The 55927-nt window shown below is 63.8% G+C and carries 56 protein-coding genes and 4 pseudogenes (2 of these 60 running past the window's edge); 27 read left to right on the forward strand and 33 right to left on the reverse strand.

What is annotated here, in order from left to right; translation table 11 throughout:
• Window positions 1-503: the 3' portion of an FMN-dependent NADH-azoreductase gene (locus E5P3_RS06120; RefSeq protein ID WP_332107370.1), read on the forward strand. Its footprint begins 115 nt before the window's first position; the window shows 503 of its 618 coding nt (coding positions 116-618); its start codon lies beyond the left edge, outside the window; the stop codon is at window positions 501-503.
• A 20-nt stretch (window positions 504-523) separates the two neighbouring features.
• Here E5P3_RS06120 and E5P3_RS06125 read toward each other — a convergent pair whose 3' ends face one another.
• Genes E5P3_RS06125 through E5P3_RS06135 form a run of 3 tightly spaced genes read right to left on the reverse strand, consistent with a single transcriptional unit; the run spans window position 524 to window position 3397 of the window.
• Window positions 524-1015, reverse strand: a complete 492-nt coding sequence (locus E5P3_RS06125; RefSeq protein WP_443083280.1) for a DUF934 domain-containing protein — start codon at window positions 1013-1015, stop codon at window positions 524-526.
• Window positions 1016-1053: 38 nt separating this feature from the next.
• On the reverse strand, window positions 1054-2805 hold the full coding sequence (locus E5P3_RS06130) for a nitrite/sulfite reductase (RefSeq protein ID WP_162585172.1): 1752 nt from the start codon (window positions 2803-2805) through the stop codon (window positions 1054-1056).
• Entirely contained in the window at window positions 2792-3397 is a 606-nt protein-coding gene (locus tag E5P3_RS06135; RefSeq protein ID WP_162585173.1) for an amino acid synthesis family protein, read from the reverse strand. Before E5P3_RS06135 ends, E5P3_RS06130 begins: the two co-directional genes overlap by 14 nt.
• A gap of 185 nt (window positions 3398-3582) precedes the next feature.
• Between E5P3_RS06135 and alaC the strand changes: the two genes are divergently transcribed.
• The gene (gene alaC / locus E5P3_RS06140; RefSeq protein ID WP_162585174.1) at window positions 3583-4797 is read left to right on the forward strand and encodes an alanine transaminase; all 1215 of its coding nucleotides are present in this window, start codon (window positions 3583-3585) and stop codon (window positions 4795-4797) included.
• Between the two features lie 6 nt (window positions 4798-4803).
• Here alaC and E5P3_RS06145 read toward each other — a convergent pair whose 3' ends face one another.
• Window positions 4804-6225, reverse strand: a complete 1422-nt coding sequence (locus E5P3_RS06145) for an aminotransferase-like domain-containing protein (protein ID WP_162585175.1) — start codon at window positions 6223-6225, stop codon at window positions 4804-4806.
• Window positions 6226-6311: 86 nt separating this feature from the next.
• On the opposite strand from E5P3_RS06145, the gene E5P3_RS06150 reads away from it, so the two are divergent.
• The 6 genes and pseudogenes from E5P3_RS06150 to E5P3_RS06175 all read left to right on the forward strand — a co-directional run bounded on the left by E5P3_RS06150 (window position 6312) and on the right by E5P3_RS06175 (window position 11999).
• Window positions 6312-7943, forward strand: a complete 1632-nt coding sequence (locus E5P3_RS06150; RefSeq protein WP_162585176.1) for a cbb3-type cytochrome c oxidase subunit I — start codon at window positions 6312-6314, stop codon at window positions 7941-7943.
• A 5-nt stretch (window positions 7944-7948) separates the two neighbouring features.
• Window positions 7949-8659 (forward strand): cbb3-type cytochrome c oxidase subunit II, encoded by a 711-nt coding sequence (locus tag E5P3_RS06155; RefSeq protein ID WP_162585177.1) that lies wholly within the window; start codon window positions 7949-7951, stop codon window positions 8657-8659.
• Complete coding sequence (locus E5P3_RS06160) at window positions 8634-9245, forward strand: c-type cytochrome (protein WP_162585178.1); 612 nt, start codon at window positions 8634-8636, stop codon at window positions 9243-9245. The genes E5P3_RS06155 and E5P3_RS06160 overlap by 26 nt, the downstream gene beginning before the upstream one ends.
• Window positions 9245-9874, forward strand: coding sequence for an SCO family protein (locus tag E5P3_RS06165; RefSeq protein ID WP_174263039.1), 630 nt, complete (start codon window positions 9245-9247; stop codon window positions 9872-9874). The genes E5P3_RS06160 and E5P3_RS06165 overlap by 1 nt, the downstream gene beginning before the upstream one ends.
• A gap of 95 nt (window positions 9875-9969) precedes the next feature.
• The gene (locus E5P3_RS06170; protein ID WP_162585179.1) at window positions 9970-10515 is read left to right on the forward strand and encodes a hypothetical protein; all 546 of its coding nucleotides are present in this window, start codon (window positions 9970-9972) and stop codon (window positions 10513-10515) included.
• A gap of 459 nt (window positions 10516-10974) precedes the next feature.
• Window positions 10975-11999: pseudogene (locus E5P3_RS06175) on the forward strand (IS30 family transposase).
• A gap of 347 nt (window positions 12000-12346) precedes the next feature.
• Here the strand turns inward: E5P3_RS06175 and E5P3_RS06180 are convergent.
• The 10 genes and pseudogenes from E5P3_RS06180 to E5P3_RS06215 all read right to left on the reverse strand — a co-directional run bounded on the left by E5P3_RS06180 (window position 12347) and on the right by E5P3_RS06215 (window position 18099).
• Entirely contained in the window at window positions 12347-12490 is a 144-nt protein-coding gene (locus E5P3_RS06180) for a hypothetical protein (RefSeq protein WP_443083234.1), read from the reverse strand.
• A 148-nt stretch (window positions 12491-12638) separates the two neighbouring features.
• Window positions 12639-12938: pseudogene (locus E5P3_RS06185) on the reverse strand (NmrA family transcriptional regulator); the annotation flags it as partial.
• Window positions 12937-13082: pseudogene (locus E5P3_RS35705) on the reverse strand (MBL fold metallo-hydrolase); the annotation flags it as partial. The pseudogenes E5P3_RS06185 and E5P3_RS35705, both read right to left, overlap by 2 nt.
• Before the next feature lie 52 nt (window positions 13083-13134).
• On the reverse strand, window positions 13135-13443 hold the full coding sequence (locus tag E5P3_RS36310; protein WP_162585180.1) for a DUF2798 domain-containing protein: 309 nt from the start codon (window positions 13441-13443) through the stop codon (window positions 13135-13137).
• The gene (locus tag E5P3_RS06195) at window positions 13400-14908 is read right to left on the reverse strand and encodes a fumarate hydratase (protein ID WP_162585181.1); all 1509 of its coding nucleotides are present in this window, start codon (window positions 14906-14908) and stop codon (window positions 13400-13402) included. Before E5P3_RS06195 ends, E5P3_RS36310 begins: the two co-directional genes overlap by 44 nt.
• 25 nt (window positions 14909-14933) lie before the next feature.
• The gene (locus E5P3_RS36440) at window positions 14934-15182 is read right to left on the reverse strand and encodes a glutathione S-transferase C-terminal domain-containing protein (protein ID WP_443083235.1); all 249 of its coding nucleotides are present in this window, start codon (window positions 15180-15182) and stop codon (window positions 14934-14936) included.
• Window positions 15183-15584, reverse strand: coding sequence for a glutathione S-transferase N-terminal domain-containing protein (locus E5P3_RS36315; protein ID WP_332107371.1), 402 nt, complete (start codon window positions 15582-15584; stop codon window positions 15183-15185). It lies immediately after the preceding gene.
• The gene (locus E5P3_RS06205) at window positions 15584-16282 is read right to left on the reverse strand and encodes a fumarylacetoacetate hydrolase family protein (RefSeq protein ID WP_162585182.1); all 699 of its coding nucleotides are present in this window, start codon (window positions 16280-16282) and stop codon (window positions 15584-15586) included. The genes E5P3_RS36315 and E5P3_RS06205 overlap by 1 nt, the downstream gene beginning before the upstream one ends.
• 104 nt (window positions 16283-16386) lie before the next feature.
• Window positions 16387-17175 carry an IclR family transcriptional regulator domain-containing protein gene (locus E5P3_RS06210; RefSeq protein ID WP_162585183.1) on the reverse strand — a complete coding sequence of 263 codons (789 nt, stop codon included), beginning with the start codon at window positions 17173-17175 and terminating at the stop codon, window positions 16387-16389.
• A 9-nt stretch (window positions 17176-17184) separates the two neighbouring features.
• A complete protein-coding gene (locus E5P3_RS06215; protein WP_162585184.1) occupies window positions 17185-18099 on the reverse strand; it encodes a LysR family transcriptional regulator in 915 nt (304 codons plus the stop codon).
• A gap of 273 nt (window positions 18100-18372) precedes the next feature.
• Between E5P3_RS06215 and gtdA the strand changes: the two genes are divergently transcribed.
• The 3 genes from gtdA (at window position 18373) to E5P3_RS06230 (ending at window position 22215) form a co-directional block, all read left to right on the forward strand.
• Window positions 18373-19422, forward strand: coding sequence for a gentisate 1,2-dioxygenase (gtdA, locus tag E5P3_RS06220; protein WP_269473972.1), 1050 nt, complete (start codon window positions 18373-18375; stop codon window positions 19420-19422).
• Window positions 19419-20801 (forward strand): glutathione-disulfide reductase, encoded by a 1383-nt coding sequence (gor, locus tag E5P3_RS06225; protein WP_162585185.1) that lies wholly within the window; start codon window positions 19419-19421, stop codon window positions 20799-20801. The genes gtdA and gor overlap by 4 nt, the downstream gene beginning before the upstream one ends.
• A 211-nt stretch (window positions 20802-21012) precedes the next feature.
• The gene (locus tag E5P3_RS06230; RefSeq protein WP_162585186.1) at window positions 21013-22215 is read left to right on the forward strand and encodes a porin; all 1203 of its coding nucleotides are present in this window, start codon (window positions 21013-21015) and stop codon (window positions 22213-22215) included.
• Window positions 22216-22324: 109 nt separating this feature from the next.
• Here the strand turns inward: E5P3_RS06230 and E5P3_RS06235 are convergent, their stop codons facing one another.
• The gene (locus E5P3_RS06235) at window positions 22325-23539 is read right to left on the reverse strand and encodes an FAD-dependent monooxygenase (RefSeq protein WP_162585187.1); all 1215 of its coding nucleotides are present in this window, start codon (window positions 23537-23539) and stop codon (window positions 22325-22327) included.
• A gap of 62 nt (window positions 23540-23601) precedes the next feature.
• Window positions 23602-24339 (reverse strand): glutathione S-transferase family protein, encoded by a 738-nt coding sequence (locus E5P3_RS06240; protein WP_162585188.1) that lies wholly within the window; start codon window positions 24337-24339, stop codon window positions 23602-23604.
• 452 nt (window positions 24340-24791) lie between these two features.
• On the opposite strand from E5P3_RS06240, the gene E5P3_RS06245 reads away from it, so the two are divergent.
• Entirely contained in the window at window positions 24792-25736 is a 945-nt protein-coding gene (locus E5P3_RS06245; protein ID WP_232072999.1) for a Bug family tripartite tricarboxylate transporter substrate binding protein, read from the forward strand.
• A 207-nt stretch (window positions 25737-25943) separates the two neighbouring features.
• Here the strand turns inward: E5P3_RS06245 and E5P3_RS06250 are convergent, their stop codons facing one another.
• Both E5P3_RS06250 and E5P3_RS06255 read right to left on the reverse strand, forming a co-directional pair.
• Window positions 25944-26180, reverse strand: coding sequence for a tautomerase family protein (locus tag E5P3_RS06250; protein ID WP_162585190.1), 237 nt, complete (start codon window positions 26178-26180; stop codon window positions 25944-25946).
• A gap of 10 nt (window positions 26181-26190) precedes the next feature.
• Complete coding sequence (locus tag E5P3_RS06255; protein ID WP_162585191.1) at window positions 26191-26361, reverse strand: hypothetical protein; 171 nt, start codon at window positions 26359-26361, stop codon at window positions 26191-26193.
• A gap of 146 nt (window positions 26362-26507) precedes the next feature.
• Here E5P3_RS06255 and E5P3_RS06260 point away from each other — a divergent pair, with 146 nt between their 5' ends.
• Entirely contained in the window at window positions 26508-27479 is a 972-nt protein-coding gene (locus E5P3_RS06260; protein ID WP_162585192.1) for a Bug family tripartite tricarboxylate transporter substrate binding protein, read from the forward strand.
• Here E5P3_RS06260 and E5P3_RS06265 read toward each other — a convergent pair.
• Window positions 27473-28228 carry a helix-turn-helix domain-containing protein gene (locus E5P3_RS06265; RefSeq protein ID WP_162585193.1) on the reverse strand — a complete coding sequence of 252 codons (756 nt, stop codon included), beginning with the start codon at window positions 28226-28228 and terminating at the stop codon, window positions 27473-27475. The two genes, E5P3_RS06260 and E5P3_RS06265, sit on opposite strands and share 7 nt — an antisense overlap.
• Before the next feature lie 320 nt (window positions 28229-28548).
• On the opposite strand from E5P3_RS06265, the gene E5P3_RS06270 reads away from it, so the two are divergent.
• From E5P3_RS06270 to E5P3_RS06285, 4 genes are all read left to right on the forward strand, one after another.
• On the forward strand, window positions 28549-28689 hold the full coding sequence (locus tag E5P3_RS06270) for a hypothetical protein (protein ID WP_162585194.1): 141 nt from the start codon (window positions 28549-28551) through the stop codon (window positions 28687-28689).
• A gap of 24 nt (window positions 28690-28713) precedes the next feature.
• Window positions 28714-29688 (forward strand): LysR family transcriptional regulator, encoded by a 975-nt coding sequence (locus tag E5P3_RS06275; RefSeq protein ID WP_162585195.1) that lies wholly within the window; start codon window positions 28714-28716, stop codon window positions 29686-29688.
• A 54-nt stretch (window positions 29689-29742) separates the two neighbouring features.
• Window positions 29743-32547 carry an ATP-binding protein gene (locus tag E5P3_RS06280; RefSeq protein WP_162585196.1) on the forward strand — a complete coding sequence of 935 codons (2805 nt, stop codon included), beginning with the start codon at window positions 29743-29745 and terminating at the stop codon, window positions 32545-32547.
• Between the two features lie 181 nt (window positions 32548-32728).
• Window positions 32729-33427, forward strand: coding sequence for a LuxR C-terminal-related transcriptional regulator (locus tag E5P3_RS06285; RefSeq protein ID WP_162585197.1), 699 nt, complete (start codon window positions 32729-32731; stop codon window positions 33425-33427).
• A 6-nt stretch (window positions 33428-33433) separates the two neighbouring features.
• Here E5P3_RS06285 and E5P3_RS06290 read toward each other — a convergent pair whose 3' ends face one another.
• Window positions 33434-34090 (reverse strand): VOC family protein, encoded by a 657-nt coding sequence (locus E5P3_RS06290; RefSeq protein WP_197893942.1) that lies wholly within the window; start codon window positions 34088-34090, stop codon window positions 33434-33436.
• Window positions 34091-34122: 32 nt separating this feature from the next.
• On the reverse strand, window positions 34123-34647 hold the full coding sequence (locus E5P3_RS06295; protein WP_232073001.1) for a DUF6130 family protein: 525 nt from the start codon (window positions 34645-34647) through the stop codon (window positions 34123-34125).
• Window positions 34648-35111: 464 nt separating this feature from the next.
• Here E5P3_RS06295 and E5P3_RS06300 point away from each other — a divergent pair.
• Window positions 35112-35603 (forward strand): annotated as a pseudogene (locus E5P3_RS06300) (SDR family NAD(P)-dependent oxidoreductase); the annotation flags it as partial.
• A gap of 63 nt (window positions 35604-35666) precedes the next feature.
• Here E5P3_RS06300 and E5P3_RS06305 read toward each other — a convergent pair.
• The 7 genes from E5P3_RS06305 to E5P3_RS36445 all read right to left on the reverse strand — a co-directional run bounded on the left by E5P3_RS06305 (window position 35667) and on the right by E5P3_RS36445 (window position 43154).
• A complete protein-coding gene (locus E5P3_RS06305; RefSeq protein WP_162585198.1) occupies window positions 35667-36068 on the reverse strand; it encodes a cupin domain-containing protein in 402 nt (133 codons plus the stop codon).
• Between the two features lie 34 nt (window positions 36069-36102).
• Complete coding sequence (locus tag E5P3_RS06310) at window positions 36103-37065, reverse strand: alpha/beta fold hydrolase (RefSeq protein ID WP_162585199.1); 963 nt, start codon at window positions 37063-37065, stop codon at window positions 36103-36105.
• A gap of 185 nt (window positions 37066-37250) precedes the next feature.
• The gene (locus E5P3_RS06315) at window positions 37251-37451 is read right to left on the reverse strand and encodes a hypothetical protein (protein ID WP_162585200.1); all 201 of its coding nucleotides are present in this window, start codon (window positions 37449-37451) and stop codon (window positions 37251-37253) included.
• Between the two features lie 551 nt (window positions 37452-38002).
• On the reverse strand, window positions 38003-38389 hold the full coding sequence (locus E5P3_RS06320) for a hypothetical protein (protein WP_162585201.1): 387 nt from the start codon (window positions 38387-38389) through the stop codon (window positions 38003-38005).
• A gap of 165 nt (window positions 38390-38554) precedes the next feature.
• Window positions 38555-39976, reverse strand: coding sequence for an aminotransferase-like domain-containing protein (locus E5P3_RS06325; protein WP_162585202.1), 1422 nt, complete (start codon window positions 39974-39976; stop codon window positions 38555-38557).
• 853 nt (window positions 39977-40829) lie between these two features.
• Window positions 40830-42278, reverse strand: a complete 1449-nt coding sequence (locus tag E5P3_RS06330) for an aminotransferase-like domain-containing protein (protein ID WP_162585203.1) — start codon at window positions 42276-42278, stop codon at window positions 40830-40832.
• A gap of 489 nt (window positions 42279-42767) precedes the next feature.
• Entirely contained in the window at window positions 42768-43154 is a 387-nt protein-coding gene (locus tag E5P3_RS36445) for an AraC family transcriptional regulator (RefSeq protein ID WP_443083236.1), read from the reverse strand.
• Here E5P3_RS36445 and E5P3_RS35720 point away from each other — a divergent pair.
• Window positions 43053-44015 carry an MEDS domain-containing protein gene (locus tag E5P3_RS35720; protein ID WP_232073002.1) on the forward strand — a complete coding sequence of 321 codons (963 nt, stop codon included), beginning with the start codon at window positions 43053-43055 and terminating at the stop codon, window positions 44013-44015. The genes E5P3_RS36445 and E5P3_RS35720 overlap by 102 nt on opposite strands.
• A gap of 33 nt (window positions 44016-44048) precedes the next feature.
• Here E5P3_RS35720 and trxA read toward each other — a convergent pair whose 3' ends face one another.
• The 3 genes from trxA to E5P3_RS06355 are packed head-to-tail and all read right to left on the reverse strand — an operon-like array spanning window position 44049 to window position 45799.
• Entirely contained in the window at window positions 44049-44432 is a 384-nt protein-coding gene (gene trxA, locus E5P3_RS06345; RefSeq protein ID WP_162585205.1) for a thioredoxin, read from the reverse strand.
• 14 nt (window positions 44433-44446) lie between these two features.
• Window positions 44447-45286, reverse strand: coding sequence for a universal stress protein (locus E5P3_RS06350; RefSeq protein ID WP_162585206.1), 840 nt, complete (start codon window positions 45284-45286; stop codon window positions 44447-44449).
• 54 nt (window positions 45287-45340) lie between these two features.
• Complete coding sequence (locus tag E5P3_RS06355; RefSeq protein WP_162585207.1) at window positions 45341-45799, reverse strand: CHRD domain-containing protein; 459 nt, start codon at window positions 45797-45799, stop codon at window positions 45341-45343.
• A gap of 184 nt (window positions 45800-45983) precedes the next feature.
• Between E5P3_RS06355 and E5P3_RS06360 the strand changes: the two genes are divergently transcribed.
• Window positions 45984-46511, forward strand: coding sequence for a phosphate-starvation-inducible PsiE family protein (locus E5P3_RS06360; RefSeq protein WP_197893943.1), 528 nt, complete (start codon window positions 45984-45986; stop codon window positions 46509-46511).
• Window positions 46512-46522: 11 nt separating this feature from the next.
• Here the strand turns inward: E5P3_RS06360 and E5P3_RS06365 are convergent, their stop codons facing one another.
• Together E5P3_RS06365 and htpX are read right to left on the reverse strand one after the other, a co-directional pair.
• Window positions 46523-47803: an NAD(P)/FAD-dependent oxidoreductase gene (locus E5P3_RS06365; RefSeq protein ID WP_162585208.1), complete on the reverse strand. Its 1281-nt coding sequence runs from the start codon at window positions 47801-47803 to the stop codon at window positions 46523-46525.
• Window positions 47804-47819: 16 nt separating this feature from the next.
• Window positions 47820-48728, reverse strand: coding sequence for a protease HtpX (gene htpX, locus E5P3_RS06370; protein WP_162585209.1), 909 nt, complete (start codon window positions 48726-48728; stop codon window positions 47820-47822).
• A 136-nt stretch (window positions 48729-48864) separates the two neighbouring features.
• On the opposite strand from htpX, the gene E5P3_RS06375 reads away from it, so the two are divergent.
• From E5P3_RS06375 to E5P3_RS06405, 7 genes are all read left to right on the forward strand, one after another.
• Complete coding sequence (locus E5P3_RS06375; RefSeq protein ID WP_162585210.1) at window positions 48865-49488, forward strand: response regulator transcription factor; 624 nt, start codon at window positions 48865-48867, stop codon at window positions 49486-49488.
• A 433-nt stretch (window positions 49489-49921) separates the two neighbouring features.
• Window positions 49922-50476, forward strand: coding sequence for a helix-turn-helix domain-containing protein (locus tag E5P3_RS06380; RefSeq protein ID WP_162585211.1), 555 nt, complete (start codon window positions 49922-49924; stop codon window positions 50474-50476).
• Between the two features lie 144 nt (window positions 50477-50620).
• Window positions 50621-51292, forward strand: a complete 672-nt coding sequence (locus E5P3_RS06385) for a BON domain-containing protein (protein WP_162573885.1) — start codon at window positions 50621-50623, stop codon at window positions 51290-51292.
• Window positions 51293-51397: 105 nt separating this feature from the next.
• Window positions 51398-52015 (forward strand): HdeD family acid-resistance protein, encoded by a 618-nt coding sequence (locus E5P3_RS06390; RefSeq protein ID WP_162585212.1) that lies wholly within the window; start codon window positions 51398-51400, stop codon window positions 52013-52015.
• A gap of 29 nt (window positions 52016-52044) precedes the next feature.
• Window positions 52045-52608 (forward strand): Hsp20/alpha crystallin family protein, encoded by a 564-nt coding sequence (locus tag E5P3_RS06395; RefSeq protein WP_162585213.1) that lies wholly within the window; start codon window positions 52045-52047, stop codon window positions 52606-52608.
• 31 nt (window positions 52609-52639) lie between these two features.
• Window positions 52640-53101 carry a PRC-barrel domain-containing protein gene (locus E5P3_RS06400; RefSeq protein ID WP_162573888.1) on the forward strand — a complete coding sequence of 154 codons (462 nt, stop codon included), beginning with the start codon at window positions 52640-52642 and terminating at the stop codon, window positions 53099-53101.
• A gap of 17 nt (window positions 53102-53118) precedes the next feature.
• Window positions 53119-55927 carry the 5' portion of an ATP-dependent Clp protease ATP-binding subunit gene (locus tag E5P3_RS06405; protein ID WP_162585214.1) on the forward strand. 23 nt of this gene lie beyond the right edge of the window, so the window shows 2809 of its 2832 coding nt (coding positions 1-2809); the start codon lies at window positions 53119-53121; its stop codon lies beyond the right edge, outside the window.

Here is a 55927-nt window from a genome sequence, read left to right on the forward strand (position 1 = left end):
TGAATCGCGCAATTGGCGGCGGCGCCATGCCGCATATCGATGCCAATTACGCGCTGGCTCAACACTCGTCCACGGCACAGTTATCCCAGGAAGGCTCTGTTTCCAGGTCCGAAGAACTTATTCAGGAACTGGAGAGTTCAGATGTCGTGGTCATCGGGACGCCCATGCACAACCTGACCATCCCCTCCGCGCTGAAGGCGTGGATAGATCACGTCGTTCGGGCCCGCCGGACCTTCAACGTGACCGCGGAAGGAAAAGTGGGCGCGCTGCGCGATCGTCCGGTGTTCGTCGCTGTGGCCTCGGGCGGAAGATTCTCTGGGGAGCGCGCGCGTCAGCCGGATTTTCTTACTCCGTACCTAAGAACCATCCTCGGAACCATCGGACTGAAGGATTTGAATTTCTTCTCTGTTCAAGGAACAGGCCTTGGTCACGATGCTGTAGCCGATGCTAGGACCAAGACAGATCAAGCACTGCGAGAATATTTTTCGCCGGCGGGGCGGTGAGGTCGGACCGCGCTATTCGGTTATGAATAGGAACGCTGATAGCTGGCGCTGAAGGTCTCCAGCGCCCTGAGCGCCTGAAGAGGGTCATGCCCGTCCTTCAAGACGAAACTGTCGAAGCCGCAGCGGGCCAGGTAGTGCATCGTGTCGATAAGGACATCGCCGACGGCCCGCATCTCTCCGGTCCAGCCGTATTCGCGGCGCAAGAGCTGAGCCAATGAAAAACCTCGCCCGTCGGTGTAGACGGGAAAGAGGATGGAAATGAAGGCGATACCGGCCGGATCGATTGCCTGAGATCTGGCGTGCACTTCGGCAAGATCCGAGATGTCGTCGTCGGGAGACAGCCGGATGCCGACGGGATGCCGGCGTGAGCGCAACTCCTTGCGATGAGCAATCCATGTCGCTACAGGCACAACCCAATCAGGCTCGTCAGGTGGCCAAGGTGCGCTTGAATCGCATGCGTTGGCAGGATCGAACAGCCGTGTCACGTCGCGGTCCACGCCGCGATTCCGCATCATGTGGGGCACTCGCGTGGTCGGGGCAGGACTGCTGTTCACTGGTCGGCCTCTGTGCCGGCTTTCGCCTTGGATGCATTGCTCGAGAGGGCGGGATCGGCGTAGACATCGTGCTTGAACTGTTCGATGCCGAGCCTTTCCACCACATCCACGAACCGCTCGGCGTCGCTGTCCCGGTGCGACAGATACGTCTGCACCAGCCGTTCTACGACGCCTGGCACCTGGTCGCGCGCGAAGGATGGTCCGATGATCCGGCCAATGGCCGCGCCGCCACTGCGAACGCCAGCATCGCCGCCTAGCGTGACGATGCCTCCGTTCTGGCGCCCGCCGATCGTGACCTGGTACCACTCCTCGCCGCCCTTGTCGACACCGAGCACGCCGATGTGACCGACATGATGATGCCCGCAGGCATTGATGCAGCCCGAGATGTTGAGGTCGAGCTCCCCGATGTCGAACAGGTGGTCCAGATCGTCGAAGCGCTGCTGGATCGCGTCGACGATCGGGATGGACACCGCATTCGCGAGCGAGCAGAAATCGCCCCCTGGGCACGAGATGATGTTGGTCAGCAACCCGACGTTCGGCGTCGCGAGGCCCAGCACATCCAGTTCACGCCAGAGCTGGTAGAGCTGGTCACGCCGCACATCGGCAAGGATCAGGTTCTGCTCATGGGAAACACGCAGTTCGCCGAACCCGTGGCGATCGGCAAGGTCGGCCACGGCGTCCATCTGGTCAGCGGTGATGTCTCCCGGCGGTACGCCGTTCTTCTTTAGGGACAGTGTCACGGCAGCGTAACCCGCGACGCGGTGCCCGTGCACGTTCATTCGCAGCCAGCGTGAGAACCTCGGGTCCTCGGCGGCATGCGATTCGCACCGGTCATCCGAGTCGGCTGCGGCCGAGTCGTAGTCAGGCCACGTGAAACGCCCCGAGATGCGCCGAACATCCGCCTCAAGAATCGTGTCAGGTCCCTCCTTGATGCGCTGCCATTGTTCGTCGACCTGCGCAGCGAAGACTTCCGGCGTCAGGTCTCTGACGAGGATCTTGATGCGGGCCTTGTATTTGTTGTCGCGCCGGCCGTGGAGGTTGTACACGCGCAGCGTCGCCTGAAGGTAGGTCAGGAGATGCGGCCATGCGACGAAAGGCTTGATCAGCTTTCCGACGATCGGCGTGCGGCCCATGCCCCCGCCGACCCAGACGCGAAAGCCTGTCTGGCCGTCCTGCTCGACAGCTTGCAGTCCGATGTCGTGGACGCCGACCGCAGCGCGGTCCGTGAGTGCGCCGCTGACGGCGATCTTGAACTTCCGTGGCAGGAAAGCAAACTCCGGGTGCAGCATGGACCATTGGCGAATCAGTTCGCACCAGACGAGCGGATTGATGACCTCGTCGGGCGCGATACCGGCGAAGTGGTCCGTTGTGGTGTTGCGAATGCAGTTGCCGCTGGTCTGGATCGCATGCATCTGCACGGTCGCCAATTCGGCAAGGATGGTTGGAACGTCCTCCAGTCGGGGCCAGTTGAATTGGATGTTCTGGCGCGTGCTGAAGTGGCCGTAGCCGCGGTCCCAGCGCCGCGCGACATGCGCGAGCATGCGCAACTGCTTCGAGTTCAGCATGCCGTAGGGGATGGCCACGCGCAGCATCGGTGCGTGGCGTTGGATATAGAGACCATTCTGCAGTCTCAGCGTCCGGAACTCATCCTCGGTCAGTTGCCCCGCGAGGAAGCGGCGCGTCTGGTCGCCGAACTGGGTAACACGTTCCTCGACCAGCCGCTGGTCGATTTCGTCATAGACGTACATGGGAGTTTCCTTCCAGCTGTGGCCGTCGTTCTAACGCGACGTCGTCCTTCGACAGGCCGCCGACGCGCGCATGGATCCGCCCGCCGGTAGCCATGGCCAGCGCAAAGAGAATTTCGTTCGGCCGTGGCCCATCCTGCACGCCGACTTCGATCGACGAGAAGTGGCTCCGGACGAAAGCCGTCTGGATGTGGTGGAGCGGCACCATCAGCCGGTACCCTGCCGAGGCCACAGCCTTGACGGAGGGGACGATCGCTTTCGGGTCGTCCAGCGCTTCGCGCATCGCCCACCCTCCGGCTTCGTGCCAGACGGCGCCGTGCTCCAACTCGCCGCTCACGCCTACTATGGCTGCCTTTCCGTAAGCTTCGATACGCGGCTTGCCCAACGCGGCGATGAGCTCGTTGGCCAGGCTCGCGCCAAGGGACCGAAGCTCTGCCATGAAGGCCAGGAGGTTGGGCTCGAAGCGGCCGGCATAGGGATTGCGAACCACGGCGCAGGCCACGGCGACGCGCACGGGCAGCACGGGAGGCGGCCCGCCTTCGTGGAAGACTGTTTCGATGCAGAGGCTTCGTTTGCGGACTTCGATCAAGGACACGTGCGGCTCGGGTGCTGAGGAGCTTCGAGCGTAGGGGCGCCCCGGCGGCCTGGACAGCAGCAGTGGTCCACAGAAAAACCGGAGCAGCGAACTTCGCTACGATGTTGGCGGCTGCTGCGTGTCCCGCATGCGTTGCAGCCGACGTCGCTCGGACGGTTCCGGGCGCTAACGTGAAAGAGAACTCCATGTCTGCCTCCACTGGCAAGCGCCGCTTTGCGCGCATCGATCGCCTTCCTCCCTACGTCTTCAACATCACCGCCGAACTCAAGATGGCTGCGCGACGGCGCGGCGAAGACATCATCGACATGAGCATGGGGAATCCCGACGGCGCCACGCCGGCACACATCGTGGCCAAACTCGTCGAGGTGGTGCAGCGGCCCGATACCCATGGCTATTCGGCTTCCAAAGGCATTCCTCGCCTGCGCCGAGCCATCTCGCACTGGTACAAGGACCGTTATGGCGTGGACATCGATCCGGACACCGAGGCCATCGCGACCATTGGCTCCAAGGAGGGACTGGCGCACCTGATGCTTGCCACACTGGACCGTGGGGACACCGTCCTGGTGCCGGATCCGAGCTACCCCATCCACATCTACGGCGCGGTGATCGCCGGCGCTGACATACGCTCCGTGCCCTTGACGCCCGACGTGGATTTCTTTGCCGAACTCGAGCGTGCGATCCGCGGCAGCTATCCAAAGCCGAAGATGATCGTGCTGGGTTTTCCGAGCAATCCCACGGCACAGTGCGTCGAACTCGAGTTCTTCGAACGCGTGATCGCGCTGGCACGCAAGCACGACATCTTCGTCGTGCACGATCTCGCCTATGCCGACATCGTCTTCGACGGCTGGAAGGCGCCTTCGATCATGCAGGTGCCAGGGGCCAAGGACATCGCCGTGGAGTTCTTCACGCTGTCGAAGAGCTACAACATGGCGGGGTGGCGCATCGGCTTCATGGTCGGCAACCCCGACCTGGTGGCCGCGTTGGCGCGCATCAAGAGTTATCACGACTACGGCACGTTCACCCCACTGCAGGTGGCGGCCATCGCCGCACTCGAGGGCGACCAGCAGTGCACGCGCGATATCGCGGCGCAGTACCAGAAGCGTCGCGACGTGCTGGTCAAGGGTTTGAGCGGAGCAGGATGGGCAGTGGAGAAACCCAAGGCCTCGATGTACGTCTGGGCGCGCATCCCGCAGGCCTACAGCGAACTCGGTTCACTGGAATTCGCCAAGCAACTGATGGCGAACGCCAAGGTCTGCGTCTCGCCGGGCATTGGTTTCGGCGACTACGGCGACACGCACGTGCGCTTCGCGCTGATCGAGAATGAAGCGCGCATCAGGCAGGCGGTGCGCGGTATCCGAACCATGTTCCGCGCAGATGGTTTGATGGCCGCGCCCACGTAGGCCGACTCATCCGGCGCGGTGCGCCTTTGCGAGCCGCCCCAATGTTGCGAGCGCCTGTTCCGCCCGCGCATCCCACGCGTGGCCGTAGTTGAGCCGCAGGCAGTTCGTGAACGCGCGCGTGGCGGAAAAGATCGGCCCGGGCGCGACGCTGATGCCGAGCGACAGCGCATGGCGGTGGATCGCCAGCGCATCGGTGCCTTCCGGCAGCTCGAGCCAAAGGAAGTATCCGCCCGCAGGGCGGGTTGCGCGGGTTCCGGCCGGGAAGAAGTGGCCCACTGCCTGCGCAAAGGTGACCTGTTGCTCTGCCAGCGTCCGCCGGAGCTTGCGCAGATGCTTGTCGAAGGCCCCGCGCTCGAGGTAGGTGGCCAGCGCGAGCTGCGCGGGCGCGGAGGTACTGAGGGTGGTTGTGAGCTTCTGACGCGCCACTGCGCGCGCATAGCGCCCGGGGGCCGCCCAGCCGATGCGGTAGCCCGGCGCGAGGCACTTCGAGAACGAGGAGCAATGCAGCACCAGGCCCTGCGTATCGAAGGCCTTGGCAGGCGCGGGACGCTTGTTGTCGAAGTAGAGCTCGGCATAGACGTCGTCTTCGATCAAAGGAAGGTCGTGACGCGCGAGGAGGTCCACCAGCGCCTTCTTCTTTTCCTCGGGCATCAGGCTGCCGAGAGGGTTCTGGAACGTGGTCATCAGCCAGCACGCCTTCGGCTTGTGCCGTGCGATGGCATGTTCCAGCGCAGTGAGATCGACGCCGTCCCGAGTGTGGGTCGGCACTTCGATGGCCTGCAGCCCCATGCGCTCGAGCGCCTGCAGTGCAGCATAGAAAGTCGGCGATTCCACGACCACGGAGTCTCCCGGGCGGGCGACCGCCGCGAGGCAAAGGGTCAAGGCTTCCAGCGCGCCATTGGTGACGACGATCTCGTCCGTGTGCACGTGCAGCCCGTCGGCCAGATAGCGCAGCGCGATCTGGCGCCTCAAGGCCGCGTTGCCGGGTGTCAGGTCGTCGACGGTGCTCCAAGGATCGAGCGACTGGGCGCTCGAGGCCATGGCCTGGCCCAGGCGCGCCAGGGGGAACAGCAGCGGGCTCGGAAACGCGGAGCCAAAAGGCACCACATCGCGCGTCATGCTGGACTCGAGGATCTCGAACACCCGCTCGCTCACGTCGAGTGAAATCGACTCGTCTTTCGGCTGCGAGGTCAGATCAGGTTCCGGCGGAACGCGCCGAATGCCGCCTGATACGAAGTACCCGGATCTCTCTCTCGCACGGATGAGCCCACGTGCTTCGAGAAGGTAGTAGGCCTGGAACACGGTCGATGGGCTGACGCCACGGCTGGTGCTGGTGTGACGTACGGATGCCAGGCGATCGCCGGGGCGCAGCACGCCTGTGCGAATGGATTCCTCGACGTCTGCGGCAAGTGCTTCGTAGCGTTTCATCTGGGCCTCTATTTTTATTCTGCTCTGGTTTTTACCGGTTCAACTGCTGATTTCAAATCTGATCGGGCTTGCCTAGCATCCTGGGCATGAATCCCACCGCACTGCTGCTGGCCACGTTCCTGCTCTCCATCGTCGGCCTGTTCGCGTTCATCTGGTCCTTGCGCAAAGGCTTGTTCGACGCCGAATCCACGGGCGCACGTACCATCTTTTCGTCAGGTGAGGTGGGGCAGCCCGAGGAGCCTTCGGCGAGCCTGGAGCAAAAACGCCGTCTTGAGGAGGTCGCCGCCGCGCAAGCGGCGCCTGCGCGCGGCATGGCACCCAGCGAAGCGATGGTCCGCGAAGAGGCCGACCGTTCCAGCGCGTTCCCGGCTTTCGTTCTCATCGGCTCGGCCGTCGTCTGGCTGATCGTGGCCTCCGCCGCGGGTCTGCTGAGCTCGCTCAAGCTGCATTGGGCCGATCTGCTGACGGACCAGGCCTGGCTCACGCTGGGCCGGCTGCGCACGGTACATCTCAATGCGGTCGCCTATGGCTGGGCTCCGTTGGGTTTGCTGGGGCTGGCCATCTGGATGCTGCCGCGATTGCTCAGGACGCAGCTGCAGGGCGGTCGCCTGGTCATCGTCGGCGCCGTGCTCTGGAATGCGGGTCTGATCGCGGGGCTGGGCGCGATAGCCATCGGCCTGAGTGCAGGCCTGGAGTGGCTGGAGATCCCATGGCAGATCGGCGGCCTGTTCGCCGCTGGCGGCTTGCTCATCGGCCTGCCGATGGCGCTGATGCTGCAACGCCGCCAGGTGCATCACCTGTACGTATCGGTCTGGTACATGGGTGCGGCCCTGTTCTGGTTTCCGACGCTCTACATCGTGGCCAAGATCCCTGGCGTGCATTTCGGCGTCGAGCAGGCGACGATGAACTGGTGGTTCGGCCACAACGTGCTGGGCCTGTTCTACACGCCCCTGTCGCTCGCCTGCGTCTACTACTTCCTGCCCAAGGTCATCGGCCGGCCGGTTCGTTCCTACAACCTCTCGCTGCTGGGCTTCTGGACGCTCGCCTTCTTCTATGGCCAGGTCGGCGCGCATCACCTGATCGGCGGACCGATACCCGAGTGGCTGATCACGCTTTCGATCGTGCAGAGCGTGATGATGATCATCCCGGTGGTGGCGTTCTCGCTCAACCAGCATCTCACGCTCAAGGGCCACTTCAGCGCGCTGCGGCACTCGCATGTGCTGCGCTTCATCTTCTTCGGCGCGGTGATGTACACGCTGGCATCGCTGCAGGGCTCGCTGGAGGCGCTGCGCTCGCTGAACGCGGTCACGCACTTCACCCATTTCACTGTGGCGCATGCGCATCTCGGAATGTACGGCTTCGTGTCGATGGTGATCTTCGGCGGCATCTACTTCGCCATGCCGCGCATCCTTGACACGCGCTGGCCGATGCCCGTGCTCATCAGCCTGCACTTCTGGCTCGTCGTCGCCGGCTTCTCGGTCTACATGCTCACCCTGAGCATCGGCGGCATCTTGCAGGGCCTGATCCTGCTCGATCCGGCGCGGCCATTCATGGATTCGGTCGCTGTCACGCTGCCGTGGCTGCAGGGCCGTTCCATCGGCGGCGCGCTGATGACGCTCGGCCACCTGGTGTTTGCGTGGCATGTGTTGCTGATCACCGCACGCTCGGGCGTGTTCACCCAGACCGACCGCGTCGCCGTCCAGGCTTCCGCCGCCTGAACAACATGGAGAACGAACTCAAGCTCGTCAGCGGCGCCATGGTGACGCTGTCGCTCGCCACGGCCGCGATGATCATCGTGCCCTTCCTGCAATTGAAGGATGAGCCCGCGCCGCCGGCGCTCAAGCCCTACACCAGCCAGGAGCTGCGAGGCCGCACGGTCTACATGGCCAACGGCTGCATCGCTTGCCACACGCAGCAGCCCAGCACCACGGGCGCGGGCGTCGCCGATGCGCGACGCGGCTGGGGCCGGGCCTCCGTCGCCGGCGACTACCACTACGACGCGCCGCCGTTGCTGGGGACCATGCGCACCGGGCCGGACCTGTTCAACATCGGCGTTCGCCAGCCCAGCGGTGACTGGCACCTCGGCCACCTGTTCCAGCCGCGCGCATATGTGCCCGGCAGCATCATGCCGTCCTACCGCTTCCTGTTCGAGGTCAAGGACGAAGGCTCGCAGGCCAAGACCGAACGGCTCGTCGTGCTTCCGCCCGGAACCGTGCCGCTTTCCAAGGTCGTGGTCGCGACCCCGGACGCGCTGGATCTCGTGGCCTACCTGCAGAGCCTGAAGCACGAATACTCGGTGCTTACGCCGGCGCAGGCGGATCTCGTCACGCGCATGCTGCCGGCCGGACGCAAAGTCGATCCGCACGCCGTCGCAGCTCCTACGCCCGAAGCCCCCGCAGGAAAGAACGATGCAGCAGCCCGAACAAAGCCGTAAGAGCGAGCACGCAGATCCGCACGAGCAGTACAACCCGGTGCCACGTGTGGTGCTGGGCTTGGCATTGGCTCTCGTGGTCTGGGCCGTCGCCTACATCCTGATGGCGCGTCCCGATGGGCTGGCGGGGCTGGGCGACCAGCGCTTGCCGAACACACTGGCGCAAGGGACTGCGACGCTGCAAGGCGCGGCGGTCGATGGGCGCCAACTGTTCGTCGCCAAGTGCCAGGCTTGCCATCAAGCGAACGGCCAAGGCTTGCCTGGCGTGTTCCCCCCGCTGGCCGGCGCATCGTGGGTGAAGGGCTCGGTTGAGGTTCCCGTCCAGATCCTGTTGCACGGTCTCAACGGTCCCATCGAAGTCGCAGGCGCCACGTACAACGGCGCGATGCCCGCCTTCGGTGAGCAGTTGAATGACGCGGAACTGGCCGCCGTGCTCAGCTTTGTCCGCGGCGAGTGGGGCAACAGCAGTCCTACCGTCGAGGTCGAGGTGGTTCAAAGCGCGCGCAAGGTGTCCGCGGAGCGCACCGAGCCGTGGTCCAGTGCTGCCGACCTCGAGAAGTTTCTGGCCTCGACGGGGGCAAGGCCGTGATGTCGGACTGGCGCACGCCGGCCGCGGCGATGCTGGTCGCTGTCTCGGCGTTGTGCGCGTTTGGCGGCATCACCCATGGGTTCGCCGCGGTGACATCCGATGGCGTGCGTCGGGCCGATATCGCCAGCGCACCCCGCGCACTGCCGGCGCTCGGACTCGTCGACTCAATGGGACGGAGCCTTTCGCTGAGCGACTATGCCAGCTCGTCGAAGCACGTCACCTTCGTCACGCTGGTGTATGTCCGGTGCCAAACCGTCTGCCTGACAAGCGCCGCGGGCCAGTCCTGGCTGCAAGGGGAAATCCCGGCACGCGGCCTGGCCGATCGCGTGAAGCTGCTCACGCTCAGCTTCGATCCTCACAACGACACGCCGACGGAGCTGGCCGCGTATGCCAGGCGCCTCGATGCAAACCCAGATTTCTGGCGCTTCGCTACGTTGCGCGATGCGCGCGACCTGCAGGCCTTGCTGAAGCTGTTCAGTATCGTCGTCCTGCCGGACGGACTGGGCGGCTATTCGCACAATGCGGCGCTGTTCCTGGTGGGCCGGGACGGGCGATTGAGCCACGCCTACGATGTCGACCGCCCCGATGTCGCGCTGGCCGACTACCTGCGCGGGGGCGCCGGAACGTGAGCACCGAGCCCTGGAGGCGCGCTGCGCTTCGCAGCGAGGCAGTGAGTCTTCTATTGGCCGCGCTTGCGTTCGCCCATCCCTGGCTCGAACACACCATGGCACGCCACATGGGCCTGGAACTGCCGGCCTTGTTCATTCTGGGCTGGCTTGCAGCGGCCCGCGCCAGTGGAAGGCTGAGCGGCGCGCTGGCAGACTGGAATGTCAACGGTGTACCTGGCCTCCTCTTCGCGCTCTGCGTCACGGGATTCTGGATGGTTCCGGCTGCACTGGATCGGGCCGTGCTACACGACGGCTTCGCGATTGCCAAGATCGCCAGCCTCGTGGTGGCCGGCCTGCTCGCGCGAGCATCGTGGCCTTCCGCGGGAATCGTCGTCCAGGGCTTCTTCGTGCTGAACTGGTTCTGGATGACCCTGACGGCAGGCCTGCTCTACCAGGAGGCGCCGCAGCAGCTGTGCAGCGTCTACCTGATCGATCAGCAAGCCCAGGCCGGCACGGCGATCGTGGTCTGGGCGCTGGCCGGTCTGGGTGCATGGCTGGGGTGCGTGGTTCACACGATTCAGGAGATTGGTGAACGTGATCGCGGAGATGGCGGGGACCGCATCGACGACTTGTTGATCCGAGTAGCCAGCGACGCGCACTGAACTCAAGTCGGCCTCGGCGACAGTTCCGCTCGATGAAACCAGCAGCCGGACAAAACGGATCAACGCGTCTCGCTTCGCGTCACCGCTCGCTGCGCCGGCGCGGACCTGCTTCATCGCCTCGGCAGTTGCTTTTCAATAACAAGCTGCGCCGCGCAATGGCCGCTATCAGCATTTAGCCCGAGCTGCCGTTCACGCTGAACGTCCGAGATCAGTTGCGGATTCCACCGGTCGATGCAACACACTGATGACTGCCGTAGGCAGAAGGAGTGTTGCAGATGGCTTACCGGACGCGAACCTACTACACAGACAGCCAGAAGGCATTGATGTGGGAGCGATGGAGGCAGGGATGGACCCTCCATCAGATCGCTCAGCTGCTTAATCGGCCCCACACGTCAGTACAGGGAATTCTGTGGCGGCCTCAATTCTGAAGTGCAACACCTCATCGCCTAAGGTGTGCACATGAATGAACGAACAAGGTACCAGCAGCTTCAACCCGAGGACCGGATGACGATGGCAAGCATGCGTCAGCAGGGTTCGAGCATGCGGGCCACGGCCCGCATGCTCGGGCGCTCGGCGTCCACCATCAGCCAAGAGTTGGAGCGCAACACGCTGGCCGAGTTGCCCTACGCCTCGCACTCGGCGCAGGTGAGCAGCAAGGGGCGGCGCCAAGCCGCACGTCCGCTACGCAAGCTCGACATGCAGGGTGTTGGCTGGGGCGTGGTGCTCACCCTGCTGGACTGGAGGTGGTCGCCGCAGCAGATCGCGGGTACCCTGAAGCGCGTCTTCCCCAACGAGCCCGAGCGCCACGTGTTCCACGAAACCATTTGCACGGCCATCTACGCGCAGCCGCGAGGCGAGCTTCGACGTCAGCTCATCGCCTGCCTGCGCCGCGGGCGCAGCACGCGCATGCCGCGCACCCGAGGCGACGATCGCCGCGGCCAGATCCCCGAAATGGCGAGCATCCACGTGCGCCCGCTCGAGGTGGACGACCGCGTCATGCCGGGTCACTGGGAAGGCGACTTCATCAAGGGCGCGGGCAACCAGTCCTCGGTGGGCGTGCTGGTCGAGCGCACGAGTCGTCTGGTGCTGCTGGCCAGGATGGACGACGCGACGGCCGCCTCGGCGCTCGCGGGCTTCTCTGCAAAGCTCAATTCGATTGCCGAGCCGCTGCGCCAGAGCCTGACCTACGACCAGGGCAAGGAGCTGACTCGGCACAAGGAGCTGACGGCACAGACCGGTGTGAAGATCTACTTTTGCGACCCGCACAGTCCGTGGCAGCGTGGCACTGCGAGAACACCAACGGGCTGCTGCGCCAGTACCTGCCCAAGGGCACCGACCTGAGCGTGTTCAGCCAGGACGAGCTCGACGCGATCGCCGACAGCATGAACAACCGGCCACGCGCCACGCATGCGTGGCACTCGCCCCTGGAAGTGTTCGCACGAACACTCGCATCGTCCCATCAACCGCCAGCGTCAATTCACTGACTCAACCCTGTTGCGCTTCAGACTTGAAACCGCCCGCCAAACATGAAAAGTGTGTTTACCGGACTGAGCGAATCGTGAGTCCGAAGCCGGGCGTCGGAGCCCGGCGGGTTTCGTCCATGCCTCTCGCGAGTTGTTCGCGAGAAAAAGGGCGGCGCGATCCACCGGCTCATATGAGCGCTTCTCGAACTTGACTCGGCCATTGGACATTCGTCTCGACTGAAGACTTCCGATTGCGCCCCCAGTCCAGCACGCCTGGTCGACCTCGGGACAAATCGGCTGGCGCGCGCGCCCCTTCCATAGCGTTGTAGAGAGGGCGCTCTCGGAATTGTTCTTCGCCGACAGTCGAGTCAGGGTGCCAGCGCAACGATGTTGGGGATGCCGCTTCTGGCCATCTTGGCGTAGGGGCAGAAACTTTCGGTGTTGCGCACCAGCTCCTCGGCCACGCTGGTCTCGACGCCGGGGAGATGGATCCTCACCTCGGCCGCGAGCATGAACAGTCCATCGCCTCTCCGCCGCGCACCGTCACGGTCGTCGAATAGATAGGCCCGAACTCCTGCCCCAGGTACTTGTCGAGCAGCGCGACGGGCGGAGCCTGCAACCGCGCCATGGTTGAACGGTCTTCCGCGGGCGCCGCTCTGCTCAGCGCGCAGGTTTCGGGAGCGCGAACCAGGCTTCGAAATCGAGCATGCCGATACGCGGGTTGTCGCCGGGCACGAGCGTGTCGTCCTTCAGCTCGGCACCGAAATAGCGTGCGTGCGCGTGTTCCATCACTTGGCGCGGGTCGTGGGTTGCGGCCAGAAAGCGCCGCACGAGATCGCACAGGCGCACGCGCTCGGGACCCGCAATCTCGACCACCCCGTTCACCGGCGAACCGCGGGTGTAGTCCGCCACCGCCGAGGCGACGTCGTCCGAGGCGACCGGCTGCACGAACGCCGGCGTCGGTCACCGACTTGAGCTCGATGCCGGCGGCGGCCAGTCGCTGAGGGAACTGGCCGGCGCGCGAGAGCCCGGGAACTGTCCTCCAAGGCCTGCGTCGATGAGGATGGTCTGCTCGCCGCTGCGGGCGACCATCACGTTCAAAGGCCTACCGGGCGGCGGCGCAGTGAGAGCCAGGCGCTCCGGACGTGACAGGCGCTTACCTTTCGCGCGTCATCCATGTCACAGCACTCCGGAATAGCGGCGCAGCCAGGAAAACGAACGGAAGGATTGCAATCCATGAGAAGAGCCATGACCGAATCCACCTTTGGAGAAAGTCGCCACTGTTCCAGAATGCATGGCTCGCGATGCCCGACGCCACCAAGCTCGTGAGGCCCGACTGCATCGCGGCGAAGACGAAGTGTCCATAGCGGGCGGGGACCCTTATCGGCTTCGCCAATTGACGACTCCAGCGGCGCGCTGGTTCAGTTTTCAACGGAGATCTTCCATTGTCGTGGCCCGGTGTCATGGACGCTCGTGCCCTTGGCGTCTACGGCTACGACCACAGGCATGTCAACCACACCGAACTCGAAGATTGCCTCCATCCCAAGGTCGGCGAAGGCCAGCACCCTCGATGTTCTGATTGCTTTCGACGCGAGATACGCGGCGCCGCCGGTAGCCGTCAGATACACGCTCTCGTTCTTCCTTATCTCCTCGATCGCCAGGGGCCCTCTCTCAGCCTTTCCGATCATTCCAATCAGGCCGGTCTTCTGCAACATCATGCCGGTGAACTTGTCCATTCGTGTGGAAGTCGTCGGGCCCGCTGGCCCGACCACCTCGTTCCGGACAGGATCGACTGGGCCCACGTAGTAGATCATGCGTCCGGCGAAGTCCACAGGCAGGGGTTCTCCCTTGTCGATCAGTTCCTGGATGCGCTTGTGCGCGGCATCGCGCCCCGTCAACATGCGTCCGGACAATAGCAGTGTCTCCCCGGGCTTCCAGCGTCTTGTCTCGCCCTTGGTCAACGTATCCAGATTCACCCGTCTGCTGTTGCTGGCATTCGGCGACCAGTGAATGTCGGGCCACCGGTCGAGCGACGGTGGATCGAGGTAGACCGGGCCAGTTCCGTCCATCGCGAAATGCGCATGCCGCGTTGCGGCGCAGTTGGGGATCATCGCGACCGGCTTGCTTGCCGCATGGGTCGCATGAAGCCGGATCTTCACATCCAGAACCGTGGTCAGGCCTCCGAGACCTTGCGCACCAATGCCCAGATCGTTGACACGCTCGAAGATCTCCAACCGCAGTTCCTCGAGCCTGTCCGTGGGACCGCGCCTCCTCAGCTCATGCATGTCGATCGGCTCGGTCAGGCATTCCTTCGCCATCGACATGGCTTTCTCGGAGGTTCCGCCGACGCCGATCCCCAGCACGCCTGGCGGGCACCACCCCGCTCCGAGCAAAGGGACGGTCTTGAGTACCCAATCCACAAGCGAATCGCTGGGCATGAGGATCTCGAACTTGCTCTTGTTCTCGCTTCCTCCGCCCTTGGCCATGACGACCACATCCAGCCTGTTGCCGGGTACGACTGTCATGTGCACAACAGCGGGGGTGTTGTCAACCGTATTCCGTCGATCGAACTCAGGATCGGCCACCATGCTGGCACGGAGCGTGTTCGAAGGATCGAGATAGGCCTGCCGCACCCCGGCGTTCACGGCGTCTTCTATGGTTCCCCGAAAACCCTGCAGGCGTGTTTCCATCCCAATCTTGAGGAACACATTGATGATCCCGGTGTCCTGACATATTGGCCGTCGTCCTTCGGCGCACATCCTCGAGTTCTCCAAGATCTGGGCGATCGCATCTTTCGCCGGAACGCTCTCCTCGCGTTCGTAGGCCTGGGCGAGATGGCTGATGTACTCGACGGGATGGAAATAGCTGATGTACTGCAGCGAAGCGGCAATGCTCTCAACAAAGTCGTCGTAGTCAATGACGGTGGGCATGGACTGATCCCGTCGCGAAGTCAGGTCAGTGAGCCACATAGTCGGGCTGCGAGCTCGGCGCTGCCGCGTTGAACGCCGGATGCCTCTGGCAGAAGGCGAAGTGCTGCCCGAGTCGGGGGTACTGGCTGAGGTCGTACCCGCCTCGCATCGCGTTCGCAACCTTGGGAACGATGCAGCAGTCCGCCAGGGTCGGTGTCGACCCCACGCACCAACCTTCGCGCGCCGGCAGCATGGCCTCGAGAGTTCGGAACCCTGTCGTCCACCAATGCTCCACTCACGTCTGGCATTGGTCGTCGGTCAGCCTGAGCTCATCTCTCAGGTACCGCTGAACCCTCATGTTGTTGAGCGGATGCATCTCGCATGCGACGCACAGAGAGATCTCCAGTACCTCGGTTCGGAGACCCCTCTCTTGAGGAATCAGTAGGGGCTCCGGCTGAAGCCAGTCGAGGTAGTCGATGATGGCCAGTGACTGCGTGAGCGTCCTATCGTCGTGGTTCAGCACAGGCACGAGGCCGGCGGGATTCACCCCTCTGTATGCCTCTGCGTGCTGTTCGCCCTTGCGCAGATTGACCCCGATGTGCCTCCATTCGAGATTCTTCAGACCCAATGCAATACGCACTCGATAGGTCGTCGAACTGTTGAAGAACGAGTACAGATCAATCTCCGGCGCCTTCATCAGATGACTTTCACTTCGATCTCGCCGACGCCCTCTACTCCGCCGCGCATGGTTTCCCCCTGGACCACGGGGCCGATGCCCTCTGGCGTTCCGGTGAAGACCAGGTCACCCGGTTGAAGTTCGAAAAAGCTCGAGAGCCGCGCGATGATCTCGGGAACCGACCAGATCAACTTGGCAAGGTCGCTTCTCTGACGATCCTTGCCATCCACCTGCAGCCAGATCTCGCCCTTCACCGGGTGGCCGACATCTGCCACCGGGTGCAGCAGGCCGACCGGCGCTGATTGATCAAAGGCCTTGCCGACTTCCCAGGGGCGCCCTCCCTTGCGGGCGCCGACCTGAATGTCGCGGCGGGTCATGTCGAGGCCGGCCGCGTAGCCAAAGATGTGATCGTTGGCCCGCTCAACAGCTATGTCGCGACCTGCCAAGCCGATGGCGACTACCAGTTCCATCTCGAAGTGATAGTCGCTTGTTTGTGAAGGGTAGGGGATCTGAGCGTGATCCGATGGATCTGCAGGAACCACGGCGTCCGTCGGTTTGCAGAAGAAGAAGGGGGCCTCCCGATCCGGATCGAACCCCATCTCGCGAACATGCGCCGCATAGTTCCGTCCGACACAATAGATGCGTCGCACCGGGAAGCTCGTCTTGCCATCTGCCATGGGGATCGATGTGGGAGGGCTAGGCTCGAAGGCATATTTCATGGGGTCTGTCCTGTGTCGCTGCATGCGTTGCTGTAGATCGAGCACTATCCTCAAGCAGGGGTGCATTGACAAGACAGCACCGTCGATCATCGCCATTCGCCCGGCTAATAACCGTCTGCACCCATGCCAGGTCCTTCGCCGGTGAGTTTGGACGCAAGTTCGGCTGCGCACTCCTGCAACCGAGGTGCAAACTTCCGGACGGCATCGGCCGAAGAGATGGCGGATGGAATGTAGGTGATGGCGATCGCGCAGCGGGCGAATCCGCCAACGAGAACTGGCACCGCGATGCTGCCTGTCTCTTTCATGAATCCATCTTCGCGCAACGCATACCCGTCGTTTCGCACCTTTGCGAGCAGCTGCCGCATGGCAGCGGGGGCTACCGCGGCGCCGAGGCTTGGGTCGCCGGATCCGATGACGCGGTCCAACACAGCATCAACGATCCTCTCGGGAAGATTTGCCAGATACGCACGCCCGCAAGCGGTGACCAGCAAGGGGATTCGCAATCCGATATAGGCACGGTCGAACGTCCATGGGCTGACGCGTCTTGTCGTTCGACGCATGATCATCGTGTCATCGAAGAACGTGAAAAGATCCGTCGGCCAGATAACCTCCGCCTGCAGGCGATCCAGGAGTGGCCCGGCAAATTCCGTGATCCACGCGTCCTCGTCGTAGCCTTCACTCAGATGTTTGACAAGCGGCGTGAGACGATAACTCTGGGTCTGTTCGTCAGGGGAAAGGTATCCGGCCTTGTGCAGCGTCCCGACAATTCTGTACAGGGCGGCTCTTGAGATGCCAGTCGCCTGGTGCAGCTTGAGGATGCTTGCGCCATTGTCGAGGTTCAGCGCGCGCAGAACCGCCAATGCTCTGAGAACACCGCGCATCTCTGCTTCCATGGAGGTCCGCTACGCGGGTTCGCAAAACAGCTTGACCAACACCGACCGCAGCCACCGATTTCCGGGGTCATCGTGCTGGCATCGGTGCCAGTGTTGCTTGACGTCATACGAGGGAAAATCGAAAGGTGCTTGCAGTGAACAAAGACTCGCGGAGCTGGAGAACATCTTCCCTATGGATTCGGGAACCGTCACGATCAGGTCGGTGGAGGCGATGACCATCGGGATGCTGAGGAAGTGCGGACAGCGGAGCAATTCGCGCCGCTTCAGGCCGTGGGCTTTCAGGTATTGCTCGACGATCTCCTGACTTCGGCCTTCAGTTTGGACGACCGCGTGAGAGAACTGCAGGAATTGCTCCTGAGTCAGTCCGGTTTTTGCCATTGGATGAGTCCGATTCACGAGGCACACGAAACCGTGACTGAACAGGCGCTGCTGGAAGACATCGGATCCCTGAAGATCCGGAAAGTATCCCATGGCCAGGTCAACTTCTCCGCGCTGCAACGTGGCCGCGAGGTCGCGCGGCGGCATGGACACAGTGACGATGTCAATCCCGGGGGCCATGGTTGCCAGGCTTCCCAGCATCTTCGGAAGGAAGGTCATCTCGCCGAGGTCCGACATCGCGATCGTGAATGTGCGCTGTGCAGTCAGAGGGACGAAGTCCGGTGCCAGAAGCACGTTCTCTCGCACGCTCGCCAGCAACGACTGGACCACTGGTGCGAGATCTACCGCACGCGCGGAAGGCTGCACGCCATCGCGAGACTTCATAAAGAGCACGTCGCCGATCTGAGTCCTCAGGCGCTTGAGCGAATGCGAAAGCGCGGGCTGGCTCACCCCTAGTTCTTCTGATGCGCGCCCAAGGTGGCGATGGCGCCACAGCGAGTCGAAGATCCTCAGCAGGTTCAGATCGAAGTTATCAATTTGGCTCATAACCGTTATTTGCGCCCTGGCCTTGCTGAATATTCGACCGAGCGTAACACTCCGCGCAATGAGGCGTCGACTCAGCGCGATATCACAGAGGGGTTATCTACGGTGTGCTTCCCTGACCAATAGCTCAATGCCGACAGAGAGGATCAGGGCGACGAAGGGCCCGGCCTCCTTGTCGTGCACTGGGGTGCGTCAACGCGAAAGTGAGGCTCGGCAGTGGAGCCGCCATGGACCGATCCCGTGCTGAGTGAACCAGAACAAGATATGGAGATAACCTTGAAGTCAGATATTGAAGACGTTGCGCGTGACGAGTACTACGCCCGCATGGCTCTGCGCGGGCTGACTCCTTTGTGGACCGTGATGGCGGAGACGGTGCCTCCTGAACCGGTACCCGCCTGTAAGCCCGCGTTCTGGGACTACGCAGATGACATCCGCCCGGCTCTGTTGGAGGCTGCTGACCTCATCAGCGCCGATGAGGCGCAGCGAAGGGTGCTGATCCTGAACAATCCTTCCTTGTCTCGCGGCGCGACTCGAACGCTTCTATGCGCGATGCAACTCATCAAGAAGGGCGAGATTGCGCCGGCACACCGGCACACGCAATCCGCACTGCGCCTGGTGATCGAGGGGGACGGTGCATATACGGCAGTCAACGGCGAGAAAACCTACATGCGTCCCGGTGATTTCATCGTCACTCCAGCCTGGACATGGCACGACCACGGAAAGGATACCGACGGATCAATGATCTGGCTGGACGGATTGGACATTCCACTGGTCAATCATCTGGGAGCGACGTTCTCGGAAGAGTACGAATCGCCGCAGGTAGCGGAGAGCAGGAAGCCCGATCACTCGCGTGCGCGTTACGGCTCCGGTCTGTTGCCGCTCGAGCCGGTTGCCACGACTCACCATTCCCCGGTCTTCAGCTACCCCTATGAGAAGGCACGCGAGGCCCTGGAGCTGCTGCGCCGCGAAGACGAATGGGATGCGTCCAACGGCTTGAAGATGAAGTATGCAAACCCTGTGACCGGGGGGCATGTCCTGCCCACCATCTCGAGCTTCATCCAGTTGTTGCCGAAGGGCTTTGTCGGTTCGCCCTATCGCTCAACTGAATCTACCGTGGCAACAGTCGTTGAGGGACGCGGGCGTGCGCGGGTGGGAGATCAAATCTACACCTTCGCACCCAACGACGTCTTCGTCCTGCCCAACTGGACGTGGGCCTCGCTCGAAGCCGATGAGGACTCTGTCATCTTCAGCTACTCCGATCGCGCCACGCTCGAAAAGCTCGGCTTGTTCCGCGAACAGCGTGAACCGTGCAGGGTGGTAGCGTGAGCAACAACGGAGGGCGGAGGTACGACTTCGACCTGTTCACCATTGGTGCGGGCTCAGGCGGTGTTGCCGGCTCTCGGCGAGCGGCGTCATATGGTGCCAAGGTCGGGATATGCGAGAACAGCAGAGTTGGTGGCACGTGCGTGATCCGCGGATGCGTCCCGAAGAAGCTTCTGGTGTACGGGGCCCATGTTGCCGATGAGATCTCGGACGCGGCTGGGTATGGCTGGAGCATTGGGAACGCGCGCTTCAACTGGGGACGGCTGATAGCGGCCAAGGACAAGGAGATCAGCAGGCTTAACGGCGTCTATCTGCGGATGTTGGAGGACGCAGGCGTTTCACTGCTCGAGGGGGCAGGCCGCATGGTCGATCGACATACGATTGCGATTGGGGAACGCACTGTTACCGCGGAGCGAATTCTCATCGCAACAGGCGGACGCCCGGCCTTGCCTTCGACGCCTGGGATCGAGCATGCCATCACATCCGACCAGGCGCTTGATCTGCAGGAATTGCCGCGACGCCTGCTCATCGTGGGGGGTGGCTATATCGCCGTCGAGTTTGCCGGCATCTTCCGCGCGCTGGGTGCGGAGGTCTCCGTGGCGATGCGCGGCCACGCGCTGTTGAACGGATTCGACCACGACGTACGAGAGCACCTTGCCGACGAGATGCGACACAGGGGTATCGCGATCCTGGAAGGCGTCGTCGTCGAGAGCATTCGGAAACAGGGAGAGGAACTCTCGGTCGCCATGTCCGATGGGTCCTCTCGCAAGTTCGAACAGGTTCTCTACGCCACCGGGCGCGTCCCAAACACCTCGGCGCTGCGGCTCGCGGAAGTCGGCATCGAGACCGACAGGATGGGCGCGGTGATCGTTGACAAGTTCTCGCGCACCTCGTTGCCGAACGTGTTCGCCGTGGGAGACGTCACGAATCGGCTGACACTGACCCCCGTCGCGATTGCCGAGGCTCGGGCGCTTGCGGAAACACTGTTCAACAACAACCCGGTCGTCTTCGAATCCGAGCTGGTCTCGACGGCCGTTTTCAGCCATCCGCCCGTTGCCTCGGTTGGAATGACCGAAGAGCACGCCAGAGGCTTGGGCAAGCCCATCGACGTGTACCGTTCTCGGTTTCGTCCGATGCGCCACACGCTGAGCGGGCGCCAAGAAAAGACCCTCATGAAGCTGATTGTCGACCGCGCATCCGATCTGGTGCTTGGTTGTCACATGGTGGGTGCAGACGCTGCAGAGATCATGCAGGGCCTGGCGATTGCGCTCAAGTGCTCTGCGACCAAGAAGCAGTTCGATCTGACCGTCGGCATACACCCGACCTCCGCGGAAGAGTTCGTCACGATGCGTGACCCTGTTCCCGAGTTCCAGACCGGCTAACGGGCGCGTCTCAAGCGCAATAGGCGGCGCGGGAAGTCCGTGCTGATCCAGGTGGGGCCGTCGAGCCTCGAGCGCCTTCCCGAGATCGCCTATCCAACGGCCCAATGGTCATTGATCACGGTCGACATCCTGGATCTGGGTTTCCAGCTTCGTTGAGTGGACGCGCCAAATCGATTTCGGTACCTATGCATAACTTTGGAGAAGATGAAGAATGAAAAGAACTCTGGTCGCCCTGGCTGCAATCTCAGCCGCGAGCGTCGCAACGGCCCAGTCGTCCGTGACGCTGTTCGGGGTCGTCGACGCCGCCTTCAGCAGCTACAAAAGCAAGTCTTCGAACGTCCTCGGCAACAGCGCCACCGCAAGCCGCACGGTGCTGAGCAACTCGGGCTACAACGCCAGTCGCCTGGGCTTCCGTGGCACGGAAGACCTTGGCGGGGGGCTGGCAGCAAGCTTCTGGCTCGAGGCCCCGGTTACCGCTGACGACGGCCAGACAGGAGTCTCGACTTTCTCGCGCCGCTCGACCGTCAGCTATCTGGGAGGCTTCGGTGAGATTCGGCTGGGTCGTGACTACACGCCATCGTTCTGGAACGACATCGTTTTCGATCCGTTCGGCCCCAACGGCGTGGGCACCAATCTGATCTCGACCGCCAACGGCTTCAGTAGCTCGGGTGCCATCAACAGTGGCTTCTCGGCCAACGCGAACTACGTTCGCGCGAGCAATTCGATCGGCTACTTCCTGCCGCCGGGCCTGGGGGGCGTCTACGGCCAGATCATGTACGCCTTGCATGAGAAGGACAAGTTCGTTCCGGGGAATGCAACGCCCAATGTGCCGAACAGCTCGCGCACCGGTCGCTATGTGGGAGGTCGGATTGGCTATGCCAGCGGCCCGCTGGACGTGGCCGCCGCATATGGTTCGAGCACGATCGCCGACGCGTTCCATGCGGGGCTAACCGCCAATCTGAACACGTTCAACATCGGCGCCTCGTACGACTTCGGCCCTGTCAAGCTGTCCGGCGAGTACTCCAAGGCGAAAGTCGACTCCGACACTGATGGCGTCCTTCCGGCCGGCGCCAGCAACTCCAATCCGAGCGCCGAAGGCTGGCTCCTCGCCGCAACAGTGCCCGTCGGCGCCGGGTTGATCCGCATGGCTTACTCGGCCGTCAAGCTCGCCACGAATCGGGCCGTCCCGCAGATCAACGGAGACCCGAAAGCTGACAAGCTTGCGGTCGGCTACGTGTACAACCTGTCGAAGCGTACGGCGCTGTACGCAACGGTTGCGCGCGTCGACAACAAGAACGGCTACGACCTGCTTCTTGGCGGGCCGAACTATGTGTCGAAAGTGATTGGCGTCCCCGGCGCATACAAGCCGAAGAGTTCGACCGGCTACGACTTCGGTATCCGTCACGCATTCTGATGTGAGCTGGCGTGGGTTCAGCTTCAAGGGCAAGCCCTTGAAGCTGCCTGGCGGAGAGCGAGCCGCCAGTCGCCGTTCGTCCTCGAAACGCAGAACGTGCGCCCCACGGCTACTTGCGTGACCGCCAGTCCCTCACGTAGCTGGGTGGTGCGAAGACCCAGTCCAGCCGGTCGTAGTACTCCGTCGGAGTTCGATCCACGAAGATGGAGTTGCGCACCAGTCGCTCGACGCCGGAGGCGTGATAAATCCGATCCAGCATCAATGAGGAGAGTTGAACGCGTGCCGATCGAACAATACGGATCGACTGGTACGACCTGAAGGCAGAGGGGAAATCGTCGTCATGCAGATCTGCCTCCTGTGCCAGGCAGATGGCATCTTCCATTGCCATGGCCGCGCCCTGCGCGATGTACTGGACCATCGGGTGAGCTGCGTCGCCCAGCAAAGTCACGCGGCCATCGCTCCAGTTTTCGACCGGATCCCTGTGGCGGATGACGTACCTCTGATAGCTTGGCGATAGGCGTAGCACGCTCATGGGAACATCCGTCCAGCCTTCGAAAGCCTGCATTGCTTCTTCTGCGCTGGCCTCTCCCTCTTCCACGCCCGCCACGGGTTTGACAACCGTGGCGCCAACGTTGAACTCCTTCCAGTCCCGGACGGGGTAGTAGATCAGGTGTGCGCCGGGTCCAGTCCACAGTGTGGGATAGGGCATCTGAAGGGCATGGGGCATGGCGGATGCGGGCACGAGGGCCCGGTAGATCACCGCACCGACGGCTTTCGGGTCACCGTCGTCGAGCATCTTCCTCCGGATGTTGGACCGGATGCCGTCAGCGCCAAGCAGCGCGGCTGCGTGAAGGTGTTCCCCGGATTCGAACATCACCATGACTCGACTGTCCGTCTGTACGTAGTCGATAACGCGGCTATCGGTGCGCAGCTCGATCAACCGTCCGGTCGCTCGGCAAGCTTTCAGCAACGCGCCGTGGACATCCGCGCGATGCGCCACGGCATAGGGATTGCCATACCGTGCCACGAAATCCGCGCCGCAAGGAATGTCGCTCACCTGCGTTCCTTGGATGCCATCCATCATCAGCATGCGTTCGATCAGCAAAGCATGCTGCTTTACCTCTTGACCGACGCCAAGCGCATCCAGGACGGAAAGGGCGTTTGGCGCCACCTGCAGTCCCGCTCCGACCTGACCGAACTGAGGCGCTTGTTCGCAGACAATCACGGAGAAACTCCGCTGGGCAAGAGCAAGGGCGCATGCGAGTCCGCCGATTCCTCCGCCTGAGATCACGATCGGTAGCTTGTTTCTAGGCGTGGAGCCCATTTGATTCTTCCTTGAGTACTTTGGGGAGCGCCGTACCTGCATGCGGCGCGGCAGGCCTGGGGTCAGCGGTAGGCTGCGGCGAAACGCTGCGAGTTGTCGGGCACGGCCTCTTGGTAGGCCGGACGCGCCTTGGTCCGTGCGATCCAGTCATTGAGAGCCGGCTTGCCGGTCCAGAGTCCAGTGAGATTGAGCTCTTCCAGCCGGTCAATGAAGGGAGCGGCCGCGATGTCGGCGAGGGAGTAGCTTTCTCCACCGAGCCACGGCGCTTCGGTCAAACGACGCTCCAGGCGTTCCAGCGCAGTCTTCATCGTCTGACGGGCCAATTCGACCTTCCCTTCGTCGACCGGTGCACGCGCCGCGCGACGCAGCTCTTCGGCCCTTTGCTTGTTTGGGTGCGCCGCGACCATCTCGTCCAACTCTTCGTCCGACCGCTGGGCGAGTTCCGGACTCATCATCAGCGCAAAGGTAGCCGGACGAATGGCCGGATGGAGCACATCGTCTTCATATTTCACCCAGAAGCGGGCCCTGGCCCGATCGACCGGGTTGTCGGGCATGAGCGGAACATCCGGGAAGACCTCGTCGACGTATTCATTGATCAAGGTGCTTTCATGGATCGGCACCCCGTCATGCACAAGCGTCGGAACGACGCCGTTTGGATTCAGCTTCAAGTACTCCGGCGTGGTGTGTTCAAGCTTCATGAGGTCGACGTAGTGACTCTGCCACGGCAACCTCTTTTCTGTCAGGCAGAGTCGAACCTTGATCGAACAAAACGAACGCCAATCGTGATAGAGCTCCAGCACTTGTGTCTCCTTCAAAGAAATGCTTGCTAGGAGTGACGATTATCGAAGTCGACTTGAGTCGGTCAATGGCGATCTACTCATCTGTCCGCCCACCGAACATGCCTGAATGTCGGCGCGAAGGAAGATCAGGTATTCATTAGTTCGAGGCATCACGGTCATTAGCGAGATCGTCTTGCTATCAGTCGCGTGCGGCGCAAGACTTGCTCAAGTTTGCGACGCCGCAATACGCTCGGCCGGGGTTGTCGCTCAAACGATCGGAGTTCTCTGAACTCCCGCAGATTCGTCGGCCCGCGGTGCGCGGACATCCGTCGCCAGGAGGCGTGCGGGTAATGATGGTTATTCACTGGCGCATCTTGTCGTCGTGATTCCAGAGGAACAAGATGCAGGGGCTATTTTTCCCAGTGCACATACGGAGACAAGACAATATGATTTCACCAGGCGCTGCGTTCTGCATGTTCGCACTCGTGGTTGCCCACACCGCCCCTGCAATCGCCCAGGATAGCTACCCGACGAGAAGCGTAAGGATTGTTGTTCCTTCGTCTGTGGGAGGTGGCGCCGACCTGCTGGCAAGACAGCTCGGCGCGGGGCTGCAGCAAAGGTGGAAGCAGGGCATTTCAGTGGAGAACAAGGTGGGCGGTGGCGGCAATATCGGCACGCTGGATGTCGTCCGCTCGCCGCCTGATGGCTACACGCTCCTGGTGCAGAACAGCTCGATGGTTGCGAACTACGCGATCTCGGCCAAGAAACCCTATAGCCCCGAGAAGGATTTGACCCCGATCATGCTGGTCGGCGTCTCCCCGTTGGCGGTGTTCGCCCATCCTTCATTGCGGGCCAACAATATTCGGGATCTGGTCAGCCTCGCCAACGCAGATCCGGGGGCCATGTCATACGGCTCGTGCGGCGTGGGAACGCCACATCACTTTGCGATGGAGATACTCAAGATCAAGCTCGCAATGAAGATCGAACATGTGAGCTATAAGGGCTGCTCACCTGAGGTGACAGACGTCGTCGCAGGGCAGGTTCCTCTAGGAATTGCAACGGCCAACCTGATTGCTCCGTACGTGGCGACCGGCAGGCTGAAGGTACTGGGCGTCTCCGGTTCAAAGCCCCATCAGCTGCTACCTGGATCGCCGACGCTGGAGAGCCAGGGCCTTTCGATCCAGGACTTCTCGATCTGGTACGCGCTGATGGGGCCAGCGAACATGCCTGCGCATCTGGTCAATCGCATCGCGTCCGATGCCGCGCAGATTCTGGATAGCCCCACTGTTCGGACGGCGCTATCCAATGCCGGCGTCGAGCCGTTAAGGGGAGGGCCCGAAGTACTTGCCAAGAGGATCAGCCTTGAAATGGATCAGCTTTCAAAGCTCGCAAAACAGGCAAACATACAACCTGAATAGCGGCGCTTCCGCGTCAAGCGGATCGCACCTGGCCAATATGACTCCTCACCAGCCCACCGGGATGAGCGGGGCTGCGACGCGGGCCTGCATCGCGGCAATCACAGTGCCACCAAGCCGATGAATGTGCGCGGCGTGGCCCTATCGCAATGCGCACCCGAGCTGCGCCGCAAGCCAAGCTTGTCGACTCACCATCTTCAGTACTGATCGCTATTTCGGCGTCGCGGCGCGCTGTCGGCGGAACTCAAGCGCGGGCAGGCCGCCCCAGCCCCAATTGTCGGTGTCGACCTCCTCGATGATCACGAAGGTACTGTCGAGCGGCTTGTTCAGCACATCGCGCAGCATCTCGCTGACTCCCTTGATCAGGGCGGCCTTCTCTTGGGCAGTGACCGCGCTGGCTCCTTGCTGAGTGCCTTCGCGAGTGACCTGGATTGTGACAATTGGCATGATCTTCTCCTTAAGTTGCTGGGCGCGCGATGTTTGTCGCGAAATGATTGTCCGCGATGTTGCGATAGCCGGGAGCGACCTCTATCGCAAGAGCGACCTGGATACCGCCGGGGATCAGCGGCAAGCGTCCGCTGCGCGCCGGCATCCACATTCGGGTGAGCTTGTTCAACGGGTCGGCCATGGCCAAGTCCTGACCGACAGACGACATCGTGTTTGGCGATAAGGCTTATCGCAATGGTCGGCTTTCGCTGCCGACACCAAGTCGATAGATTCGCGTCAATCCATCCTGGGCGCGCGCGCCGACCTCACTTTATGAAGAGACAAACCATGCCGATTCGACGACGTGCGCTGCTGACGCTTGCTTCGCTTGCCATGACATGCGATGTGGCATTGGCGCAAGCCTTCCCCTCCAGGCCGATCCGGCTGATCGTCCCCTTTCCCCCGGCTTCCAATCCCGATATCCTCGCGCGCCTGGTGGCCGAATCGGCTGCTGCAAGGCTGAAGCAGCCGATCGTCGTCGACAACAAGCCAGGGGCGGGCGGCATGCTCGGTTCCGACGCTGGTGCCAAGGCTCCTGCAGATGGCTACACCTTGCTGGTGGGTGACTCGGGCCCGCTTTCCATCGCGCCCTGGCTCTACGCCAAGATGCCGTACGTCCCCGGCAGGAGCTTCACGGCGGTCGCGGGGCTCGTGTCGGTTCCGATCGTCATGATCGTCCCCCAGCCTTCGAGCGCACATTCGCCCGGCGACATCGTGGCGCAGGCCAAGTCCCGGCCCGAGCATCTGCTCTACGGCTCTCTCGGGGTCGGCTCGATCCATCACCTGGCCGTCGAGGTCCTTTCCGCGACAGCGGGAATCAGACTCACGCACATCCCGTACAAGGGCAACGCGGAACTGGCGGCCGCGGTCGTGAACGGCGACGTGCAGATGGCCTTCAGCGGCATTCCTGCGGTCCAGGCTTTCGTGAAGGACAACAGGCTGCGTGCGATCGCCATCAGCACGGCGCACCGCTCGGCGGTACTGCCCGAGTTGAAGACGATGCAGGAGCAAGGCATCGCCGGCTTCGAAGTGGCGCCGACCATCGGCATTGTCGCGCCCACGGGCGTGCCCGCGGATCGGCTGAAAATTCTGGAGGATGCGTTCCTTGCGGCCATGAAAGACCCGAAGCTCTCGCGTCGCATCGAAGGGCTGGGCATGGTGCAGCGCCCGACGGACGGCGCAGGCTACCAGACCATCATCGCCTCGGAACTGGAGCGATACGGCCGCATCCTGAAGGCGGCCGGCATTCAGCCTCAGTGAGGCTGAAGCAGCGCTGCTGCGATGTTCGCGGCACAGGCGCGCAACAGAGGCTCGTAGCGAACGATCACCTCTTCAGGCTTCAACGCGGACGCAATATAGGTCACCGCGATGCTGCAGCGGGCAATGCCGTCCACGAGCACCGGTACTGCGATGCTGTTGGTCTCTCGCATGAAGCCCACCTCGCGCATTGCGTACCCGTCGTCTCGTACGCGCTCCAGCATCCGACGCGCAGCTGCGAGCTCTTGGTTGTGCCTCCCGTTCTCCGGGATCAGGCGCTCCAGCACCAGGTCGCGATCGCGCGGCTGCTGGTGAGCCAGATAGGCACGCCCGCAGGCGGTCACGAGCAGCGGAATGCGCAGGCCGACGGCTACCTTGTCGAAGGTCCATGGGCTCACGCGGCGCGTGGTCCGGCACATGATCATCGTGTCATCGAAGAAGCAGAACAGGTCCGTTGGCCAGATCACCTCACGCTGCAGTTCATCAAGAAGTGGACCGGCCGCCTCGGTGATCCATGCTTCCTCGTCGTAGCCGGCGCTGAGCTGTTTGACCAGAGGCGTCAGGCGGAGAGACTCCGATGCCGGGTCGTAGCGGAGGTAGCCGGCCTCTTCGAGGGTGCGCACGACCCGATAAACCGCTGGACGGGAGATGCCGGCGGCCTGCGCAATGCGCGAGACGCCGGCACCCGGATGGGCATTGATGGTACGCAGCACGGTCAAGGCGCGCGCCACGCCGCGGCTGGTCTCGCTCATGGTGAGCGCCGCCCGGGTCGCAGGGCGCTATCGAGGCCGTGGCCACTTCGACGTTTGGTGCGAGAAGCGCCAGCTGTATGTCGATGACGCCGGATGGGACGGACGATGCGCATAAGGGTCAGATCGAACTGAGACATGTCTTGACGAACGGTGGCCGGCACGGCGGGAAGAGAGGAGTGGCTCGCATGCTACCGCCGCGACGACCCCGCGTTGACTCGCGGCGGCTGACGCCAGCTGGTCGTCCGCTGCGCGGACGACTCGGCAGAACGCCGTTGACCGGGCGGCATGCGTCTTTCTAACCTGCACCCTCGATCGATTCGATGACGAAGGACAAAATCATGCTGGAGCCGTACGACTTGATGGAGCTCGAACACACAAGAGCCGAGTACATCGCCATCGCCGTACCCGACAACACGCAGCGCATCGTGGCAGCGTACCAGCGCCGCTCTCGTCTTAGATGATGGACCCGCTCGGCAGCCTGCCCCATGGACCTGCGCAGCTTCGATCTCAATCTCCTGCTCGTGTTCGACGCCCTGTTGCGTACGCGCAGCGTGACCGTGGCTGCGGAGCAGACCGGCATGCGTCAATCGTCCATGAGCGGAGCGCTCACGCGCCTGCGCACGGCGCTGAACGACCCGCTGTTCGTGAAGTGCGGAGCGGGCATGGCGCCCACGGGGCTTGCGCTTGAGCTGGCCGGCCCGGTCCAGGCCGGCCTGGTCCAGATCACGAGCGCGCTCGCAGCCCGGGAGGTCTTCGATCCGGCTACCAGCAAGCGTCGCTTCGTGCTTTACATGAGCGACACGGCGCAGCTCGTTTTCCTGCCTTCACTGCTGGAAGTGATACGGCGTGAGGCGCCCGGCGTGGAGGTCCAGACCTGCCAGTGCGATATTCGCCAAGCCAATCGGATGATGGCCGAAGGCGGCATTGACCTGGCGGTTGGCTTCTTCTTGACCATCGACGAGTCGCTGCACCGAAGCACGCTCTTCGAGTCGCCATACGCGCTCATCGCCAGCATCTCGCATCCCTCGATTCAGGGCAGTTGCACGCTGGAGCAACTCGCGGCTGCACCCCATCTCGTCTACCGTCCGGCTGTTGGCAGCCATCGCGCCATCGATGAGGGCATCTTCGAAATGCTTGCGCAGTTCGCCAAGCCACGGCGGAAGGTGCTGGAGGTCAGCCACGGACTCGGCCTGGCAGAGGTGATCGCGCGCACAGATCTGGTGGCATGCATCCCGCGGCCCCTCGCAGAACTGTGTGCACGCGGCAACCAGGTTCAGGTGCTCCCCTTGCCCGTGACCATGCCGACAATGACCATCGCGCAGTACTGGCACGAGCGGGTGCACCGCGACGGTGGCTCCGTGTGGCTGAGGGGATTGATGCGGCGCCTGTTTCGGGAAGGCTGGCGCAACGATCACGCCGTCGTTGATTCAACGTCCGACTTCAGCCACATTCCATCCTGAGCGCTGGCAAACCGTGCGGCTTGTGATTTCGCCCCACGCATCGGAGCATTTGCAATGACAAGGAACACCACCGAGGCAGATCTCAGGTTCGGCTCCTTCCTGTTGTCGCCAAGCCGCAAAGTGTTGCTCGACGGCGACAAGCCGGTTCGACTGGGAAGCCGAGCTTTCGATCTCCTCGTCGCGCTCGTGGAGCGCGGGGGGCAAGTCGTCAGCCGCAAGGAGCTCGAGGCACTGGTGTGGCCCGCCACTGTCGTCGAGGAAACCAGCCTTCGTGTGCATGTGTCCGCGCTGCGCAAGCTATTGGGCGACGGACACGACGGAGCTCGCTTCATCACCAACGTGCCCGGTCGCGGCTACTGCTTTGTTTCACCCGTCGTGGCATTGCCTTCGTCGCACGATGAGCATCATCACGCCGTTTCCACCCCGCACAACCTCCCGGTCCATCTGACTGCGATGATTGGCCGCGCCGAGGCAGTCGAACAGCTGAGTGCGCTATTGCCCGAGCGGCGCTTCGTCACCATTGCAGGACCAGGAGGCATGGGCAAGACGACCGTGGCGCTGGCCGTGGCCGAGCAGCTTCTGGGCCTGTTCGGCGACGGTGTGCGCTTCGTCGACCTGGCACCGATCGCGCAGGAGCCGAGGGTCGCGGATGCCGTCGCGACTGCGCTGGAAGTCTCTGCGTCGCGGGATCACGCGTTACCCGCGCTGTGCTCATTCCTGCGCGACAAGAGATTCCTGATCGTGCTGGACAACTGCGAGCACGTCATCGATGCCGCAGCCTATGTGGCCGAGATCTTGCTGAAGAGCGCCACCCACCTGTCGATCCTGGCGACCAGCCGCGAGCCGCTGCTTGCCGAGGGCGAATGGGTCTACCGGCTGCCTCCGCTCGGGATGCCGTCGCCATCGGAGGAACTGACTGCGGCCCGCGCCCTCGAGTTCCCCGCAATTCGGCTGTTTGCACAGCGGGCGGGTGCGGCTGCCGACGGCTACTCGCTCTCCGACGCCGACGCGCCATTGCTCGGACGGCTGTGCCGGCAGCTCGATGGCATCCCGCTCGCCATCGAGTTCGCGGCAGCACGCGTCGACAGTCTTGGCGTGCGCGGGCTGGCGGCCGGTCTGAGCGACCGATTGCGCCTCCTGACACGCGGCCGCCGCACAGACCTGCCGCGCCATCGGACCCTGAAGGCGACGCTCGACTGGAGCTTCAAGCTTCTGTCGATACCGGAGCAGATCGTGCTGAGCCGCGTCGCAGTGTTTGTCGAAGCCTTCACGCTCGACGCAGCTCGGGCGGTGGCGTCCGACGAAAGAATCTCGCGCGGCGAGGTGGCGGAGTGCGTGGTGAATCTGGTCGCCAAGTCGTTGATCTCCAGCTTCACAGGCGACAGTGTCATTCGGTACCGGCAGCTGGAGACGACCCGCGCGTACGCCCTTGAACAGCTCATTGCCGGCGGCGAAAGCGCCCACGCGTCCGAGCGCCACGCCCTCTACTTCCTTGAACTGCTGACGCGTGCCGAGGAAGACTGGAGTTCCATGCCGCGCGCCGCCTGGATCGAAAGCTATTGCGCGAGCATGGAGGACGTCTGGATTGCCATCGGATGGTGCTTCTCGAGCGACGAGAATGCCGGTGTCGGCGTCCGCCTCACGGCGGCTGCGTTGCTGCCGGTCTACGAGCTCGGGTTGCTGGACGCACACTACGGCCGGATCGATCAGGCCCTTCAAAGGATCCACCTCCTGACTCCAGAGCAGCCGGAGATCGAGATGCGGCTCAACGCGGCGCTGCTCTTCCCGGGCGGTCGCCTCGACTATCAGCGCCAGCCATTGGCCGAGGTCGTCGAGCGCAACCTGGACCTGGCGCGCCGACTGCGCAAGCCGAAGTACCACGTGGCTGCGTTGTACGGCCTGTGGGGAAGGCATTTCCGCATGGGCGAGTACGCGTTGGCGATGGCGGTCGCGCGCGAGATGAAGGCATGCGCGCTGGATGCAGCAGATCCCGAAGCCCTGCTGCTGTCTGATCGTCTGCTGGCGCAATCCGGTCACTTCATGGGTGATCATATGGAGGCCCTGCGCCATGCCCGTAGCGTGCTGCGCGAGCCATCCCGAAGGATGCCGCTCGAATACGTCAGTCCTGTTCCTCATTCCGTAGCAATGCGCGTCGTGCTCGCGCGAACGCTTTGGCTCCAGGGGGCCGCCGATCAGGCCCTTGCGATGGCAGACGAATGCATGCAGTATGCGGCTGCGAACCCTTTCGCGTTCACCCAGTCTCTCGCGCTGGCGGCGTGTCCCATCGCACTGTGGCGAGGCGAGAAGAAGCGCGCCCGCGAGCTCGTGGACAAGCTGATCGAACATTCTGCGAGGCACCCGTCGGCCTACTGGCAACCCTGGGGTCACTGCTACCACGCGGTGTTGTCAATCCAGGAAGTCGAGGCTACGTCGGCGGACCCACGGCTTTCTGGACTCATGCCCGAAACAACCAACGTGATGGTGCAAGATTGCATCGCCACCCTGTCGGAAGAGGACATTGGAGAGACCGTTCTCCAGCGCGTGCTGGACGGTCGTGTGGGATGGTGCGCCGCCGAGGTGCTGCGCCGGCATGGCGAAAGCATCCTGAAGCACGGCAGCACGGAAGCGACCGTTTCAGAAGCGGAATCCCTCTTCACGAGATCACTGGAAATATCGCGCAAACAGGGTGCGCAGGCCTGGGAACTGCGCGCCGCCACGAGCCTCGGGCGGCTGTGGCGCTCCTGCGGCCGCGCGACGGCGGCCTCTCAGCTTGTTCGTTCGTCCTTTGAGCGGTTCACCGAGGGTCTCGAGGATGCCGATCTCCGCACGGCACGCGACCTGCTCGAAGAAATGGCCTAGCCCCCGGGCGCGGCGGCGAGCTTTGCCATACGGCCACGGATGTCGATCGCATCCCGGTCCTCGCCGACTGCGCCTGGCTTCACGTCTATTCACACGGATTCACTCGCGCCTCCAGCTGATCAGGGTTCATCATGGGTGTCATGCGTTCCGGTCACTTTTGCCGATCACGAGGAGATTGCAGATGCCGATCCCTTATCACGCGATAGACACGACGCCCGCTTTCCACATAAGCGATCGTTTACCTCCGGCGGGCCCGGCACGTCTCGACACGGTCGTGATCGGCACCACTTCCCCGGCACTGCGCTTCGGCCTGGAGGGCCTGATCGGTACCCTGCCGGAACTGCATCTGGCCGGTTCGGCAAGCACGCTGCCCGAGTTGGCGCAAGCGTGCTCACGCGCCGGTCCTTGTCTTGCGCTGACAGACGGCCTTGCGGCCGATGGCAGCGTCGCCCAACTCATCCATCGCCTTGCTTCCCATGCAAGACTGGTGCGGATCGTCCTCATTACCGATGGCTGCCGGACGGTGACCGTGCGCGAGGCGTTCAAGAGCGGCGTTCTCGGCTTCGTCAGACCGAGTGACGGCATCGACGAGATTCGCAGCGCTTTGCAGAGGGTGGCGACCGGTCAGCGCCACATTCCCGGCGATATCGCCACCCACTTGGCGGAATCGCTGGAACTGGAGGACCTGACCAGCCGCGAAATGCAGGTCCTGGACCTGCTGTCACTCGGCCGATGCAACAAGTCGATCGCCAATGAGCTCGATGTGGCCGTGGGTACCGTCAAGACTCATGTCAGAGCGATCATGTGCAAGCTTGATGCACCCTCTCGAATGGCGGCGATCCTGGAAGCCAATCGTCTGGGACTCATCAGGATTGCCTAGGGCCTGCTAACAAGTGGGTACTGGCCCGCCGGTAAGCTCCGCGAAAAGGTAGTCGGCATACCATCGCGGCCAGTTTGCGTCGTACTCCGTGCCCGTGCGCTCCTCATGCTCGCCGTGTGCGATGGCAGTTCGCCGCAGAGCCGCCTCCAGCTCGGCCCGCGAGTTGAATTGCGCGGTCTTCGTATCGACCCGGCCAGGCAGGCGAGACGTGACTTCTTGCAGCAGCCACGCGTTGCCGTCCGGATCGTTGAATGCGGCGTACGAACAGTACGTCTGCCTGGCCGCATGCGGCCCCGGTGCGGGCGCTTCCCCCGGCATTCGGTGGAAGATTTCTCCTACCTCGATGCCGCGCTGGATCAGTTCGGATCGGGCCGCTTCGATGTTCGTCACCGCGAGAAGGAGCCCATGTGCGGATTCGGGGGGCGCAGGCGTAATGCCATTTCCGATGTGCACCGAACACGAGGATCCCGGCGGCGTGAACTGAAGTGCGCGGAACGACTCGCCATTGGCGAGGTCGGCATCCAGGCGCCATCCAAGCTGTTCGTAGAAGCGCTTGGCTCGCTCTACGTCCGAGACGGGGATCGTGATCACCTCGAGCTTGAAATCCGATCTCGACAGTTCGGCCGCTCCCACCGGAACGCCGGGGCCTTCTGACATGCTCATTACAGCTCCTTGGTTGTGCCTGGTTGCGGCAATCAGTGCCTGTGAGGGTCCGGGCCGGCCTGACCGGGGACGCTGATGGCGATGGTTTCGGTTGCCACGATCTTGTGCACCGGGGTGGCGACTTCAATGCGCATCTTGTGCAGGCCGGGCTGCAAGCCCACCACGATGATGGGATCTTCGCTCGTGTGAGCCCAAGTGCCTGGGCGATCATCGACGGTCACGTGAAGGTGGCCTACCCGTGGTGACACACCGAGCGCGCCATCGCCGAAGACGGGGATGATGCGCATGTTCTCGGTACGGTACTGAACAATGACCACGCCTCGCGCCAGCGGCTCGGCCAATGGTGGATAGACAACGAGCCTGGGCGGCGCCTCGTCGGACAGCGGAATCACGGCGGCTGGGCCGCCGATGTCGCCATTTGTCTGGGCCGATCCCGCCGTGCAGCAAAGAGCGAGTCCGACTGCGCAAGCGAGGTGGCGGAAGGTGGATCGTGTGGCATCTGCAGCACGGATCGGGGCGAAAGGCAGTGCTGCTGCCGAGTTTCGTGATGTTTTCATGAAGACGTCCTTTTGATCGCGATCGATGGCATCTTGAAGGCAAGGTGCCGAGGGAGTGCCGGGACCAGTGTGACCCAGGCCTCCCTCGCAGACATCTGTCATTGGGTAGGCACCGGCGCACCCCGCTGGCGACAGCGGATGCCTCGCCGCGGCTGCGCTGCAGCTGCACAGACGCACCCGCTCGTCCAACCTAAGTCGCAGAAGCGTGATGTATCGGCACCGTGTTGCCAGTGCGGCACGCCGCACTGCGCAAGACGCGGGACCAACCTTGCACTTCCGCATCCTTGACGCGGTCTCGCGCCGATGAAATATGCACGGGTCTACCCAAAGCCAGATACGCCATGGCCTGGATCGCGCCAAAGTCGAAGCTACACATCGGCCGGACACCAGTTCCATACGGCCGACCCTGAACTGCCACACGAGGGCACTCATCACTCATGCTTCAGACAGAAAGGATCCAGATCATGAGCTCTCACCAGAAAGTCGCCCTTATCACTGGCGCATCTCAAGGCATCGGTGCCGGCCTCGTCAAGGGCTTTCGCGATCGAAACTACCGCGTCATCGCGACGTCGCGAACCATCAAGGCATCCGACGATCCCGACATCCTGACGGTTGCCGGCGATATCGGCTCAGCCGACACAGCGCAGCGCATCATTTCACAAGGCCTCGAACGCTTCGGACGGGTTGACACCCTGTCAACAACGCGGGAGTCTTCATCGCGAAGCCGTTCACGCAGTACACGGAGGCCGACTTCCTGTTGAAGATCGCCACCAACGTCGCTGGCTTTTTTTCACATCACCCAAGCTGTCGCCGAGGTGATGGAACGTAGTGGCACCGGTCATGTCGTGAGCATCACCACCAGCCTGGTCGACCAAGCCAATGTCAACGTCCCCTCTGTCCTGGCATCGCTCACGAAAGGCGGCTTGAACTCGGCAACCAGATCACTTGCGGGCGAGATCCTGCGCGTCGACGGTGGCCAGAGCGCAGGTCACTGATCAACCGGACCGAGGGGGCAGTGCTCACTTGGCGGGCACGAACGCGGGCTTGCCTTTCTCGACGATATAGGTGGCGAGTTCCGAGGCCTTGGTGGAGCCGATATTCCTTGCCGTGTGAACTGCACCGTTGGGGATGAACAGGGCGTCTCCCGTCTTGAGAACCACGGGCGGCTTGCCATCGATCTGATACTCGATCGTGCCTTCCAGAACATACGCAACCTCCACACCCGGATGCGAGTGCCTCGGTGCCACCACCCCGGGACCGAAGTCCACCCGAACCTGGACGACCTCGCGTCCTGGAGTGTCGAGATCGTGCTGCAGGACGTCGGTGCGTCCAAGCCCGGTAGACTGCGCCGGTGCCAGTTGTGCTGTCAGGCTGCCTCCTATGACCAGCATCGCTGCGGCGACTGTTCGAATCGTGCTCATCTGCATATCCTTTCCGTGATGTGAATGAACGTCTTCAGTGACCGCCTTGGCCAGAAGTACGAACTTCTTTGACGGTTTGATTGGGATCTTGAAGATGCGGGTAGTGCCCGACGTTGGCGAGCAACGAGATGTGCAGCTTCGCCTTCTGCGCAAGCTCGAGACCCATTTCCTTGTTGATGTAGAAGTCCTTTTCGCCCCAGACGACCTTGACTGGCGTCTGAAGCTTGCCAAGGTTGGCTTCGAAATACTGTTGGTCGCGGGTGAAGTGAGCGTAGTAGTGATAGAAGGCGTCGGCAGTGGTGAGGCTGCCATGGTTCCAGCCGCGCAGCATGTCTTCCTTGAACTCCTGCGAAAGTTCGAACTGCTCGCTCTTTGTCAAGCCCCTTCTGAACGCGTTCTCCAGGATCTCGTCTCGGTTCTTGTTCAACGCGGCGCGCACCAGGTCAGAGGAAGGCTTCGCCTTCAGTGCCTGCAGGTTGTCCACCATGTATTGCGGCCTGTTCAGCGGCGCGAAGTCGCCAACGATGATGGACTTTGCGATGCCCGGATCCTCGAGCGCGAGTAGAAGCGCAGGCAGGGCTCCGATGTCGGTCGCGTAGATGGTCAGGGTGGACGAGTCGATGTTCGCCTTCCTGATATAGGCCTTCAAGACGCGCGCGTATTCGCTGGGTGCGTAGGAGAACTTGTCAGCCGGCGGCCTCGTCGAGAGGCCGAAGCCCGGCCAGTCGAAAGCATGCACTTCGTAGTCGTCGGCCAGAGTGGGTGCGATGTTCTTCCAGGCATACAGGGTCTCGGGAAAGCCGTGCAGGAAGAGCACGCTGCCCTTGGGCTTGGAGCTTCGGACGACCATCCTCCTGAGTTGAATCCCGGAATCGATCTCGAGGAAGCCGATCTCTTCGCGCGGGCTTCGATGGGCGATGTGAGTGCATGCAGCCAGCACGGCGGCTCCGAGGAGGAGGGCATACATGGAGAGCCTTTGAATGGTCAGCCGGGGCATCGGGGGTAGCCTTTCTTGATGAAAACGCTGCGCGCCCCGTCACACGGCGCGCCACAAAGTCGATTAAAGAAGAAACCTGTATCGCCGGTGTGTCGAGCGATGGCTGATTTGCATTCGGGTGTGTTTGCGCACGCGTCGGACACACAGGCGTACAAATCGGCCCGCAGCGCTGCGCCCCTACGGCGTCACTTTCCGTACTCGCCGAGGTAGCGGCCCAGGTGCCGCTCGGCATCGCTGTGGCGCTGCAAGCCTTTGTCGACCAATGCCTTCAGCCTGGCCTGTGCGGCGGGCCGTTGTACCGAGGTGATGAATGCATCCCAGCTTGCCTGCAGCTCCGCGTCGGTCGGAAGGCTGGCGACGTTGACCAGCTTCTTGGTGTCGATCACGGCCTGGCGGGTCGGCCTCGATCCGGTCCAGCACGGCGGAAAGTCCCTTGACGACGCCGGCACCGATGATGTTGAGCGGAGGATTGTCCAGGGTGACCCGCCAGCAGGCCGCGGTGCGCTTCGTGATGCGCACCTTGGCGGCCTCCACCGCGCCGCTGATTTCGCACTCGCAGTGCTTGGCTTGGGTGCGGCAGGCGTCTGCGCATGCGCGACGCTGCATGTGACAAGTGCGAGGGCGAACGCCAACGCGAACCTCGATTCGGCAAGACCAGCCAAAGCCATCTCGCCTGCCGGGACGAACATTGTTCGGGATTGACCCATGGTGGTTTCCTCATTCGGGAAGTGGAGGGGTCAATATCGCGCGGCGTTCTGATCATTGCCTCCGGCCGAGGACGCAGAAGGTTCCCATCTTTTGGCGAGATGCCGACGCAAGGCAAATGAGTCGTGGTCATCTTTGACTGGCAGAACTGGGTGTCCTCCTCCCGCCTGGGAAGCGGTGCCGCTTGGTTCATGCTATCTGGCTCAGGCGGTTGGCGCTCGCTATCGATGCGCTACGGTAAGCAGGGTTCTTCGCCGATGAGTATCAGCGCAGCGCGGTAGGCAGTCCGCGCCGCGGAACGGATTTCATCGACCAGCAGGCGTTGGCGCTGCGCGCGATCCTTTGGCGAGAGGGGGGCCGGCTCGCGCATGAGGCGCTGCGTCACATTCAGCAGCATGGACGAGGACGTCAGGCAGAAGTGGATCGCTGACCGCTCCCGTGACGCGTTGTTGGCTTCCTCGATCCTGCGGACTGCCGCCTCCTTCGCTGGCCCTGACAGTTCACCAAGATTGGTAGGGCCGCACCAAGGCGCGAACTCGTGGTCGCCGTAGCGCCCATCGAGCATCAGCTCGATCGCGTGAAGAGCCCGTTCGATCTCGAGCATCTCGGTTGTTTTCATTGGGAATTCCACACTCGCGACTGTCCTAACGGCCACATGCCGCACAAAAGCGCTCAGTCGGCCCGGGGTCAACAACTTCGATTGTTGGCAGTTCAGTCTGCGCCGAACAGTGTCAGTTCGTGCGAACTTGACCGGACCAGGCCCGGCGCAGCGTCACGACTAGGGTCAGTTTGTGGATATTTGCTTCACCAATTCGCCGACAGTACGCAGTGCCGAAGTGAAGCGCGGGTCCGCGCCATGGCCAAAGTTGATGCGTACGCAATGCGTGAAACGCCGGTCGGTCGAGAAGATGTGTCCCGGCGCCAGGGTGATGTTGCGTGCTAGCGCGAGCTGGTGTAGTGCCAGCGCGTCGACGCTTCTCGGCAGCTGGAGCCACAGGAAATAGCCGCCTTCCGGGCTGGCGGCACGAGTTGCGTGTGGGAAGAACTCGCGGACGGCGTCAATCGCAGCGGCCTTGTAGCCGGCCAGCGTCGCCCGCATTCGGCGCAGATGGCGGTCGAAGCGGTCCTTCGCCAGATAGCTGGCGATCGCGGCCACCGATGGAATCGCTGGTGAGAGCGTCTGCAGGAGCCGCAACTGCTCGATCTCCCGCGCAAACCTGCCACCCGCGACCCAACCGACACGATAACCGGGCGCGAGGCACTCGGAGAAGGAGCCGCAATGCAATATGAGACCGTGGCGGTCATAGAGTTTCGCCGGCAGGGGCCTGCGGTCGTTGAAATAAAGTTCGCCACAGACGTCGTGCTCGATCAATGGGATGCCGCGGCGAGCAAGGAGCGCCACTAGCTCGACCCTGGAATCGTGAGGCATCAGGCTGCCGAGCGGGTTCTGGAAGGTGGGCATGAACCAGCAGGCCTTGATTCGATGACGCCTGAGCGCAAGGGCCAGCGCGTCGACATCGACACCATCGCGGGGGTGTGTGGGAATCTCGAGGGCCCGGAGCTTGAGCCGTTCGATCGCTCGCAGGGCAGGGTAGAAGGTCGGCGACTCGACGGCCACCACGTCGCCGGGGCAAGTGACCGCCTGCAGGCACAGGTTCAAGCTCTCCATCGCACCGCAGGTCAGGATGATTTCATCGGGATCGACTGCCATTCCGCTGAGCCCGTAGCGCAACTGAATCTGCCGTCGCAGAGCTTCATTTCCCGGTACCAGATCCTCGGCCACGCGCCAGGGGTCCAGATCGCGCATGCCGTTCCAGAGATGGCGCGCGAGCTGAGGGAGTGGGCAAAGCAGGGGGCTAGGGAAGGCAGAGCCCAGCGGCACGAATTTGGGCATTCCGGACGAGCGGATCAAGTCGATGACGAGGTTGTCGATCTTGTCGCCCGAGAATGGCTCCTCCGTTTGTGAGATCTTTGTCGCGGCCGGCGCGGACAAAGCGCGGGGTCTAACGTAGTAGCCCGAGCGTGGACGGGCTTCAATAAGGCCACGTGCTTCCAGGAGATAGTAGGCCTGGAAGACAGTGGATCGACTCAGCCTCTGCGTGGCACTGGCTTCGCGCACCGAGGGTAACCGGGCGCCAGTTCGCAACACCCCCCCGCAAATCAGCTCCTCGATCTCGCTCGCATAGCGCTCGTAGCGCGTGCTCATGCCTGCGCGAGCGCCGCGCAGCTATGTTGGCTTGCGGAGTTCTTCATGGTGGGTGCATCGCCTGGAGACGCGGCGCGCTCCGGCCGTTGCGCTGAACAGCTGTTGAACATTCAGACAGGGGCCCTGGTCCAGACCGGACGCGGTGGACTCGCAAGCCGGTGTGACTGCTCTGCGAGCAAGGTCTACGAAGCCTGGGTCGGGCGCGCATCGGCTGCGAGCCGGTCCCGTTCGAAAGCAAGGCCGTCGAACGACGCGCCAGTTCACCAAAGGACTAAGGGTTCAGGAGCCGGTGAGCGAGCGCCAAAAGGGAACAGTCGGGCGCAGGCGACAGGAGCGCAAGCGTTTTGGAGCAATCGGAGTCCGCGGTCTTGAGGGCTCCGCCCGCATTCGCGCTGCGGGTCGGGGGCGTCAGAGCGACGCAGTCGTTGATTGGCGTTATTTGAGTGGTCTTCATCAAGCAATTTCTTGATCTCAAGCCATCAGGGCAACGGGCTCGAACTTAGGCAAATTCTCGGCCCGCAAGGATCAACTGAACAGGATCAGTTCCCTGGCAATTGAACGGGCCAGATCGCGGAAGCCGATCGACATCGGTCAAGCCAAGAAGTTGACAACCTTCATCCACTGCCCGCCGGAATGTCGCCGTACACGGGGTTTGACACCGGCATTGCGCCGCGCGCGGCACGATCCCGATGACCAAGCTGCGAATGTGTTGAATGCACAGCCCCAGGGGTACCACACGCCTGAGAGCAGAGCGGGCCACCCGGGGTGTTGCGCGAGGCGGGCGCAGATTGCCAGGCCGCAAAAGTTGGGCGTGCTACGCAAGGGCGCCGACCGGAGAATGGAGCTTTTTGCTTCAGTGCCGTCCGTCGGCCAGCGCATGGCGACTCGCCGCGCACTGCGTCGCGAGTTCACCGACGGTCTTCAGTGCGGGCACAAAGCGCGGGTCGCCGCCATGGCCGTAGTTCAGCCGGACGCAGTTCCTGAAGCGCCGGGCGGCGGAGAACAACGGCCCCGGCGACAGGCTGATGCCGTGTTCTCTCGCGAGCATGTGCAGTTCGATCGTGTCGACGGCCGTGGGCAATTCGAGCCACAAGAAATAGCCGCCTTCCGGCACCGCCATGCGCGTGCCGGCGGGGAAGTGCGTCTGCACGGCTTCAATGGCCACGGCCAGGTAGCCGGCGAGCGCCTTGCGCATGCGCCGCAGGTGCCGGTCGTACCCGCCCTGGTCGAGGTAGGCCGCAATGGCGGCTTCCGAAGGGATGGCCGGCGAGAGCGTGTACATAAGACGCATCTGCTCGATCTTCGCTGCAAAGCGTCCGCCGGCCACCCATCCGACGCGGTAGCCGGGCGCCAGGCACTTGGAGAAGGAGCCGCAATTCATCACCAGGCCTTGGGCATCGAAGGCCTTGGCCGGCAGCGGCTTCTTCGCGCCGAAGTAGAGCTCGGCATAGACGTCGTCCTCGATCAGCGGAACTGCATGCTTCGCGAGCAGAGCGACCAGCGCTTTCTTGCGATCCTCGGGCATCGAACTGCCCAGAGGATTCTGGAAGCTGGTCATGAGCCAGCAGGCCGAGACGCGCTGGTGTTCGAGCGCCGCGGCCAGCGCGTCAATGTCAATGCCACGGGCCGGCGAGGTCGCGACCTCGAGCGAGCGCAGCTGCAGGCGCTCGAGCGCCTGCAGCGCCGCGTAGAAGGTGGGCGACTCCACCACGACCAAGTCCCCGGGCCGCGTGACCGCCTGCAGGCTCAGGTTCATTCCTTCCAAGCCGCCATTCGTCAGCACCAGCTCGGCGGAGTCGACGGCAATGCCTTCCATCGCGTACCGCAGCTTGATGTGGCGGCGCAGCGCTTCGCTGCCGGGCGCCAGGTCCTCGATCAGGCGCCAAGGTTCGAGGTCGCGCATCTCGGTCCAGAGGTGCCGCGCCAATCGCGGGAGCGGGCACAGCGATGGGCTCAGGAAGGCCGAGCCAAGCGGGACGAACTCGCGGCGCGCCATCGGACCCAGCAGCTCGAAGACGAGCTGGCCGATGTCCACGTTCCTGGCTCTTCCATCGGACTTCGAATCCGCCGGCGCCTCCAGCTTAGTGTGCGCGAGGCCTGTCTTCACGTAATAGCCGGAGCGGGGGCGCGCCTCGATCAGGCCGCGCGTTTCGAGCAGGTAGTAAGCCTCGAAGACAGTGCTGCGGCTAAGGCCGCGCGCGGCACTCGTGGCGCGCACCGAGGGCAGGCGGTCGCCGGGCCGCAGCATGCCGGTGCGGATCAGTTCGGCAATCTCGTTCGCACAGCGTTCGTATAGCTTCATGACTCCACCTAAAGCGGCGTCACGCAACTAGGCTGCTCCATGTGCAGAGGGCGCCGAATGATTATTGCACGCACGATCCGCAATGCGGGTCACCCGAGTTCTCAAAAGCAGGCCCGCGCAACTGGTCTCCTTACTCCACCGAAAACTGGCCCTTCCTGGAAAACGCCCGGTTACCAACAATGGAGAACTGCGCAGGGCTTGGCGCCTGTGCGTCGGCCAGCCAACGTTCGTATGAGGAACTGGCCCTTGGCGGTGCCCCCGTTTACGGTCACATTCCAGTTCCCATGCTCATACCAGTGACCTTGCGGCCCGGACTCACCTTCTATGGCTTGATCGCGCTACACGACAAGGAGGCCCTGCGCGAGTGCCGGTGCGAAGGTCGGCCGTACTCTCCCGTCGCGCACTGAGCACCTTCCGGGGCGCTTCTGATGGCGATGCGCGTTACTGACTGTTGGTCCAGACGCGGACGGCAAGACGCCCGGGTCGGCATCACGAAGGACACGTCGAAGAACAGCTTCCAGCCAGGTCGTGCGGCAATGCGGGTCGAAGTACTTCAGCTTCTGCACCGGCTCTCCAGATTGCAAAGCGCGACCCGCGGCCACGCGTACTCGCGCCCCAGCATTGCCCTCGCGTACAGATAGTTGTTCCTGGCGCGCTCGCTGAAACGGTCGAGGGCGACATGGCCTTCGCGGTCACAGGGAAATGCGAGCGCGCGGCCCTGCTGGTACAGCGACTGGAACCGGAGCTCGCGATGCGCTGCAGCAGGATGTGCAGGTGCGGCGACTGGCCCGTCGATTGCTTGAACATCCGCGCGAAATGAAAGGGGCTCAGGTGCACTGCATCGGCCAGCTCTTCGACGTGAATCGTCTCGCCCACGTGCTCGGCGATGAACGTGCGGACGCTGCGCATCTTGTGGGCCGCCAATCCGCCGCAAGCCACGGCCTTTGCGGGCCCCGCGGCTGCGTAGTTCCTGGCGACGTGCGCAGTCAGCAGGGCGGCCAATGCGTTCAGGAAGCTCGCCGTCAGCCGGTCCAGGCTCGGGAACTCCCGGTCGACAGCGTCGGCGACTTCGCGGATCAGCGAATCGGCCGCTGCATGGGGTTCGACAAAGCTCAGCTCGTCGCTGCCCAGCGCGGCACGGGCCGTCTCGCTGAAGAAGGGCTCTGCGATGCTGAGGATGAGCGTGTTGGAACCGGGCCTGTCTGCGAGCGAATGACGGCGCGCCGGCGGAACGACAAGGACCAGCGGCGCGCGGACGTGAGAAACCTCATGGATTCAAGCTTCACCGGCCCTGCTGCCTCCGGGTCCGGTCAGGGTGAACAGGTCGCCCTCGAAATCGCGGGCTCGACACTGGGCATGCATCGCCACATCTGCGCCTTCTTCCGCAGTGCCGAGGAGGAGAATGGCGCGCATGCTCGGGTCATCCAGCAGCATATTTCAAGCGATTCGCAGACCTCGATTTCGCGCATCACCGGACACGCCGAGTGGGCCGGTGAACACTGGCCGGGAGTGGAAGACTTCCTCGAGTACGAAGCCCGCCTCAATGATGTGGTGCCGAAAGGGCGCGACACCGTGGTCTGCCTGTACGACCTTTCCAAGACCAGCGCTTCGCTGGTGGCCGACGTGCTGCGCACGCACCCTGTCATCATCCTGGGTGGCGTGCTGCACGAGAACCCGTTCTTCACGCCTGTGGAGCAATTCATCACCGAACTTCGTGCGCGCAAGGAAGCGTCCTGACGCGCCGCCTTCCGGCGCCGATCTGGATTGTCATCACCAGTCGAGGTCGATCTGCGGGCGCGCCGGATCCTGCTGCACCGCGGCGCGTTTGCGCGTCAGATGCCGGTTGACGAAGTCGGCAAGTTGCGACTCGCTCATCATCCCCGATTGCATGGCCAGCTTCTGGCCCTGGTGGACCAGCATCAACGTCGGCACTGAGCGGATCGCATACTTCGCCGCAATGGACGGCGCCTCGTCGATGTCGACCTTGACGACAGACAGTTCCTGACGCCGGCGCTCCGCGAAGGACTCCAGCGCCGGGGCCATGGCCTGGCACGGTCCGCACCAGGAGGCCGAAAAATCGACCAGCACCGGATGCTGTTGCGCGGCGAGCGTCGAGTCGAAGTCGCGTTCGCCTGCATGGATCACTGCTGACATGTAGCCTTCCTCCTTCAATGCGCCATCAGCACCGGCAGCGTCATCGAGCGCAGCATGGTCCGCGTCACGCCGCCGAGCAGCAGCTCGTGGATGCGGTGGTGGCCGTAGCAGCCCATCACCAGCAGATCGCTGGCCTGGTCCGCGGCATGGGACAGCAGCATCTCGCCCAGCTTGTCCGGCTCGTCGGGGTACCGGTTCGCAGATGCCTCGATGCCATGCCAGCGCAGCGCGCGCACGATGCCGAAGGTGGTCTCCGCCGGGCCGTAGTTGTCCGGTCCCCAGGACACGACGTGCACGCGTTTGGCGCGCCGCATCAGCGGCAGCGCGCCGGCGACGGCGCGGGCGCATTCGCGCGTGGGCTTCCATGCGACCAGCACGTTCTGGCCGACGACCGGATAACGCCCGGCATGGGGAATCACCAGGGCCGGCTTACCGCTTTCCATCACGACCGATTCCACGAAGTCGCTCGGCACGTCCGACGTCAGCGGGTCTTCGGGGTCATGCTGGCCCAGCACCATCAGGTCGACATAGAGCGAGGCCTGCGCCGCGCCCCAGACGGGCGGATCGCCCGGCACCTCGGCCCAAGTCATTGCCGGATCGCCAGAAGCCAGCGCCTCGTCGAACAGGGCGCGGGCGAACTCGCGATGCTCGGGGTCGATCTGGGGCACGATCGGCACGGCCAGGGCCTCGACATCGACGCGCAGCGGCAAGGGCAACAACCGCGGCTCGATGGCCAGCAGCGCGACAAGCGTTGCCGCACCGTGGGCCGGCGCGATCCTGCGCGCCAACGCGAGCCGCTCCGCGCAGCGCGGCGAGGCGTCCATGTGAACCAGAATGGATTGATAGCCGTCCATGTCATTGCTCCTGGTGCGCCGGCGCGACGGGCTTGCTGCGCTGCATGCTGCCACTCACTTGGTGGCCGCGCTGGTTGCGCCGGCGGCGGGCTTGCTCTTGAGCTGCGCGCGGACCTCGCCCTTCGGGTGCGCCTTGGAGCGCACGTTGGCGTGGAGCTTGCCGGCCTTGTGGTGCGACATCTGCGCCGGCGTGAGGCGCGTGTTGGCGGGAACCTCCCAGCGACCGTCGGCCACCGGCATCAGCATGACGACCACTGGTACGGCGGCGTCCGCGTCGTCTTCGATGAGGGCCGTCGCGCCGTCCATGCCAGGTGCTTCGACGATGCCGCTAACGGTGCCGTCGTCGGCGACGAGGATCAGCGCCCGGCCGGTGGACGTCGTCTGCACCGGGGGAACTTCCATGGCGCCCGTGAGGATAGCGGGCACATCGGCCGTGTCCATCGATGAGGTGCTGGTATCGGTCTGTGCGCACGCGGCGAGAGCGAGCGCGACGACGAGGGGAAGTATCTTCATCATGGGGCCTCCTTGAGAGTGCAGGTTGGGGATGTGATGGGTCGAGCATAGGAACTGAAGCTGCGCCGCGTCTTCCTGAGGCCTGCGGTTCGTGTCCTGCTTCTGGGGTGAAGGCAGCTGCGGGCCCACGCGGGCGGCGCCGGCACGGCACAATCGCCTGCACTCAGCAGCGAGGAGGTCCCCGATGGCATCGCGACGCAAGCCCTGGTTCCTGCGCGAGACACGGCGCTATTGGCCGCTGATGACAATCAACGAGCGTTTCGAGCACCTCGTCGCCTTCGCGCTCGGATTCATCATCGCGGTGCTGGTCGCGCTGGCGCTGGTCCAGCTGCTGGTGCACGTGGTGCCGCTGCTTCTGACCGGCGCACTCGATCCGTTGGACCACGAGGTGTTCCAGAGCCTGTTCGGGATGGTGATGACACTCCTGATCGCGCTGGAGTTCAACCACTCGATCGTCCGCGTCGCGCTGCGACACAACGGCATCGTTCAGGTCAAGACGGTGGTGCTGATCGCCCTGCTGGCGCTCAGCCGCAAGTTCATCATCCTCGACACGAAGTCCACCGAGCCGGAGACGGTAGCCGCACTGGCCGGCGCGACCCTGGTGCTGGGCATCGTGTACTGGCTGCTGCGCGAGCGCGACGACAGGATCGAATCGCCCGATGCGCACGATGACATCGGTGCGCGTGAGCGAAGGGATCCCGACCGCCCCTGAACAGGCGCCGCTCAGCCGGCGTCGAGAAAGCGGTGCACGAAGGCCACGGCCATCGCCCCTTCGCCTACCGCCGATGCGCAGCGGCGCACCGCGTTGTGCCGGACGTCGCCGGCAGCGAACACGCCCGGGATGCTGGTCTCGAGGAAATACGGGTCGCGGTCCAGCGGCCACCGCGGCGGGTGCTGTCCGCGTCGCAGCAAATCGGGACCCGTGACGATATAGCCAGCCTCGTCGCGCACCATGCCGATCGATTCCGCCCAATGGGTCTGCGGCTCGCCGCCGATGCAAACGAAGAGCCATTGCGCTGGGACGCGACGTTCGGCGCCGGTGGCGAGGTCGCGCAGCGTGATCTCGCGCAGCCCGGTGTTGCCATGCAGCGCACTCACCTCCGTGCGCGCAAGGACCTCGATGTTGGGACTGGCTGTGATGCGGTCGATCAGGTAGCGCGACAGGGTGCCCTTCAGCGATGCGTCCCGGATCACCATACTGACGCGGCTCGCGTGCGGCGCGAAATGCATCGCTGCCTGGCCGGCCGAGTTGCCACCGCCGACGATGAACACGTGCTGCCCGCGCGCCAGCGGCGCCTCGCTGGCGCCAGCGCCGTAGTAGAGGCCCGAGCCCATCAGCTGCTTCTCGTTGGGCAGGCCGAGTCGCCGGTAGGCCACGCCGGTGGCGCAGATCACGGCGCGCGCGACGATCCGAGTGCCATCCTCGAGCACGCCGACGCCGCGTCCGGGGCGCAGTTCGGCGTGCACGCCTTCGCGGGCGAGCAGGATCTCGACGCCGAACTTGCGGGCCTGCTCGCGGGCACGCTCCGCCAACTCCATGCCGCTGATGCCCTGCGGAAATCCCAGATAGTTCTCGATCTTCGAACTGCTGCCGGCTTGGCCGCCGACTGCCAGGCGCTCGACCAGAACGGTCGACAGGCCATCGGCCCCGGCGTACACGGCAGCGCTCAGCCCGGCCGGCCCGGCGCCGTAGATGGCCAGGTCGTATTCGCCGCGCGACGGATTCCTGAACCAGCCGAGTTTCTCGGTGATCTGCCGAATCGTCGGGCATTCCATGCGGGTGCCGTCGGGGAACAGGCAGATCGGCAGCCGCGCATCGTGCAGGTGGTCGACCTGCGCTTCACTGCGTGCGCTGTCGTCGCTCGGCAGCGGCACCCACTCGAAGGGCACGTCGCTGCGGTGCAGGAAGTCGCGTATCGCCCAGGCGGCGGCGTTGCCCAGTCGCCCATAGATCTTCACCAGCGCCGGCCCCGCTGGCGACGGTGGGTCTCTGGCATCGCTCATGGCCATGGTCGAAGCCTCAGCGCGCCCATGGGATGGAACTCATGTGCCGACCTGTCTGCAGCGCTGCGATGCGCTCCTCCAGCGGCGGATGGCTCGCGAACAGGCGCGTCCACGACGATGGACTGTTGATGCCCAGGGTCCGCAGCGACTGCGGCAGCCCACCGGACTCGATGCCGCCCAGGCGGCCCAGCGCACGGATCATCGGTTCCGGCGATTTCAACAGGCTTGCCGACCCTGCGTCGGCGCGGAACTCGCGCCAGCGCGAGAACCACGCCACGATCAGCGAAGCGGCGATGCCGAACACGATCTCGCAGAGGAATACCGTCGCGTAGTAGCCGATTCCGCCGCCGGCGTGTTGGTCGTCCTCGCGTCGCGACACCAGGCTGTCCACGAGGTAGCCGACGATGCGCGCGAAGAACACCACGAAGGTGTTGACCACGCCTTGGATCAGGGTCATGGTCACCATGTCACCGTTGGCCACATGGGACACTTCATGGGCGAGCACCGCTTCCATCTCCGCGCGGTTCATGGTTTGCATCAGGCCGGTCGACACGGCCACGAGTGATGCGTCGCGAAAGGCGCCGGTCGCGAAGGCGTTCGGCGCGCCCTCATAGATCGCGACCTCCGGCTCGCCGATGCCCGCGCGTCGCGCCAGCGCGCGCACGGTCTCGAGCAGCCAGGCCTCTTCAGCGCTCTGCGGCTGCTCGATGACCCGCGCGCCGGTGGACCATTTCGCAAGCGGCTTGGACATCAGCAGCGAGATGAACGAACCGCCGAAGCCGACCACCAGCGAGAAGATCATCAGCGCGCCGATGTCCAGCCCGTTGGCGCTAAGGAAGCGGTCCACGCCCAGCAACCGCAGCGTGACCGACAGCACTAGCACCACGGCGAGGTTGGTGGCGAGGAAGAGGAACAGGCGCTTCATCGGGTTTCTCCGTCGCCAGCAGCGTAGGCGCGGCGGAAGCGGCCGTCTTCCAGATTGCTGCGCAAAACTGACCAGGTCCGGCGGCGCTGGACAGAACTTCACGCGGGGCACACACTTGCGCGCCCTCGGAGGTGCCATGCCATTCGCCAGCGACCGCGAACGCCGGAAGTCGATCGTGTTCATCGTCGACGACGACGCGTCCGTGCGCGAAGCGCTCAGCAGCCTGATGCGCGCGATCGGATGGCAGGTTCAGACCTTCTCAACCGCGGCAGAGTTTCTAGCCCATACGCGCCCAAATGTGCCGGCTTGCCTCGTGCTCGATGTGCGGCTCCCGGTCACCAGCGGACTGGAGCTGCAGCGCATACTGGCCGAACGCAGCGACGCACTGCCAATCGTCTTCATGACCGGCCACGGCGAGGTCCCGGTCAGCGTGAAGGCGATGAAGGCGGGGGCGGTCGAGTTCCTTCTCAAGCCCTTCAGCGATGCCGAGTTGCTGAATGCGATCGAGCTGGCCCTCGAACGCGATGCTGCCGGCATTCGCGAGCGCACCGAACTTGCCGACATCCGCGAGCGGATGGCGTCTTTGTCGGCACGTGAGCACGAGGTGATGATGCTGGTCTTGAAGGGCCTGCTCAACAAGCAGGCCGCGGCCGAGCTCGGCATCGCGGAGGACACCGTCAAGGTGCACCGGCACAACCTGATGAAGAAGATGGGGGTGCGTTCGCTGCCCGAGCTGGTCAGGATGGTGGAGCGGGCGTAGTCCGATACGCCGTGGTTGTGCGCGAGCAGCGCTTCTTTGGCTTAAACCAAAGGGGCATGGTATGGCGAGCCGGCAGCGCCTATGGTTGCCTTCATCCGGAACATTTGCGAGGTGATGACCATGGTCCCTGCACTGCTTGAGGCGGTCGGCGCGCCAATGCGCGTCGGTTGGCTCCTGTCGTTCGCGAGCGATGAGACCGAGCGCCGGCGGGATGCGATCGAGATCCTGATTCCCACCGAAGACGCGGCGGTCCGCATCGTCTACCGCGCCGACGACGGCGAGGAGCGCGCGACATTTCTGAGGGCACCCCTTGGCCCTGATTTCGGAAGGCCAGGTTTGCTGTGTGCAGTGCCGGCGGCCTGCCGACATCTTGCTGTTGCGGATTGCGCCGGACTTCTTTGCGTGTCAGGCCCGCGCCGCGCTCGGAAATGCGGTGCCGCGTCTGGTGGCCCGCTATGCGGCCCTCGATCCGTTCATCCGCGAGGTCGGCAACGCGTTGGAGGCTGAGCTCCGGAGCGACCGGCCGCCGAACGCAGCCTACCTGGAGCCGCTGGCCCGCGTGCTGGCCGTGCACCTGGCGCGCCATTTTGGCGCAGCGGCTTCGACTGCGGCGTTGCGCACCGGTCTGCTGCAGCACAAGCTGCGGCGGGTCGAGGCCTTCATCGACAAGTACATCACCGAACCCATCCACGTCGAGCAGCTCGCGGCCGAGGTGCACATGAGCCCTTTCCACTTTGCCCGCATGTTCAAGCAGGCAACCGGCCAGCCGCCGCATCTCTACGTGGTGATGCAGCGCGTGGAGCGTGCGAAGACGCTGCTGCGCGACAGCGAGCTGGCGCTCATCGAGGTCGCGGCGCAGGCGGGCTTCGGAACACAGGGCCATTTCTGCGGCGTGTTCCGCCGCTACACCGGCTTCACGCCGCGCACCTTCCGGCTGGACTCCCGCGCGGCACTGGCTTCCTGCGTTGCGCGCAATCCTGCGATATAGCTGCGCAGCTCTGTGAAAGACGGCAGCGGTCGGCAAGCCTACTGTCGATGCGACCGACCGCCGCGCCGCCGCGCCCCGCGCGCTGATGTCGGAGGCGACTTCATTTTCCGCAAGCGGGCGCCGGATGAAAGACAAGGAAACATCATGACCATCGCTACCGCTGCCCGTACCGACGTCGAGATCCAGAACGAGGTGCTGGCCGAACTGAAATGGGAACCACGCGTGCAATCCAACGAGATCGGCGTTGCCGTGAAGGAAGGCGTCGTCACGCTGACCGGCTATGTCGATTCCTACACCAAGCGCTGGGCTGCGGAAGAGGCTACGCATCGCGTGCGCGGCGTGAAAGCCGTGGCCAATGACATCGAGGTCCGGCTAGGCACCAGCTACGAGCGCACCGACCCCGATATCGCCGCATCCGCAGCGCGCGCCCTGCAATGGGACATTCTGCTGGAGCGGGAAAAGATCGATGTCACCGTTTCCAAGGGCTGGGTCACCCTGAAGGGCACGGTCGCCTGGCAATACAAGAAGCAACAGGCCGAGCGCGTCGTGCGCAATCTCGCCGGCGTGAAGGGCGTCAGCAACCTGATCGAGGTGAAGCCCGATGTGCAACCTTCGGACATCAAGAAGAAGGTCGAGGAGGCGCTGGTACGCAGCGCGCAGACCGACGCCGAGCGGATCACGGTCGAGGTGGAAGGCGGCAAGGTCACCCTCAAGGGCAAGGTGCGCGCGTGGGCCGAGCGCCAGGAAGCGGAGCGCGCGGCCTGGAAGGCGCCCGGCGTCAGCGCGGTCGAGAACCGCATCACGATCGGCCTCTGAGGCTGGCTCGCAGCTTTGCGACACGAACGGCAGGATCGGGCAAGACAGACCGTCGCCGGCGGCCTAGCCTCGATCCTCCACCGGCTTTTACGCAGGAGCATTGCAATGAGGACCAAGGAAGATCCTGGGGCGAATGACAAGTCGTCGAATGCGCAGGCTGACGGCGCGGCGTCCTGGATGCTGATATTGCGCGGCGCCGCCGCGATCCTGTTCGGCGTGCTCGCGGTCGCGTGGCCAGGCCTGACGCTGATCCTGTTCGTGGCGATGTTCGCGGCGTATGCGCTGGTGGGCGGCTTCGCCTCGGTGGTGGCCGCCTTCGCGAGGAGGCGCAGCGATCGGCAGTGGTGGCTGCCTCTGATGCTGGGCATCGTGAGCGTCGCGGCCGGCGTCTATGCGTTGGTCTATCCCGCGCTGAGCGCCCTCGTGCTCGTGCTGGTGATGGGCTTCAACGCCGTGTTGACCGGTGCGCTCGACATCGCACTCGCGATCCGCCTGCGCCGCGTGCTGCGCGGCAGGTGGCCACTGGTGTTGAGCGGCATCGTCTCACTGCTATTCGGCGCCCTGGTGCTCGCCGCGCCCGGGCCGGGCGCGCTGGCCATGGTCTGGCTGATCAGCCTGCACGCCGTGGTCACGGGTGTGCTTCTGCTGAGCCTGGGTCTGCGTATCCGGCGCGCAGCGCATGACCATGCGCCGCAACAGCCGCTGGCTGCCGGCGGGCACTGAATATCTTCATATCCGACAAGGAGCATGACATGGCAATCGATCTGCAGAAATGGAATCCGTTCAAGTTCTCACGGGGCAGCGCAGAGGCGCGGCCGGCATCGAGCGGCTCGGCCGCCGAGGCCTCGCCGCAGCCTCGCCCTCGCGCCGGGGGGGTCGAGTCGGGGCAACTGCTCCAGGCCCTGGATCCCTTCAACATGCTGCCCGGCCTCTTGCGCGGCCCCTTCGGCGGCGCGGGACGCTGGTTCGGCGACTTCAGTCCGGGCATGTTCGAGCCGAAGGTCGATGTCGTCGACGACGGCAACGCCTTGCGCCTCACTGCGGAGTTGCCGGGCATGGAGAAGAAGGACCTGGAGATCGTCGTCGAAGACGGCTTCCTGATCTTGAGCGGCGAGAAGCGCGTGGACGCCAAGCAGGAAGAAAAGGGCTGCTATAGGCTGGAGCGGGCCTTCGGCAGTTTCCAGCGCGTGCTGCCGCTGCCGGACGGCGTCGACCTCGAGCATGCCGAGGCGCGCTTCGACCAGGGCGTGCTGACGCTGCGGCTGCCGAAGAAGGCCGGCGACACCAAGGCCTCGCACAAGCTCGCGATCCAGTGATTTCCTCAATTTTCAACGGAGCGGCATCATCATGAACTCGAACCTTCTTCGCACCGGCATCGCCTGCGCGCTGCTGGGCCTCGCCCAGATTGCCGGTGGTCAGGCAACACAGTCGAATCCGCAGTCGTCCGGGACGCCCAAACCGTCGGAGGCCGCCAAGGCAACTGAGGTACCGGTGGCTGCCCGGGCCGTGCTCGGCGTGACCATCGCCGAAACGCAGCTGGTCGCCAAGGGCTACCGTGCCTCGAAGCTGCTGAACAAGGATGTCTACAACGACATGGGCGACAAGATCGGCAAGGTGGACGACCTCGTGCTTTCGCCCGACGGGACGCTCTCCACCGCCGTGGTGAACGTCGGCGGCTTCCTCGGGATGGGCAAGCACTTGGTCGCGATTCCTGTGCGCCAGTTCGCGCACATCGCGCCGAAGGCCGTGCTGCCCAAGGCCAGCAAGGAAGAACTGAAGGCGTTGCCGAAGTTTGAATACGCGGTCTGACCGCAAAAGGAGCGGACATGGCCAAGTGCGACGTGTGCGGACGCCCCGCCACCACCCAACTCACCCTGCGCGAAGGCGGCAAGACCCGCGAGGTCGCGCTGTGCGACGAACACTATGCCGAGGCGATGGGCAGTGCCTTCGAACGCTCGCCGCTCGAATCGCTGTTTCGCGGCGGGTTGTTCGACGAGTTCCAGAGCTTCTTCGGCGATCGCGCTTCGCTGTTCGGCGACCGGCCGGCCGCCGGCGGCGGCGGCGGCAGTGGTCCGAATGGGCGCCTGCGGGCCGGTGCGCCGCGGCGCCAGCGCTCGCGCGAGGCGGTGGACCTGCGCAGCTTCTTGAACGAAGCCGCGATGGACCGGCTGCAGGTCTCGGCCGAGAAGGCGCTGGCCTACGGCAAGGACGAGGTTGACACCGAGCACCTGCTGTTGGCCTTGGTCGACAACGAGGTGGTGCAGGAGGTCCTGCGCGAGTTGAAGCTGTCAGCGCCCGACATTCAGTCGAACATCGAAGAGAACGCGCCGCGCGGCGAGCACAAGGCCGCCGAAGGCGAGACGCCGCAGATCGGTGTCTCGCCGCGCGCCAAGAGCGCGCTCGACCACGCGCTGATCGCGTCGCGCGAGCTCGGCCACAGCTATGTCGGGCCGGAGCACATTCTGCTCGGCCTGGTTGAAGAGGAAGACGGCTATGCCGGTGAGCTGCTGCGCAAGCTCGGCCTCACTTCGCAGTCGCTGCGCCAGAAGACCGTCAAGGTCGTAGGCAAGGGCGCGGAAGAAGGCAAGCTCAAGCAGCGCAGCGGTACGCCAACTCTTGACAAGTACGGCCGCGACCTGAGCGAGCTGGCACGGCAGGGCAAGCTCGACCCGGTGATTGGCCGCGCCCGGGAGATCGAGACCACGATCGAGGTGCTGGCGCGCCGCAAGAAGAACAACCCGGTGCTGATCGGCGAACCCGGCGTCGGGAAGACCGCGATCGTCGAGGGCCTCGCCCAGCGCATCGTGCAGGACCAGGTTCCCGAGGTGCTGCGCGGCAAGCGCGTGCTGGAACTCAACGTCAACAGCATCGTGGCCGGCGCCAAGTACCGTGGCGAGTTCGAGGAGCGCATCAAGCAGGTGCTCGACGAGATCATCGACCGGCAGGACGAGCTGATCATCTTCATCGATGAGCTGCACACCATCGTCGGCGCGGGCGCCGGCGGCGGCGAGGGCGGGCTGGACGTGGCCAATGTCTTCAAGCCGGCGCTGGCGCGCGGCGAGTTGCATCTGATCGGCGCGACCACGCTCAACGAGTACCAGAAGTACATCGAAAAGGATGCAGCCCTGGAGCGGCGCTTCCAGCCGGTCAACATTCCGGAACCCAGCGTCGCGGACACGATCGAGATCCTGCGCGGGCTGCGTGACCGCCTGGAGGCACACCACAAGGTGAAGATCAGCGAGGCCGCGATCGAGGCCGCGGCGAAGCTGTCCGAGCGCTACATCGCCGCGCGTTTCCTGCCCGACAAGGCGATCGACCTGATTGACCAGGCGGCGGCGCGGGTGCGTATCCAGGCCAGCTCGCGACCCCAGGAGCTGCAGCAGATCGAGGCCCACATGCGCAAGCTGCGCCAGGAGCAGGACACCGCCGGTGCGGCCAAGCAATACGACAAGGCCAAGGGCCTGGGCGATCGCATCAAGACCGAGGAGAAAAAGCTCGCCGACGCCACCGCGGACTGGAAGAAGAAGCGCGGCACCAGTTCCTCCGAGGTGAGCGCGGAGCATGTGGCGCAGATCGTCTCGGCGCTTACCGGCGTGCCGGTGTCCGAGCTGACGACCGAGGACCGCGAGAAGCTCCTCAAGCTCGAAGACCGGCTGCGTGAACGCGTGGTCGGCCAGCAGGAGGCGGTGCACGCGGTCAGCGAAGCCGTGCGCCTGGCGCGGGCCGGCCTCGGCGAGGCCGGCAAGCCGACCGCGACCTTCCTCTTCCTCGGACCTACCGGCGTCGGCAAGACCGAGCTGGCCAAGGCACTGGCGGCGACGGTCTTCGGCAACGAGGACGCGCTGGTGCGCATCGACATGAGCGAGTATTCCGAGCGCCACACGGTCGCCCGGCTGGTCGGCGCGCCGCCCGGCTACGTAGGCTACGAGGAAGGCGGCCAGCTCACCGAGCGGGTGCGGCGCCGGCCCTACAGCGTGGTGCTGCTCGACGAGATCGAGAAGGCGCACCCCGAGGTGCACAACATCCTGCTGCAGCTGTTCGACGAGGGGCGGCTCACCGACGGCAAGGGCCGAGTGATCGACTTCACCAACACCATCGTCATCGCCACCAGCAACCTCGGCTCCGACGTGATCCAGCGCAACCTCAAGGCCAAGGATCGCGAAGTTCTCGAGTACCCGGCGCTGCGCGACCGGCTGATGGAACTGCTGCGCCACCACTTCCGGCCCGAGTTCCTGAACCGGGTCGACGAGGTCGTGGTCTTCCACGCGCTGGGCAGGGCGGAGATCCGTGCCATCGTCGGGCTGCAGCTGCAGCGTGTGGCGCGCACCGCGGCCGCGCAGGACGTGCAGCTCGAGTTCGACGATTCGCTGGTCGACCACCTGGCGGAGATCGGCTACGACCCCGAGTTCGGCGCGCGGATGCTCAAGCGCAAGCTGCGCTCGGAGGTCGAATCGCGGCTCGCAACCGCCATGCTCAAGGGCGCAGTGTCGGCGGGCCAGACCGTGAAGCTCGGCTACGACCCGGTCCAGAAGGCGCTTCGCATCGACAAGGTGTCCGACGGGACGGCGCCGGGCGCGAAGCAGGGCGCCGACACGACGAAGACGAAAACACAGGCAGAGGCGCAAGCAGGAGCGG

The organism is Variovorax sp. RA8, from assembly GCF_901827175.1.
In the GTDB taxonomy this organism is placed as follows: Bacteria; Pseudomonadota; Gammaproteobacteria; order Burkholderiales; family Burkholderiaceae_C; genus Variovorax.

Bases quoted from the DNA above. Each gene is read 5' to 3' on its own strand.
- E5P3_RS06395 (WP_162585213.1), top strand. From the start codon at position 52,045: ATGGCAATCGATCTGCAGAAATGGAATCCGTTCAAGTTCTCACGGGGC.
- E5P3_RS06375 (WP_162585210.1), top strand. From the start codon at position 48,865: ATGCCATTCGCCAGCGACCGCGAACGCCGGAAGTCGATCGTGTTCATC.
- trxA (WP_162585205.1), bottom strand. From the start codon at position 44,432: ATGTCAGCAGTGATCCATGCAGGCGAACGCGACTTCGACTCGACGCTC.
- E5P3_RS06150 (WP_162585176.1), top strand. From the start codon at position 6,312: ATGAATCCCACCGCACTGCTGCTGGCCACGTTCCTGCTCTCCATCGTC.
- E5P3_RS06330 (WP_162585203.1), bottom strand. From the start codon at position 42,278: ATGAAGCTATACGAACGCTGTGCGAACGAGATTGCCGAACTGATCCGC.
- E5P3_RS06390 (WP_162585212.1), top strand. From the start codon at position 51,398: ATGAGGACCAAGGAAGATCCTGGGGCGAATGACAAGTCGTCGAATGCG.
- E5P3_RS06270 (WP_162585194.1), top strand. From the start codon at position 28,549: ATGACGAAGGACAAAATCATGCTGGAGCCGTACGACTTGATGGAGCTC.
- E5P3_RS06260 (WP_162585192.1), top strand. From the start codon at position 26,508: ATGCCGATTCGACGACGTGCGCTGCTGACGCTTGCTTCGCTTGCCATG.
- E5P3_RS06310 (WP_162585199.1), bottom strand. From the start codon at position 37,065: ATGCCCCGGCTGACCATTCAAAGGCTCTCCATGTATGCCCTCCTCCTC.
- E5P3_RS06215 (WP_162585184.1), bottom strand. From the start codon at position 18,099: ATGAGCCAAATTGATAACTTCGATCTGAACCTGCTGAGGATCTTCGAC.
- E5P3_RS06265 (WP_162585193.1), bottom strand. From the start codon at position 28,228: ATGAGCGAGACCAGCCGCGGCGTGGCGCGCGCCTTGACCGTGCTGCGT.
- E5P3_RS06255 (WP_162585191.1), bottom strand. From the start codon at position 26,361: ATGGCCGACCCGTTGAACAAGCTCACCCGAATGTGGATGCCGGCGCGC.
- E5P3_RS06195 (WP_162585181.1), bottom strand. From the start codon at position 14,908: ATGCCCACCGTCATTGACTACGACGACTTTGTTGAGAGCATTGCCGCT.
- htpX (WP_162585209.1), bottom strand. From the start codon at position 48,728: ATGAAGCGCCTGTTCCTCTTCCTCGCCACCAACCTCGCCGTGGTGCTA.
- E5P3_RS06235 (WP_162585187.1), bottom strand. From the start codon at position 23,539: ATGGGCTCCACGCCTAGAAACAAGCTACCGATCGTGATCTCAGGCGGA.
- E5P3_RS06280 (WP_162585196.1), top strand. From the start codon at position 29,743: ATGACAAGGAACACCACCGAGGCAGATCTCAGGTTCGGCTCCTTCCTG.
- E5P3_RS06160 (WP_162585178.1), top strand. From the start codon at position 8,634: ATGCAGCAGCCCGAACAAAGCCGTAAGAGCGAGCACGCAGATCCGCAC.
- E5P3_RS36310 (WP_162585180.1), bottom strand. From the start codon at position 13,443: ATGACACCGGGCCACGACAATGGAAGATCTCCGTTGAAAACTGAACCA.
- E5P3_RS06295 (WP_232073001.1), bottom strand. From the start codon at position 34,647: ATGAAAACATCACGAAACTCGGCAGCAGCACTGCCTTTCGCCCCGATC.
- E5P3_RS06350 (WP_162585206.1), bottom strand. From the start codon at position 45,286: ATGGACGGCTATCAATCCATTCTGGTTCACATGGACGCCTCGCCGCGC.
- E5P3_RS06305 (WP_162585198.1), bottom strand. From the start codon at position 36,068: ATGAGCACGATTCGAACAGTCGCCGCAGCGATGCTGGTCATAGGAGGC.
- E5P3_RS06325 (WP_162585202.1), bottom strand. From the start codon at position 39,976: ATGAGCACGCGCTACGAGCGCTATGCGAGCGAGATCGAGGAGCTGATT.
- E5P3_RS06400 (WP_162573888.1), top strand. From the start codon at position 52,640: ATGAACTCGAACCTTCTTCGCACCGGCATCGCCTGCGCGCTGCTGGGC.
- E5P3_RS06285 (WP_162585197.1), top strand. From the start codon at position 32,729: ATGCCGATCCCTTATCACGCGATAGACACGACGCCCGCTTTCCACATA.
- E5P3_RS06165 (WP_174263039.1), top strand. From the start codon at position 9,245: ATGTCGGACTGGCGCACGCCGGCCGCGGCGATGCTGGTCGCTGTCTCG.
- E5P3_RS06230 (WP_162585186.1), top strand. From the start codon at position 21,013: ATGAAAAGAACTCTGGTCGCCCTGGCTGCAATCTCAGCCGCGAGCGTC.
- E5P3_RS06320 (WP_162585201.1), bottom strand. From the start codon at position 38,389: ATGAAAACAACCGAGATGCTCGAGATCGAACGGGCTCTTCACGCGATC.
- alaC (WP_162585174.1), top strand. From the start codon at position 3,583: ATGTCTGCCTCCACTGGCAAGCGCCGCTTTGCGCGCATCGATCGCCTT.
- E5P3_RS06365 (WP_162585208.1), bottom strand. From the start codon at position 47,803: ATGAGCGATGCCAGAGACCCACCGTCGCCAGCGGGGCCGGCGCTGGTG.
- E5P3_RS06145 (WP_162585175.1), bottom strand. From the start codon at position 6,225: ATGAAACGCTACGAAGCACTTGCCGCAGACGTCGAGGAATCCATTCGC.
- E5P3_RS06210 (WP_162585183.1), bottom strand. From the start codon at position 17,175: ATGGAAGCAGAGATGCGCGGTGTTCTCAGAGCATTGGCGGTTCTGCGC.
- E5P3_RS06170 (WP_162585179.1), top strand. From the start codon at position 9,970: ATGGCACGCCACATGGGCCTGGAACTGCCGGCCTTGTTCATTCTGGGC.
- E5P3_RS06205 (WP_162585182.1), bottom strand. From the start codon at position 16,282: ATGAAATATGCCTTCGAGCCTAGCCCTCCCACATCGATCCCCATGGCA.
- E5P3_RS06290 (WP_197893942.1), bottom strand. From the start codon at position 34,090: ATGAGCATGTCAGAAGGCCCCGGCGTTCCGGTGGGAGCGGCCGAACTG.
- E5P3_RS06360 (WP_197893943.1), top strand. From the start codon at position 45,984: ATGGCATCGCGACGCAAGCCCTGGTTCCTGCGCGAGACACGGCGCTAT.
- E5P3_RS06155 (WP_162585177.1), top strand. From the start codon at position 7,949: ATGGAGAACGAACTCAAGCTCGTCAGCGGCGCCATGGTGACGCTGTCG.
- E5P3_RS06130 (WP_162585172.1), bottom strand. From the start codon at position 2,805: ATGTACGTCTATGACGAAATCGACCAGCGGCTGGTCGAGGAACGTGTT.
- E5P3_RS06355 (WP_162585207.1), bottom strand. From the start codon at position 45,799: ATGAAGATACTTCCCCTCGTCGTCGCGCTCGCTCTCGCCGCGTGCGCA.
- E5P3_RS06180 (WP_443083234.1), bottom strand. From the start codon at position 12,490: ATGCTCGCGGCCGAGGTGAGGATCCATCTCCCCGGCGTCGAGACCAGC.
- E5P3_RS06245 (WP_232072999.1), top strand. From the start codon at position 24,792: ATGTTCGCACTCGTGGTTGCCCACACCGCCCCTGCAATCGCCCAGGAT.
- E5P3_RS06385 (WP_162573885.1), top strand. From the start codon at position 50,621: ATGACCATCGCTACCGCTGCCCGTACCGACGTCGAGATCCAGAACGAG.
- E5P3_RS06275 (WP_162585195.1), top strand. From the start codon at position 28,714: ATGGACCTGCGCAGCTTCGATCTCAATCTCCTGCTCGTGTTCGACGCC.
- E5P3_RS06125 (WP_443083280.1), bottom strand. From the start codon at position 1,015: ATGCGGAATCGCGGCGTGGACCGCGACGTGACACGGCTGTTCGATCCT.
- E5P3_RS36315 (WP_332107371.1), bottom strand. From the start codon at position 15,584: ATGAAGGCGCCGGAGATTGATCTGTACTCGTTCTTCAACAGTTCGACG.
- E5P3_RS06250 (WP_162585190.1), bottom strand. From the start codon at position 26,180: ATGCCAATTGTCACAATCCAGGTCACTCGCGAAGGCACTCAGCAAGGA.